Annotated in this window: 59 protein-coding genes and 1 pseudogene (2 of these 60 only partly in view); 44 read left to right on the top strand and 16 right to left on the bottom strand. The window is 56.2% G+C overall.

Features of this window, described 5'->3' with window-relative positions; all coding sequences use genetic code 11:
• The 4 genes from A3466_RS12560 to flgA form a co-directional block, all read right to left on the bottom strand.
• Window positions 1-98, bottom strand: partial view of a hypothetical protein gene (locus A3466_RS12560; RefSeq protein ID WP_063450820.1) — the beginning only. Its footprint begins 565 nt before the window's first position; the window shows 98 of its 663 coding nt (coding positions 1-98); it begins with the start codon at window positions 96-98; its stop codon lies beyond the left edge, outside the window.
• A gap of 115 nt (window positions 99-213) precedes the next feature.
• Entirely contained in the window at window positions 214-651 is a 438-nt protein-coding gene (locus A3466_RS12555; RefSeq protein WP_063450819.1) for a flagellar protein FlgN, read from the bottom strand.
• A 2-nt stretch (window positions 652-653) separates the two neighbouring features.
• Window positions 654-926, bottom strand: coding sequence for a flagellar biosynthesis anti-sigma factor FlgM (gene flgM / locus A3466_RS12550; protein ID WP_063450818.1), 273 nt, complete (start codon window positions 924-926; stop codon window positions 654-656).
• Window positions 927-1,057: 131 nt separating this feature from the next.
• Window positions 1,058-1,807: a flagellar basal body P-ring formation chaperone FlgA gene (gene flgA / locus A3466_RS12545; protein WP_239005669.1), complete on the bottom strand. Its 750-nt coding sequence runs from the start codon at window positions 1,805-1,807 to the stop codon at window positions 1,058-1,060.
• 114 nt (window positions 1,808-1,921) lie between these two features.
• On the opposite strand from flgA, the gene flgB reads away from it, so the two are divergent.
• The 12 genes from flgB to A3466_RS12485 are packed head-to-tail and all read left to right on the top strand — an operon-like array spanning window position 1,922 to window position 11,707.
• Window positions 1,922-2,272 (top strand): flagellar basal body rod protein FlgB, encoded by a 351-nt coding sequence (gene flgB / locus A3466_RS12540; RefSeq protein ID WP_063450817.1) that lies wholly within the window; start codon window positions 1,922-1,924, stop codon window positions 2,270-2,272.
• Window positions 2,273-2,295: 23 nt separating this feature from the next.
• Complete coding sequence (gene flgC / locus A3466_RS12535; protein WP_063450816.1) at window positions 2,296-2,721, top strand: flagellar basal body rod protein FlgC; 426 nt, start codon at window positions 2,296-2,298, stop codon at window positions 2,719-2,721.
• A 2-nt stretch (window positions 2,722-2,723) separates the two neighbouring features.
• A complete protein-coding gene (gene flgD, locus A3466_RS12530) occupies window positions 2,724-3,413 on the top strand; it encodes a flagellar hook assembly protein FlgD (protein WP_063450815.1) in 690 nt (229 codons plus the stop codon).
• Between the two features lie 34 nt (window positions 3,414-3,447).
• Window positions 3,448-4,653 (top strand): flagellar hook protein FlgE, encoded by a 1,206-nt coding sequence (flgE, locus tag A3466_RS12525; RefSeq protein WP_063450814.1) that lies wholly within the window; start codon window positions 3,448-3,450, stop codon window positions 4,651-4,653.
• A 3-nt stretch (window positions 4,654-4,656) separates the two neighbouring features.
• On the top strand, window positions 4,657-5,388 hold the full coding sequence (locus tag A3466_RS12520; protein WP_063450813.1) for a flagellar basal body rod protein FlgF: 732 nt from the start codon (window positions 4,657-4,659) through the stop codon (window positions 5,386-5,388).
• 21 nt (window positions 5,389-5,409) lie between these two features.
• A complete protein-coding gene (gene flgG, locus A3466_RS12515; RefSeq protein ID WP_063450812.1) occupies window positions 5,410-6,195 on the top strand; it encodes a flagellar basal-body rod protein FlgG in 786 nt (261 codons plus the stop codon).
• Between the two features lie 25 nt (window positions 6,196-6,220).
• Window positions 6,221-6,886, top strand: coding sequence for a flagellar basal body L-ring protein FlgH (flgH, locus tag A3466_RS12510; protein ID WP_063450811.1), 666 nt, complete (start codon window positions 6,221-6,223; stop codon window positions 6,884-6,886).
• An 11-nt stretch (window positions 6,887-6,897) separates the two neighbouring features.
• Window positions 6,898-7,989 (top strand): flagellar basal body P-ring protein FlgI, encoded by a 1,092-nt coding sequence (locus tag A3466_RS12505; protein WP_063450810.1) that lies wholly within the window; start codon window positions 6,898-6,900, stop codon window positions 7,987-7,989.
• Complete coding sequence (locus tag A3466_RS12500) at window positions 7,989-8,396, top strand: rod-binding protein (RefSeq protein ID WP_063450809.1); 408 nt, start codon at window positions 7,989-7,991, stop codon at window positions 8,394-8,396. Before A3466_RS12505 ends, A3466_RS12500 begins: the two co-directional genes overlap by 1 nt.
• Window positions 8,383-9,750, top strand: coding sequence for a flagellar hook-associated protein FlgK (flgK, locus tag A3466_RS12495; protein ID WP_063450808.1), 1,368 nt, complete (start codon window positions 8,383-8,385; stop codon window positions 9,748-9,750). Before A3466_RS12500 ends, flgK begins: the two co-directional genes overlap by 14 nt.
• 22 nt (window positions 9,751-9,772) lie before the next feature.
• Window positions 9,773-10,690, top strand: a complete 918-nt coding sequence (flgL, locus tag A3466_RS12490) for a flagellar hook-associated protein FlgL (protein ID WP_074161015.1) — start codon at window positions 9,773-9,775, stop codon at window positions 10,688-10,690.
• Between the two features lie 6 nt (window positions 10,691-10,696).
• Window positions 10,697-11,707, top strand: coding sequence for a hypothetical protein (locus A3466_RS12485; protein ID WP_063450807.1), 1,011 nt, complete (start codon window positions 10,697-10,699; stop codon window positions 11,705-11,707).
• A gap of 12 nt (window positions 11,708-11,719) precedes the next feature.
• On the opposite strand, the gene A3466_RS12480 is transcribed toward A3466_RS12485, so the two are convergent.
• Window positions 11,720-12,193, bottom strand: a complete 474-nt coding sequence (locus tag A3466_RS12480) for a hypothetical protein (protein WP_063450806.1) — start codon at window positions 12,191-12,193, stop codon at window positions 11,720-11,722.
• Window positions 12,165-13,094, bottom strand: a complete 930-nt coding sequence (locus tag A3466_RS12475; RefSeq protein ID WP_063450805.1) for a transcriptional regulator — start codon at window positions 13,092-13,094, stop codon at window positions 12,165-12,167. The genes A3466_RS12480 and A3466_RS12475 overlap by 29 nt, the downstream gene beginning before the upstream one ends.
• An 809-nt stretch (window positions 13,095-13,903) precedes the next feature.
• On the opposite strand from A3466_RS12475, the gene A3466_RS12470 reads away from it, so the two are divergent.
• The 14 genes from A3466_RS12470 to A3466_RS12405 all read left to right on the top strand — a co-directional run bounded on the left by A3466_RS12470 (window position 13,904) and on the right by A3466_RS12405 (window position 26,237).
• Window positions 13,904-14,842: a flagellin gene (locus A3466_RS12470; protein ID WP_063450804.1), complete on the top strand. Its 939-nt coding sequence runs from the start codon at window positions 13,904-13,906 to the stop codon at window positions 14,840-14,842.
• Between the two features lie 200 nt (window positions 14,843-15,042).
• A complete protein-coding gene (gene fliD / locus A3466_RS12465) occupies window positions 15,043-16,365 on the top strand; it encodes a flagellar filament capping protein FliD (RefSeq protein WP_063450803.1) in 1,323 nt (440 codons plus the stop codon).
• Between the two features lie 21 nt (window positions 16,366-16,386).
• Entirely contained in the window at window positions 16,387-16,779 is a 393-nt protein-coding gene (gene fliS, locus A3466_RS12460) for a flagellar export chaperone FliS (RefSeq protein ID WP_063450802.1), read from the top strand.
• Window positions 16,776-17,078: a hypothetical protein gene (locus A3466_RS12455; protein ID WP_063450801.1), complete on the top strand. Its 303-nt coding sequence runs from the start codon at window positions 16,776-16,778 to the stop codon at window positions 17,076-17,078. The genes fliS and A3466_RS12455 overlap by 4 nt, the downstream gene beginning before the upstream one ends.
• Complete coding sequence (locus A3466_RS22870; protein WP_082830936.1) at window positions 17,078-18,190, top strand: flagellar hook-length control protein FliK; 1,113 nt, start codon at window positions 17,078-17,080, stop codon at window positions 18,188-18,190. Before A3466_RS12455 ends, A3466_RS22870 begins: the two co-directional genes overlap by 1 nt.
• Before the next feature lie 13 nt (window positions 18,191-18,203).
• Entirely contained in the window at window positions 18,204-18,674 is a 471-nt protein-coding gene (locus A3466_RS12445) for a flagellar basal body-associated FliL family protein (RefSeq protein WP_063450800.1), read from the top strand.
• 13 nt (window positions 18,675-18,687) lie between these two features.
• Window positions 18,688-19,389: a FliA/WhiG family RNA polymerase sigma factor gene (locus tag A3466_RS12440; protein ID WP_063450799.1), complete on the top strand. Its 702-nt coding sequence runs from the start codon at window positions 18,688-18,690 to the stop codon at window positions 19,387-19,389.
• A 7-nt stretch (window positions 19,390-19,396) separates the two neighbouring features.
• Window positions 19,397-20,260 (top strand): flagellar motor stator protein MotA, encoded by an 864-nt coding sequence (motA, locus tag A3466_RS12435; protein WP_063450798.1) that lies wholly within the window; start codon window positions 19,397-19,399, stop codon window positions 20,258-20,260.
• The gene (gene lafU, locus A3466_RS12430; RefSeq protein WP_063450797.1) at window positions 20,260-21,228 is read left to right on the top strand and encodes a putative lateral flagellar export/assembly protein LafU; all 969 of its coding nucleotides are present in this window, start codon (window positions 20,260-20,262) and stop codon (window positions 21,226-21,228) included. The genes motA and lafU overlap by 1 nt, the downstream gene beginning before the upstream one ends.
• Before the next feature lie 16 nt (window positions 21,229-21,244).
• Window positions 21,245-22,018 (top strand): C40 family peptidase, encoded by a 774-nt coding sequence (locus tag A3466_RS12425; protein ID WP_239005671.1) that lies wholly within the window; start codon window positions 21,245-21,247, stop codon window positions 22,016-22,018.
• Window positions 22,019-22,064: 46 nt separating this feature from the next.
• Window positions 22,065-23,114, top strand: coding sequence for a plasmid segregation protein ParM domain-containing protein (gene parM, locus A3466_RS12420; RefSeq protein ID WP_063450795.1), 1,050 nt, complete (start codon window positions 22,065-22,067; stop codon window positions 23,112-23,114).
• Window positions 23,107-23,763 carry a hypothetical protein gene (locus tag A3466_RS12415; protein WP_131797716.1) on the top strand — a complete coding sequence of 219 codons (657 nt, stop codon included), beginning with the start codon at window positions 23,107-23,109 and terminating at the stop codon, window positions 23,761-23,763. The genes parM and A3466_RS12415 overlap by 8 nt, the downstream gene beginning before the upstream one ends.
• A 112-nt stretch (window positions 23,764-23,875) precedes the next feature.
• Window positions 23,876-24,661, top strand: a complete 786-nt coding sequence (locus tag A3466_RS12410; RefSeq protein ID WP_063450793.1) for an EAL domain-containing protein — start codon at window positions 23,876-23,878, stop codon at window positions 24,659-24,661.
• Window positions 24,662-24,692: 31 nt separating this feature from the next.
• Complete coding sequence (locus A3466_RS12405; protein ID WP_082830935.1) at window positions 24,693-26,237, top strand: EAL domain-containing protein; 1,545 nt, start codon at window positions 24,693-24,695, stop codon at window positions 26,235-26,237.
• A gap of 73 nt (window positions 26,238-26,310) precedes the next feature.
• On the opposite strand, the gene A3466_RS12400 is transcribed toward A3466_RS12405, so the two are convergent.
• The 6 genes from A3466_RS12400 to A3466_RS12375 form a co-directional block, all read right to left on the bottom strand.
• Window positions 26,311-27,657 (bottom strand): sensor domain-containing diguanylate cyclase, encoded by a 1,347-nt coding sequence (locus tag A3466_RS12400; protein WP_165602754.1) that lies wholly within the window; start codon window positions 27,655-27,657, stop codon window positions 26,311-26,313.
• Window positions 27,658-27,803: 146 nt separating this feature from the next.
• Entirely contained in the window at window positions 27,804-29,339 is a 1,536-nt protein-coding gene (locus tag A3466_RS12395) for a GGDEF domain-containing protein (protein WP_165602753.1), read from the bottom strand.
• A 551-nt stretch (window positions 29,340-29,890) separates the two neighbouring features.
• Entirely contained in the window at window positions 29,891-30,712 is an 822-nt protein-coding gene (locus A3466_RS12390; RefSeq protein WP_063450790.1) for an alpha/beta fold hydrolase, read from the bottom strand.
• Between the two features lie 30 nt (window positions 30,713-30,742).
• A complete protein-coding gene (locus A3466_RS12385; protein ID WP_063450789.1) occupies window positions 30,743-32,362 on the bottom strand; it encodes an MFS transporter in 1,620 nt (539 codons plus the stop codon).
• Window positions 32,359-32,766 (bottom strand): DoxX family protein, encoded by a 408-nt coding sequence (locus tag A3466_RS12380; RefSeq protein ID WP_063450788.1) that lies wholly within the window; start codon window positions 32,764-32,766, stop codon window positions 32,359-32,361. Before A3466_RS12380 ends, A3466_RS12385 begins: the two co-directional genes overlap by 4 nt.
• Window positions 32,766-34,637, bottom strand: a complete 1,872-nt coding sequence (locus A3466_RS12375) for an amidohydrolase (protein WP_063450787.1) — start codon at window positions 34,635-34,637, stop codon at window positions 32,766-32,768. The genes A3466_RS12380 and A3466_RS12375 overlap by 1 nt, the downstream gene beginning before the upstream one ends.
• 220 nt (window positions 34,638-34,857) lie before the next feature.
• Between A3466_RS12375 and A3466_RS12370 the strand changes: the two genes are divergently transcribed.
• From A3466_RS12370 to A3466_RS12350, 5 genes are read left to right on the top strand one after another with little or no spacing between them, the layout of a single operon-like run.
• Window positions 34,858-35,544, top strand: a complete 687-nt coding sequence (locus A3466_RS12370) for a hydrolase (RefSeq protein WP_023315321.1) — start codon at window positions 34,858-34,860, stop codon at window positions 35,542-35,544.
• A gap of 60 nt (window positions 35,545-35,604) precedes the next feature.
• A complete protein-coding gene (locus tag A3466_RS12365; protein ID WP_003863054.1) occupies window positions 35,605-35,826 on the top strand; it encodes a DUF1427 family protein in 222 nt (73 codons plus the stop codon).
• Window positions 35,823-36,083 carry a XapX domain-containing protein gene (locus A3466_RS12360; RefSeq protein ID WP_063450786.1) on the top strand — a complete coding sequence of 87 codons (261 nt, stop codon included), beginning with the start codon at window positions 35,823-35,825 and terminating at the stop codon, window positions 36,081-36,083. Before A3466_RS12365 ends, A3466_RS12360 begins: the two co-directional genes overlap by 4 nt.
• A gap of 23 nt (window positions 36,084-36,106) precedes the next feature.
• Entirely contained in the window at window positions 36,107-36,490 is a 384-nt protein-coding gene (locus A3466_RS12355; protein WP_063450785.1) for a response regulator transcription factor, read from the top strand.
• A 9-nt stretch (window positions 36,491-36,499) separates the two neighbouring features.
• Window positions 36,500-42,085, top strand: a complete 5,586-nt coding sequence (locus tag A3466_RS12350; RefSeq protein ID WP_063450784.1) for a trifunctional serine/threonine-protein kinase/ATP-binding protein/sensor histidine kinase — start codon at window positions 36,500-36,502, stop codon at window positions 42,083-42,085.
• Window positions 42,086-42,088: 3 nt separating this feature from the next.
• Here A3466_RS12350 and A3466_RS12345 read toward each other — a convergent pair whose 3' ends face one another.
• Entirely contained in the window at window positions 42,089-42,706 is a 618-nt protein-coding gene (locus tag A3466_RS12345) for a response regulator transcription factor (protein WP_063450783.1), read from the bottom strand.
• Between the two features lie 322 nt (window positions 42,707-43,028).
• Here A3466_RS12345 and A3466_RS12340 point away from each other — a divergent pair, with 322 nt between their 5' ends.
• Both A3466_RS12340 and A3466_RS12335 read left to right on the top strand, forming a co-directional pair.
• Window positions 43,029-43,634: an ATP-dependent Clp protease proteolytic subunit gene (locus A3466_RS12340; protein ID WP_063450782.1), complete on the top strand. Its 606-nt coding sequence runs from the start codon at window positions 43,029-43,031 to the stop codon at window positions 43,632-43,634.
• 134 nt (window positions 43,635-43,768) lie between these two features.
• A complete protein-coding gene (locus A3466_RS12335; RefSeq protein ID WP_063450781.1) occupies window positions 43,769-44,890 on the top strand; it encodes a cupin domain-containing protein in 1,122 nt (373 codons plus the stop codon).
• Between the two features lie 38 nt (window positions 44,891-44,928).
• Here the strand turns inward: A3466_RS12335 and A3466_RS12330 are convergent, their stop codons facing one another.
• On the bottom strand, window positions 44,929-45,117 hold the full coding sequence (locus A3466_RS12330; RefSeq protein WP_047363975.1) for a hypothetical protein: 189 nt from the start codon (window positions 45,115-45,117) through the stop codon (window positions 44,929-44,931).
• A gap of 220 nt (window positions 45,118-45,337) precedes the next feature.
• Here A3466_RS12330 and A3466_RS12325 point away from each other — a divergent pair, with 220 nt between their 5' ends.
• The 3 genes from A3466_RS12325 (at window position 45,338) to foxA (ending at window position 48,894) form a co-directional block, all read left to right on the top strand.
• Complete coding sequence (locus A3466_RS12325) at window positions 45,338-45,571, top strand: DUF2171 domain-containing protein (RefSeq protein ID WP_063450780.1); 234 nt, start codon at window positions 45,338-45,340, stop codon at window positions 45,569-45,571.
• 139 nt (window positions 45,572-45,710) lie between these two features.
• Window positions 45,711-46,664 (top strand): AraC family transcriptional regulator, encoded by a 954-nt coding sequence (locus A3466_RS12320; RefSeq protein ID WP_063450779.1) that lies wholly within the window; start codon window positions 45,711-45,713, stop codon window positions 46,662-46,664.
• Between the two features lie 121 nt (window positions 46,665-46,785).
• Entirely contained in the window at window positions 46,786-48,894 is a 2,109-nt protein-coding gene (gene foxA, locus A3466_RS12315) for a ferrioxamine B receptor FoxA (RefSeq protein ID WP_112792168.1), read from the top strand.
• 79 nt (window positions 48,895-48,973) lie between these two features.
• Here the strand turns inward: foxA and A3466_RS12310 are convergent, their stop codons facing one another.
• Window positions 48,974-50,389 (bottom strand): PLP-dependent aminotransferase family protein, encoded by a 1,416-nt coding sequence (locus A3466_RS12310; RefSeq protein ID WP_063450778.1) that lies wholly within the window; start codon window positions 50,387-50,389, stop codon window positions 48,974-48,976.
• 176 nt (window positions 50,390-50,565) lie between these two features.
• Here A3466_RS12310 and A3466_RS12305 point away from each other — a divergent pair, with 176 nt between their 5' ends.
• On the top strand, window positions 50,566-50,727 hold the full coding sequence (locus tag A3466_RS12305) for a DUF1127 domain-containing protein (protein ID WP_063450777.1): 162 nt from the start codon (window positions 50,566-50,568) through the stop codon (window positions 50,725-50,727).
• Between the two features lie 45 nt (window positions 50,728-50,772).
• Here the strand turns inward: A3466_RS12305 and A3466_RS12300 are convergent, their stop codons facing one another.
• Entirely contained in the window at window positions 50,773-52,161 is a 1,389-nt protein-coding gene (locus A3466_RS12300; protein WP_063450776.1) for a PLP-dependent aminotransferase family protein, read from the bottom strand.
• Between the two features lie 101 nt (window positions 52,162-52,262).
• On the opposite strand from A3466_RS12300, the gene A3466_RS12295 reads away from it, so the two are divergent.
• The 7 genes and pseudogenes from A3466_RS12295 to A3466_RS12265 form a co-directional block, all read left to right on the top strand.
• Window positions 52,263-52,742 (top strand): carboxymuconolactone decarboxylase family protein, encoded by a 480-nt coding sequence (locus tag A3466_RS12295; protein WP_010427243.1) that lies wholly within the window; start codon window positions 52,263-52,265, stop codon window positions 52,740-52,742.
• A gap of 146 nt (window positions 52,743-52,888) precedes the next feature.
• Window positions 52,889-53,212, top strand: a complete 324-nt coding sequence (locus A3466_RS12290) for an antibiotic biosynthesis monooxygenase family protein (RefSeq protein WP_063450775.1) — start codon at window positions 52,889-52,891, stop codon at window positions 53,210-53,212.
• A 25-nt stretch (window positions 53,213-53,237) separates the two neighbouring features.
• A pseudogene (locus A3466_RS12285) lies at window positions 53,238-53,408 on the top strand (amino acid-binding protein); the annotation flags it as partial.
• On the top strand, window positions 53,383-54,078 hold the full coding sequence (locus tag A3466_RS12280; protein WP_063450774.1) for an ArsR/SmtB family transcription factor: 696 nt from the start codon (window positions 53,383-53,385) through the stop codon (window positions 54,076-54,078). The pseudogene A3466_RS12285 and the gene A3466_RS12280, both read left to right, overlap by 26 nt.
• A gap of 150 nt (window positions 54,079-54,228) precedes the next feature.
• On the top strand, window positions 54,229-54,699 hold the full coding sequence (locus A3466_RS12275; RefSeq protein WP_063450773.1) for a MarR family winged helix-turn-helix transcriptional regulator: 471 nt from the start codon (window positions 54,229-54,231) through the stop codon (window positions 54,697-54,699).
• Window positions 54,696-55,763, top strand: coding sequence for an HlyD family secretion protein (locus A3466_RS12270; RefSeq protein WP_120286593.1), 1,068 nt, complete (start codon window positions 54,696-54,698; stop codon window positions 55,761-55,763). The genes A3466_RS12275 and A3466_RS12270 overlap by 4 nt, the downstream gene beginning before the upstream one ends.
• Window positions 55,753-56,526 carry the 5' portion of a DUF2955 domain-containing protein gene (locus A3466_RS12265; RefSeq protein WP_063450771.1) on the top strand. Its footprint extends 303 nt past the window's final position, so 774 of the gene's 1,077 nt are visible here — the first part of the coding sequence; the start codon lies at window positions 55,753-55,755; the stop codon falls past the right edge of the window. Before A3466_RS12270 ends, A3466_RS12265 begins: the two co-directional genes overlap by 11 nt.

Raw genomic sequence — 56,526 nt, 5'->3', positions numbered from 1 at the left:
AGCGACCGAAGCTCTTTTTTGATCGTGTTTTTGCGATCGTGACGCTCTTTTAAGTTGATATAAATGACTTTGTCAAAAACTGACCAGTCGATATCCATGTGCAACGTTTCCTTAGAATCTAAACCAGTAAGAAAATGACAGCGTTTTTATACCTGCTGCCCTGTACTGAGCGATGAATATCCATCAAAGGTTCTTGCGTAGCGGTTATCAGAACTATATTTGCTGGTACAGCCAGTTTTCCGGTTCGCTGCTGTTGAGCAAATTTTGCAGAATATCGTGCTGCATGTTCATCAGGGTGCCGTTGTATTCATTGCGCTGCTGGCACTCTTCAACCTGTTTTTGAAGCGTCTGCCACAGGGCCGCGACGGGGGCCTGATGAGAGGAGGGCAGGCGGGCAATGAGGGTCTTCATGCCTTCGCCACTGGCAGTGATGCCGAGCAGTTCAAGAAGGCGTCGACGTTGCTGGCTATTGTGCGAAATTTGCTGATATAGCGCCATAATTTGCGCGTTGACGCTATCCAGCGATGCAGCATTGCGGGCGATGATATGATGACGCTGCTCCATGAGCATTTCGCCTAGCGTCTGGTAGTGTTTTCTGTCTTCGGTCATACCCTGAATCAGGGCTTTAACGCGCTGTGCGGCGTTAGTCATAGTTACCTCTGGTAATACTTCTGCATAGCCGTCGCCAGCGAATCAATGTCGATGCTGATTTTGCCGCTGCTGATGGCATCTTTCATTTCGGCGACGCGCGCCATGTCAACTTCCGGCAGTGCGCTAAGCTGGGTCTGCGCCTCGCCAAGGACCGGGTCGATAGCGGCGCTGCGAACCACAGCTGAACCTTCCTGTGCCACGGTGGGCGTTTGTTCTGCGCTGCTGGCCTTATTAATCGCGGTGGCCAGGTTGAATTGGGTTGCTGAAATTTTCATCGCTTTGCCCTCGTTTTCTTCTTTCGTTGTGGTTGCGCATGAATCTTGCTCTGCGGAAGCCTGATTTCCTCTGCCATTGCAGGAAATAAGCGGCCTGCGAAAGCGAAAACTTAAACGCGGCGGAAAGATTTTTATAGGGTGGAATCGTTAACCGTTTGCACAACGCCTTTCTCCGTCACAACGGCGGTCACGACCTTTCCGCTGCTCTGGTTTTTGACCTTAATGGTCTCGCCTCTACGTCCTTTCTTCATGGCCTCGCCAACCGTGCGCGCTTCCACGCCATTTTGTACCGCCACCATCATCACGCGCTGGCCCCGCTCGACGAGCAACGGCATGTCTAACTGATGTTTTGTGATGGGCTGGCGATCGCGGATGCGGCGTTTCACCGTCATGCCGACAACATCGTCTACCTGCGTCAGATACTCCCCGCGGGTGCTGTTGATGTTGATTTTTTTTGTCATGACGTCTTCCTCGCTGAGCACCTGATCTCGCTCAAGGGCGGTTTTAGCAATGATTACCGGCAGGTAGATATCCGGCTTCACCGTCACGGCGGTCTCCCACCCCTGACGATCGTTGCAGCTCACGTTGAGACGCAGGCGGTAGAAGTCAGGGTTTTCACCGCCGTAATGGGATACCGCGAGTTTCTGACTGCATGAGCGATATTGTGATGCTTCGGCGGGAATAAAGATGTTCATCTTTGCCTGATAGTCGGGCCAGCGTTTCCGCCGGGCCTCCTGACGAATAAGCGACGCCGTATGGCTCTGAGCGGCTGCATAGATTTGCTTACGGGCGCTGAGGGGCGCCGTATCGTTAGCCGAGGCAGTTGAAAGATCAGTGATAAGCAGCGGCAGTGCGGCGAATAAGCGGAAATGCCGCTTCATACTTTGGGTGAAAGATTCTTTAAATATTATATAAATCATGGAGTTGCAGCCTTGGCACGATTATTGCTTTATTTGTTGTGCATCGTGCAGGTTTAGCATCAGAGGGAGTGAATTGTGAGTATAACTTTTGACAAAGCCTTGGGCGTTCATCCACAGGCCGTAGCGCTTCGACTTTCCCGAGCAGAGTTGCTATCAGCCAATCTGGCAAACGTCGATACCCCCAACTTCCAGGCTAAAGATATTGACTTTGCCGCAGAGATGCAACGGTCGCGGTCAAGTTTTTCCCTGCCGTCTTCGCCGCAGGAGATGTATCGCGTGCCGTATCAGCCCTCGTCAGACGGAAACACCGTGTCACTGAATGTCGAGCAGGCTGAATTTGCCAAAAACACGCAGGACTATCAGATGAGCCTGGCTTTTTTAAACATGAAATTCACGGGCCTGAAAAAGGCCATTGAAGGCAAGTAATCCAGAACAGGTAACGACGAAATATGTCTTTTTCGGATATCTATCGCGTTTCGGGGTCGGCGATGACGGCGCAAACGGTGCGTCTTAACACTATTGCCAGCAACCTCGCGAATGCGGAAACCGCCTCGGCTACGGAAGCCGACACCTATAAGGCAAGGCGCCCGGTCTTCGCAGCGGTTTATCAGAACGATGAATTAATGCGTGACAAGTCACTAAGCGGAGCCCGCGTTCAGGTCATGGATGTCGTTGAAACCGGCAATGCGGTCCAGCGCTACGAGCCCAATAATCCCATGGCAAACACCGAAGGTTACGTCTACTACCCGGATGTCAACGTCGTGGAAGAGATGGCGGACATGATGTCTGCTTCGCGCGGGTTCGAAACCAACGTTGAAGTGTTAAACAGCATTAAAAGCATGCAGCAAAGCCTGCTGCGGCTTGGAGAAGCGTAATCATGAATGTTGAAAGCACCTACAGCAGCAGCCAGGCCACCAGCTCCGCGCAAAATGTGGCCAGCAACAGCACCGTTTCAGGGATGTCGAGCATGTTTATGCAGCTGCTTGTGGCCCAGATTCAAAATCAGGATCCGCTCAACCCGACCGACGGAACGGAATACGTCAGCCAGCTTGCCCAGCTGACGCAGGTGCAGTCCATGGAGACGGTATCACAGCTGATGGCGAACAACGCCGTCTTGATGGATAACCTACAGACCCTGGCCACCGGCAATTTGGTGGGCCAGCACGTCATGGTGCAGACCAACACGATCGAGAGCGATGGTGAAACGGCGCTTAATGGTCGCCTGACGCTGGAACATCCAGCCAACGTTGTCACGGTAACTGTGAAAGATGCTGCCGGCGTTGAGCAAAAAATCGAACTGGGCAAGCAGGAAGCCGGCCTCGTGGACTTCACTATCGATCCGCAGGAGCTTGGGCTGAGCGAAGGGAAATACACCCTGAGCGTAGTGACCGATACGGGGGAAGAAACCGTGCAGATCGAGGTGGGCGGCATCGTCAAAAATGTACGTATCCCGCTTGACGGTAGCGCAACGGTGCTGAACGTCGGCGGTATGGGCGAGATTGCCTACAACAACATTAGCCAGTTTGGTAAGACGTCCACAGACGAAGCCTCAAAAGATAAAGCCTGAAGTGAATCAGGCCGTTAATTAAACAGGAACGATTATGAGTTTTAGTATTGCAACTTCTGGATTGAACGCGGTTACTGAGCAGCTTAATGCTATCTCAAATAATATTGCCAACTCCGGCACCGTAGGCTTTAAGTCGGGCCGCGCAGAGTTTTCCGCGTTGTATGCCGAAAGCCAGCCGCTGGGCGTTGGGGTAACCGCCGTCACGCAAAGCATTACCAAAGGAGGAAGCATCACTTCCACCGGGAGCGCGCTCGATCTCGCGATTAACGGTAACGGCTTTTTCATGGTCCAGGACAGCGCTGGAACGACCGCCTTCACCCGTGCCGGTTATTTTAACACCGACAGTAACGGAAACCTGGTGAACAACCAGGGAATGTATTTACAGGGGTATCCGGTTGATGCCAACGGCAAGCTACAGGTGGGCACGATCGGCAATCTGAATATCAGCAGCGGTTCGATTCCGGCAAAAGCGAGCGGCAGCATTGATTTTACAGCAAACTTGGATGCACGCGCGGAGGTTCCGGCGACCACCCCGTTCGATCCGAAAAACAATACGACCTACAACAACTCTTATACCACTCAGGTCTATGATTCACTGGGTCGCGAACATACGTTGAACCAATATTTTGTCAAAACCGGCACCAATACCTGGGAAGTCCACTATTACATGGACGACGTGGCGGTAACCGACAGCAGCGGTAATGCCGTCACGCAGGCCCTGACCTTCAACAGCCAGGGTGTGCTGACCTCGCCAACCAGCGCCGTTAAGCTGGATGCGGCTATCGCCGGCGCGGACAATATCAGCGTTTCGCTTAACTATTCTGGCTCGACTCAGTTTGGTTCCGATTTCTCCGTGAGTAAAAACAAAAGCGATGGCTATGCGTCGGGTGAGCGTACCGGGCAGGCGATCGACGAAGATGGCTGTGTCTATGCCACCTTCTCCAACGGCGAGCGCCTGCTTCAGGGTCAGCTTGTACTGGCCAACTTTACCAATCCGAACGGCCTTCAGTCGCAGGATGGGACCACCTGGGTTCAGACCGCCAGCTCCGGCGCGCCGCTGACCGGTGCACCGAGTACGGGACTGCTGGGCTCAATCGTCTCCGGGGCACTCGAATCCTCAAACGTCGACCTGACCTCTGAACTGGTTGGGCTTATGACCGCACAGCGCAATTACCAGGCGAACACGAAGGTCATCAGCACCAACGACACCATGATGAACTCGCTATTCCAGGCCGTGTAATTTATGGATCGCTTACTTTTTACCGCCGTGAGCGGGGCTTCGCGGAGCCTCAATCAGCAGCAGATCCACGCGAATAACCTGTCCAACGTGAATACGCAGGGATTTCGCAGCGATTTAGATAACGCGGTAGCGAAGCAGATTGCCGGGGAAGGGTACGCTTCCCGCTATCTGGCGCAGCCCACGCAGGGTGGCGTAGATATGTCACCCGGCGCGGTGCGTGAAACCGGGCGTGAGCTGGATATTGCCATCAAGGGCGATGGATTGATCGCGCTGCGAAGCGGCAACCGGGAAGTATATACCCGCAATGGACAAATCAACGTGAACGCCGACGGCGAACTTTCCATCAACGGTCTGCCGCTGGAAGGCGACAATGGCCCGATTGTTTTACCGCCTTTCGCCTCACTGAGTATCAGTGAGGATGGCGTGATCAGCATCGTGCCGGAGGAGGCCGATATTGCGACGCCGTTAGACGTTGACCGCATCAAGCTGGTGAACATTCCCGCTGAGGCGCTGAGTAAAAACGACGCCGGTTTTCTTATCACCAACGCGACGGAAAATCCGCGCGATGAGGAGGTGACCGTTGCGGCCAGACACCTGGAGTCGTCCAACGTGTCGGCCATCAGCGAAATGGTCTCGAGCATCGCGCTAGGACGACAGTTTGAAGCGCAGATCAAAATGATGAAAGCGGCGGAAGATCTTGCTAACGCAGGTAACCGCCTGCTTCGCGTCTCTTAATGACTTCATGAAGGAATAAAGATGAATCCCGCTTTATGGATCAGTAAAACAGGGTTAGCGGCGCAGGACGCCAGAATGACCACCATCTCTAACAACCTGGCGAACGTGAACACCCCTGGCTTTAAACGCGAACGCGCCATGTTTGCCGATCTGTTTTATCAGAACCAGCGCACCCCGGGCGGCCAGCTGGACCAAAATAATATTGCCCCCACGGGCATCCAGTTCGGGACTGGCGTCAAAATCGTCGGCACTCAGAAAGAGTTTACCGTGGGAAGTATTCAGAACACGGGTCAGAAGCTGGACGTCGCGATCTCCGGTCAGGGCTTTTTCCAGGTAGAAACCGCCAATGGGGATATCGCCTACACGCGTGCGGGCAACCTGCAAAAAACGCCGGACGGGATTCTGACGAATGCTCAGGGGCTGCCGTTAATCCCGCAGATTGAAGTTCCTGAAAATGCCAGCGACATCCAGATTGCGAAGGACGGCACGATCACCGCAACGGTTGCGGGGGAAGATGAACCGGTCGAGCTTGGCCAGCTGACGCTGGTGAACTTTGTTAATCCAGCCGGACTGGAAGCGATCGGCGGCAACCTCTATCGCGAAACTGCCGCCAGCGGTGAGGCGGTAGAGGGGGTGCCGGGAGAGGATGCGCTCGGTCTACTGGAGCAAGGGTCGCTCGAAGGCTCAAACGTGCAGGTTGTTGAGGAAATGGTGGACATGATCACCGTCCAGCGTGCCTATGAAATGAACGCCAAAATGGTTTCTGCCGCAGACGACATGCTGAAGTTTGTCACCCAGTCCATGTAACGGCCGAGCAAGTAAAGTGAGAGAGATGAAAAAGCAGGTAGCAGTGGGTTTGCTGATGATGGCACTGTCGGGGTGTGAAAGCCCCGCGCTGCTGGTCCAGAAAGACGATGCGGCGTACGCGCCGCCGGAAGACTTTGCCATGCCTGATACCCGGGTACGCGGTGGAGGGGTATATAACAGCAACTATAACTGGTCGCTTATTCAGGACCGCCGCGCCTACCGCATCGGCGACATTCTGACCGTTAAGCTGGACGAGTCTACGCAGGCTAGCAAGCAGGCACGTACCAATTACGGCAAGAAGAACGATGTCTCCCTCGGTATTCCGGAAGCGTTCGGCCATTCCGCCGATACGCTTTCCGGGACGGTAGACGGTGAGCGTAACTTTAACGGTAACGCGACGTCACAGCAGCAGAATAGCCTGCGGGGTGCTATCACCGTTGCGGTGTATAAGGTGCTGCCAAACGGGGTCCTCGCCGTGCGTGGCGAGAAGTGGTTAACCCTTAACCAGGGCGATGAGTATATCCGCGTTACCGGCCTGGTGCGCGCCGATGATATCGAACGCGATAACACCATTTCGTCGCAGCGTATTGCCAATGCGCGCATTTCCTACGCGGGTCGCGGCGCGCTCAGCGATGCCAATGCGGCGGGCTGGCTGGTTCGCTTCTTTAATCATCCGCTGTTCCCAATTTGATGGAGGCCATGATGTTACAACGCATTTTGGTACTTCTCTGTCTTATCTGTGGCGCCGCCGTCGCGCAGCCTCTGCGCGACGTGGTGGATATTCAGGGCGTGCGCGGAAATCAGCTGATCGGGTACAGCCTCGTGGTAGGGCTCGACGGCACCGGTGATAAAAACCAGGTGAAGTTTACCAGTCAGTCGGTAACCAACATGCTGCGTCAGTTTGGCGTACAGCTACCGACAAAGATCGATCCTAAAGTCAAAAACGTCGCGGCGGTGGCGATCAGCGCGACGCTGCCGCCGGGATATTCGCCCGGGCAGACCATTGACGTTACCGTTTCCTCTATTGGTGATGCGAAAAGCCTGCGCGGCGGTACGCTGTTGTTAACCCAGTTGCGCGGTGCTGACGGCGAAGTCTATGCGCTGGCGCAGGGGAACGTCGTGGTCGGCGGGGTTAAAGCCGAGGGGAATAGCGGCTCCAGCGTCACGATTAATACCCCGACCGTGGGTCGCGTACCAAACGGGGGGTCCGTGGAGCGAGAGATCCCTACCGACTTCCATCAGGAACCGATGGTGATGCTCAACCTTAAGCGCCCGAGTTTTAAAACCGCCAATGCCGTTGCGGTCGCCCTGAACAATGCGTTCGGGCCCGGAACCGCGACGGCGCAAAGCGCCACCAACGTGGCGGTACGCGCGCCGATGGGCGCCGGAGAACGGGTCGCGTTTATGTCTTCCCTGGAAGATGTACAGATTAATGCGGGCAAACAGCGTCCGCGCGTTGTGTTCAATGCCCGTACCGGTACGGTGGTGATCGGCGATGGAGTTATCGTGCGTGCGGCGGCTGTGGCTCACGGCAACCTGACCGTAACCATTCGGGAATCGACGAATGTCAGTCAGCCAAATGCGTTCGGTCAGGGGCAGACGGTTGCCTCACCGCAAAGCGATGTGAGCGTAAATCGCGGTCACGGCCAGATGGTTACCGTTCCCGCCGGGACGAGCTTGCGCAGCATCGTTAATACACTCAACAGTCTGGGCGCAGCGCCGGACGATACGATGGCCATTCTCCAGGCGCTTCATGAAGCAGGTGCTCTGGAAGCAGAACTGGTGGTGATGTGATGTTAAGCGCAATCAACCGACAGCAGACTATTTTGCCCGGTGATTTTACCGGGCAGATGAAACCCCAAAACCTTGAACAGGCTGCCGAGCAATTCGAAGCCATTATGCTGCGTTCGATGCTGTCGCAGATGCGTAAGGCCTCGGACGTGCTGGGCGAAGATAATCCCTTCACCAGCAAACAGCAGCGGATGATGCGGGATTTTCATGACGACAGGCTTGCGGCAGAGCTGGCGTCAATGCGCAGTACCGGCATGACGCAAATGATCGTCAACCAGCTCTCTCCGCAGACGGTTTCCCCGCTTAAGAATGCGGTCGACATGGCCGCTTTACAGGAGCAAACGCCAGCATTTAATACGCCCGTCACACTACCGACGCAGCGGGCAGGAGTAAGCCATGAGCATGATTAATATTGCCTTCAGCGGGCTACAGGCTGCCCAGTTGGGCATGACCGTGACATCTAACAATACCGCCAACTATCTTACGCCCGGCTACAGTCGACAAGGAATTATGCAGAGCGCCATAGGCCCGATGGGACAGACGGGGCTTTCGGCGAGAAGCGGCGTCCAGGTGGACAGTATTCGTCGTATCTCTAACCAGTATCTGGTGAATCAGGTCTGGCAAACCAACAGTAAGGCCAATTTCTACAGCACGGGTAATCAGTACATTAGCGCGCTGGAGCAGGTATTGGGTACGGATTCGACCAGCCTGGGAAATGGCCTGGACGATCTCGTTAGCGCCCTGAGCGCCCTGACGCAGGAGCCGGAGTCGCAGGCGTTACGCCAGCAGCTGTTGAACCAGGCGAACAGCCTCGCGACCCGCTTCAACAGCGTGAATGACTTCATTAACAGCCAGAAAAGCTCCATCAATACCCAGCGCGATGCGGTCGTGCAGGAGATAAACACGCTCAGTAGCAGCATTGCGGATTACAACCAGAAAATCATTGAGATGGATTCTACTGGCGGTAACAGCAGCGTGCTGCGTGACCAGCGAGACGAACTGGTTAAGCAGCTCAGTTCCATGACGGACGTTAAGGTCACTGAAGATAGCGGCGGCTACACGGTTTCGTTGAGCAACGGTCAGCCGCTGGTCAGCGGGAAGACCGCCGGGCAGCTGAGCGCGGGGACTGACAGTCAGGGTAATCATACGCTGACCCTGAAGTTTTCAAGCAGCGAGTTTTCCCTTGACCCGTCCACGGGCGGCCAGCTGGGGGCGCTTTATGAATACGAAGTGGGCACCCTGAAGCAGATGAACGATGCGGTGCTGGGGATGGCGGAGTCGCTGGCGGATCTGTTCAACAATCAGCTGGCTCAGGGTTACGATCTCAACGGCGATCCGGGTAAGCCCCTGTTTACCTTCGACCCGACCAATCCGGCGGGCATTCTGCAAGTCAACGATCTGGAGCCGGAAGAGCTGGCGCTTTCGGGCAAAGCGGATGAGCCGGGTAACGGCGATAACCTTAATGAACTCATCAAGCTGAAAAACCAAAAAACCACTATTCCGGGCCTGGGCAATATGAGCCTGAGCGAGGGAGCGGCGGCGATTATTTCGAGCATCGGTATCGCCAGTAAGCAGAACCAGACGGAAATGGAGGCGGCGGTTGCGGTCAATACCGAGGCGCAAACCCAGCGTGACAACGTCAGTGCGGTAAACCTCGATGAGGAAGCGATCAACCTTCAGATATATATGCAGGCCTATACCTCCAACATGAAAGTTATCTCCGCTGGAAATGAAATTTTCAACGATTTGTTGAGCATTTTTTAAACGCAATCAGGAGCACTAACCTATGCGTATAAGCAGTCTTTACCACTCTAACGCTATGCTGGCACAGCTGGGAACAACGGGGGTTAAAGTGGGTAAGCTGATGGAACAGTTGGCCACGCAAAAACGCGTCAATGTTCCCTCTGACGATCCGGTCGCTGCCAGCCGTCTGGTACAGCTGAACCGGGAGCAATCCGCCATTAAACAGTATCAGAGCAATATCGCGAGCCTGAGCGGCGCACTCTCCGTGCAGGAGTCACACATTACGGCGCTCAGTAACGAAGTGCTGGCGATTGGCGACAGGCTTAAGCTGGCTAACAACAGTACACTCAGCCAGAAAGACATCGCCGGGTATGGCGTCGAGCTGGAGTCCATGCTTGATTCGCTGGTGGCCACGTTAAACAGCAAAAATGAGAGTGGAAGCTATCTCTTTTCCGGGACGAAGACCGATCAGCAAGCTGTGACCTGGGACGAAACGCTGGGCGAGTATGTGTATGGAGGAAACGACGGCACGCGGGAAACGCAGGTTGCTAACGGCGTAAGCATCACTGAAAACACGAACGTTGCTGGTGCATTCTCCAGCAGCGGTAACGACCTTGAGATGCTTAACAATCTGAAAGCGCTGAGCCAAAAGATGCAGGATCCTAACGCCAGTTATGCCGACTACCAGGACGAGGTGACAGCCATGATAGACATGGTGCAGTCGACCAGCGATAACCTTGGATCTCTGCTGACCGATCTTGGGGGCCGCCAGAATCGCCTGACGTTAATTGACGATGCGCATACCGACGTCAGCCTCTCCAATGAGCTGGTACAGAATGAGTTGGGCAGCGCAGATCCTGCGACGGCCACCATTAACTTGCAGCTGTATACCATATCAATGCAGATCTCCAGTCAGGCTTATAGCAAGGTGAGCCAGCTTAACCTCTTCAGTTTGTTGTAAATTATTATGCAGGTAAGTTTAAAAAACGCCTCCATTACGACCTCCTCCCCGGCGACGGCCGGGCGAGGTAATATTGATGCACCGCAGACGGTCAGCCGCGTTCTGCCCGCGGCCGCACCGCAATCACGAAGCTCATTTCCTGAATCTGCGCTGCTCTCGCGTCGGCCTATGCGCTATAACGTGCAGCTTAACCAGCAGATCACTTCCGTTCAGCAGGCCGATAGCTATCTGGCCCAGACCGAGGCGCAATTGCTTAAGCTTCGCCAGTCGGTCGCCCGTGGCGGTGATAGCGGCGCGCAGGCTGCGGCGCTGCAAAAACATCTTTCGCGACGAACGCAGCTCTCTGGCGGGACAGTTGATCGCCAGCTACGGGCTTCGCTTGAGCAGAAAAGCACGGTGGAATTCACGCTGCCGGGGAGTGAAAAACTTCTGAGCGACCCGGCTGGCGAAACGCTTGTCTTTTCGCTCGGGGGGCGCCAAAGGGAGATGGTTGCAATAGCGCTGCCGGAAGAGGCGACGCCACGTCAGACGCTGACGAAACTGAACGTCGGGCTGGGGCGTCTGGGGATCCATGCCTCTCAAACGCAAGGCGGACAGCTGTTATTTAGCGTGGATGAAAGCCGCTGGGAGCGGGTGAGTCAGCAGCTTAGCGTTCGCGGCGAAAATCACCACTATCCGGCGGATGCCTTCACGCTACTGGCGCCCCAGGCAGAAAGCGCAAGCAGTGACGAACTTCTTGAAATTGCCGCGCGACGTGAACGGGAAGGTCAAATGAAGCTCCAGCACAGCCTGGATCACGTCACGACCCAGCGCAGCAAGCTGCGGCACCATCAGGAGCGCGTCAGCTCGCGAATCGGTGAAATGGCGACGGCGTATGATACCCGACAGGCGCTTGAGGCATCGCGTCATCTGGGAGAGGTGCTGGCCCGCAACAGCTATGGCGTGCTGTCGCAGGCATTGGGCGCACAGGCTAACGTGCATTTGGCAACGGTAAAAAATTTGCTGGGACAACGGTAAGCGGAGGCCCGCTTACCGGGGGAGCGGATGAAGGAATATCGCTCCGTTTTGTCCCACAACGATGGGGCGCTCTTTGGCTGATACCGACTCCATCCAGTAGTAACCTGAATTCATTAACTGATCGGCAAGGCCATCAATCATCAACTTGCTCTGGCGTGCGCCATAGAAGATGGGCGTCATTGTGAAGTAGATTCGGCCGTGAATCTCCTTCGTCGGCGTCAGCTTACCTTTCATCATGATACGGTTATCGTCCGGGCTGGTGATGCTCATCAGCAGCACATTACGGGTCGTCTGCAAATTGACGTTGTAGACCTCCTTACTCTGAGACATCAAATCATACATGCCCAGGTCAAAGTTAGCCGACACGTCACGGTTCCCGGCGGGCGAGTTGGGCATAAGCAGCTTGAATGCCAACACGATCAGCACCAACAGAGACGTTATTGAGATAATCAGATAGTTAATTCGTTTTGCATGTTGCCATTTCATTCAACTTTCTCCTGGTTTCGCGCAGGATCAGATCGTTCAGCCTTACGGGATCGACACGCCAGTGGTAAATGACCATCGCCAGCTGTTTTTGATCGCACCCGTTCGTGAGCACGAAGCTGTAATTTAGCGTGGGGGTGTTGCCGTAAAAAAAGACCTCCATCGTGGCGGATTTCATTTTTATCTGCTGATTGAGGGTATACAGCGAATCCTTGAGCTTGTTGTAGAGGTTGGCCGACATATAGGCGGGCTCAACCCTGGACTCCACGGAAAAGATCCGAATGTTGCTATAGATGCCCTGGTGAAGTTCACGTGCATTCAGACGCTCGCCAAAGCTGCCAGCAAAATACCCGCTAACCAAAAGCGTGATACAGGCCGTGAACAGAATGACCAGCATAAATGAGAACAGACGGCGATGACCCTTTTTAGGTTCAATGACCCGCAGCCGCGTCTCATTCGGCACCTTATCTTCATTGGCTTCCTGCGCCACAGGGAGCAGAGCACGCTGCCCGGCCGCACTTTCCTCCTGTCCGTCGAGAAGCTCTTCCGGTTGGCTTACCTCCTCTTCATCTTTTTCAACCGTGCAACAATATTCAGCTTCAAGCAGGTAGCCTCGCCGTGGGATGGTTTTGATGATGCGTTGATTTTTACCATCATCTTCCAGCGCGGTGCGCAGCGCGTGAATGGCATTCGGCAAACTGTTATTACCGATCACGCGCCTTTCCCATACCAGCGTGGTCAGCTCCTCACGAGTAAATATTTTTCCCGCGTTCTGCGACAGTATATCCAGTAGCTTGAGTTGATATTCACCCAGGCGTTTACGTTCTCCGCTAGCTAAATGGAGAATCGAGCCTGAAGCAACATCAATCAGCCAGTTGTTTACGGAACAATAGCGTTTATTCATGTATGCGTTATGGATTCCACCATTCCAGGAATAAGAGTAACAAATCGGCAAATAGCCGGTCGCAATCCGTTATGAACAGATTGTTCTATCAACTCCATTTAGGATTCTTAATGAATGCCGCGTACCTGCGGTGAACCACGTCAGAGGATGTTATGCGCTTCCATATGATCTGTAAAAATTATGCTAACAGAAGATTTTCTCTTCCAATATACAGGGCACAAGGAAGGAATAATTTTTTCCGCGCCTATTTTTACGTGATCCAAACGCTTCACGCAACTCAAATTTAGGAAAAGTCTGCATGATTATTAGGGTTCGTAACCGCAACGTTAACAGAAATTATTAAATATTCCTAATGTTAATAATATGGTTATAGAGTGAATACATGGTATTAATAATGTGGTGTGTTTGTTCTGGCTCAAAGTTGAATAATTTTCGTTTAAAAAATAAAACTCAGCGTTTAATTTTAGGCGCGGTTGTGTCGCTTTATTTGCGTCTTCTTATAATTCCGCTAAAGAATAATGCGAAAAAGAACTATATAAATTAAGGTTGTTTATAGAATTATCATTATGTAAAAGCCGCTAAAAATAGATAAAGAAAATTAAAGCAGTTTAACGCGTGAGTCAGAGCGGCATGGAGAGGCGATTCCTGCCCCCAGCATTCCAAAAATAATATATATAAAACAATCTCTTAATTTACGAGGTGTTTAATTTTTGTTCGAACGAACGTCAGCGATTTAATGTTCATTTCACCTGTGTCGTCTTTAGTCAATACAACATCTGAACCACCTGAACGACAAAGGGAATATACATATGTCAATGTCTATCTTTACCAACGCCGCCTCCATGGCATCCACCAATGCAATGAACAATGCGAACAAGCTGTTGACCACCTCTATGGAGCGTCTGGGCACCGGTAAACGCATCAACTCCGCGGCGGACGATGCGGCAGGTCTGCAAATTGCGACCCGCTTGCAGGGCCAGTCCAACGGTATGACCGTTGCTCAGCGTAACATTGCTGACTCCACTGCGATGATGCAGACCGCGGAAGGGGCTTTTGATGAAGTAAGCAACATCATGTACCGCATGAAGGACCTCGCAACCCAGGCGGCGAACGACACGAACACCCAGAAAGACCGTGATGCCATCAATACCGAGCTGAACGACCTGAACGCCGAGCTGGGCAACATTATGAAAAATACCTCGTATGCGGGTGAGAAGCTGTTCGGCGCCTCCGGTAAGTTCGGTAAAGAGTTGAGCTTCCAGATCGGTTCTTCCGCCGATGAGACCATGAAGGTCGATCTGAGCGCTGAGCTGGGTGGTGCAGGCGGTGCGAGTGGTGCGAGCGGTGCGAGCACCGGCCTGATTGACGCCAGCGGCAATTTCAATGGCCTCAACGGGTCTGCATACATTAGCAGCACGAGCGGTGCGAGCGGTGCATCTACCAGCTCAATTGAAATTAAAGATGCTGCGGGTGCGAAAGCGCTGATGGAAGACCTGGAAAAAACCCTTGATGATGTGGGCAGCGTCCGCTCCAAAATGGGTGCAAGTATCAACCGTCTTAGCTATGCGGCTTCGAACCTCGCAAACATGCAGGACAATACGGATTTGGCATTAAGTAACGTCCGTGATGCGAACTACGCAACGGAAGCCTCCTCCATGACGCGTAACCAGCTGCTGTCGCAGACCAGTATGTCCATGCTGAAACAGTCCAACAGCATGTCCAGCATGGTGGTCTCTCTGCTGGGCTAATTCATCCCACATTAACGCAGTTAAAACACCGCTGTATGGCGGTGTTTTTGTATCCGCTTACCAGCCGGCTTCGTCTTCAAAGCGGAAAAGCGTATTCCTGGTTTTTTATAATTAATTGATTTTAAACGATTAAAAAGTTGGCACGCTAATTGCTAATTATTGGCAAGTCAATCACGGTTTGCGTGCCAGGAGAATGAAACATGTCTGATTTTGATCCCACTTATCTCGCTTCGCAGCTGGCAAGCCTTGATATTCTTCCGCTTCAGAACTCAATAACGAGCAAGACCAAAACGCTGGAGGCGCAGAAAGAAGCGCTCTCATCACTACGCTCGGCGATGACGACCTTCCGCAGTGCGATTACCGCCCTGAACTCCAGTAGCGCCAGCGTGCTCAAAAATTCCGCCACGCTGAACCAGGAAGGGATTGCGACCGTCACCGCCGACGCCAGCGCGCGTAAAGGGACATACAGCATCAACGTTAACCAGTTAGCGACCGCCCAGCAGAAAAGCTACGGTGGTCTGGACGATGAGGCCGTCAAGAATGCGACCGGTACGCTGAAAATCAATCTTAATGGTGAAAGCATTGAGATTGAGATGGACGATCTCGAAAACCTCGGCGATCTCGCCGATGCGATTAACGGCACGGATTTTCCAAGCGCGTCTAACTCAACGACCAGCGCCGAAGGGCAAAACGGCGTCACCGCCTCGCTGATGCGCATCGATGGCAAGGTCTCACTGATTCTCAATAGCGATCAGAGCGGTTCCAAATACGATATCCAGCTGGATACCAGCGGCATGACCAGCGGGCAGGACATTTTTGATAACGAAGAAATCATCACCAGTGGCCGGGACGCCAAATTCACTCTGGGCGATTCGCCTACGGAATACACCAGCAGCTCCAACACGCTGGACGATCTGGTTGACGGGGTCTCCATCAAGCTCACCAGTACAACCGAAAACAATAAGCCACTGATTATCACCATCGATACGGATACCGCTGAGACCAAAACGCAGGTCCAGACCTTTATCGATGCCTTTAACACGCTACAAAGCACCATTTCCGAACTGACGTCTACCAGCGGCAGTTCGCGCGGCGCCTTTGCGGGCGATGCCAGCATCACGTCTCTGACCAGCGAGCTGAGCGGGCTGCTGCGCGGCACATACGGCATGCAAAACATGACCAAATTCGGTATTTCCGCCGACAAAGACGGCAAGCTCACGCTCGATTCTGACGTTTTTGAAGAACAGCTCAAACGCGATCCGCAAACGCTCACCCAGTTCTTCAACGGCAACGACGGCTTAATCAAGACGATGGATAAAGCGCTGGATAAATATCTCAGCAGTTCCAGCGGCCTGCTTAAAGGGCGACAGGAGACACTCGATCGCGAACAGACCGAGATTGATACCAAAACCGAAAAGATGGAATCGCGCTATGAGTCTGCCTACAACCGCTATCTGAAGCAGTTTACGCAGTTGCAGTCATTGATGACGCAGATGAATAACACCATGGGTCTGTTTAGTTAATTCTGAAGGAATTTCGCTGCTATGTACGGTAACGAACAGGAAGGATACGGCCTTTATCAACAATCGGATCTGGCGCTCCAGGCCGCCGCCGCGAATCCGCATCAGCTGGTGTTGATGCTGTTCAACGGCCTGATGGACGAGCTTGTGCGCGCCAAAAGCCATATTGCGGCCCGCCGCTTTGAGCGTAAGGCGCAAAGCATCAATAAGTGCATCGACATTCTGAATGCGCTGACCAGTTCGCTGGATTATGAAAAAGGGGGCGAGCTGGCGCTGAGCCTGGCGAATCTATACGACTTCTGCGTGTATCGCCTGTATGACGCCAGCCACAAGCTCTCTATAGAAATCATTGAGGAGGTAGAAGTGATTCTGGGCAATATCCAGGAGGGCTGGGAAAAAATGGGCCAGGGAAAATGAGCACGCTTCACACCCTCCAGACGCTGGCAAAAGCGCTGCGTGACGCAACGGAAAACCATAACTGGCCCGCCGTCATGAACGTGGATGCCAGCATCGCTCAGTTCCTGACGGGGCTCGGGGATCGCCCCCTCTCGTCTCACGAGCGTCAGGCGCTGGATCACCTGAAAAAACTGCACCGGCAGGCGCGCGACTACTGCCAGGGACAAAGCGACATCCTGGCGGAAAAAATGGACCTTGCGTTACGTAACCGCGAGGGCGCGACGGCGTATGCGCTGTTTAGCGACGTGGAGGGGGGCTAATGGATATTCTCAATCTTTTTCAGGGCACCGTCATCGGTTCTGGCCTGCTTATGCAGGCCGAATCTACACCTCTGGCGGTCCTGGATCCTGAGGCGGGGCAGCCTACGGCGGACTTTAATGACGCGTTATCCAACGTGATCGGTACCTTACTGGCGGGACAGGGCGCGCCTGCCCCGACGATGCTGCCGGGCGAAGAGCGCCCCCTCTTGTCCGAGGAGGATGCTCCGCCCTCAGCCGAGTCACTGCTAAAGGATGATGCGCGTCAGCAGTTGCTTGAGACGCTGCTAATGTCGGGGCGAGCCGCTTCGCCGACCTTCACCGATAGCCCAGTTGGGCTGGCGGTAAGCGCGACGCCGCCTGCGTTGACGCTGGAAGTAAAGCCAAAGAGTGATGCCGCGCGCGCGCTGTCGGTCCTGCATACGTCACTGGCTTCACAAAGCGTTCCGCCTGCCTCAGCACCGACGCAGCAGCCGCTCACACCGCTAACACAGCCCGCACCGCGGGCAGCAGGCGTGGACGCTGTGCCAACCGCCACTGTTGCACATGTCGTTTCGCAACCGGCAGCTGCTGACCTGACGCAGGTGATGCCGGTCGCAATGTCAACGCCAGCGTCAGCATCCCCCTCTCCGGCACCGTCTGTCGGCGCGGCTGTGACCTCCACGCCATCCCTGCCCGCGACGACGCTGAAGATGGATCCTGAACCTTCACGCTGGAGCGAGCAACTTCAAAGCGCGCTGGGAGAGCGCCTTCAGGTACAGGTTAAGCAGCAAATTCAGCATGCCACTATCCGTCTCGATCCCCCGGATATGGGCAAAATCGACATCGCGATGCAAATCGATAGCGGACGTGTACAGGTACAAATCAACGCCAGTCATGCCGAGGTTTATCGTGCCTTACAGCAGACAAGCAACGAACTTCGGCAGAGCCTGACGGAGCAAAACTTTGTCCAGGTTAACGTCCAGGTCTCTTCCCAGTCCGGAGGACAACAGCAGGGAAGAGGACATTCATTTAACGGGCAGCAGGACACCATTATGGCAGGTGCAGAGATTGCTGCTCATTCCTCGGCCGGCGACGACGCTCGCCGCGATAACTCGGTCCTTCTGACGGTATAAGGCACAGAATACTATGAATGCAAAAACGCTTTCTTTCGGCATTATCATCGCCCTCGTGACCGCCATGCTGGCCGCCGGTATGACGGTGGTCGGCACGCATCTGCTTCGTCTGGATGAAACCACGGGTAAGAGCTTCCTGTCCGGGATGTTTTCCAGCCCTGAGAAAGGCGCCGTTGAGTTTGTGGAGATCAAAAATGTGGTCATCACGCTAAGAGGGACCGGGCACAAAGAACGCTATCTCTTACTTGAGCTCAATCTGGCGACCAGCGATGCGGAAAGTACGCGTAAAGCGCAGGAGATGATCCCTGCCGTTCGCGGCGCCACGGTAAGCCTGCTCTCAGACCTGGATTACGACGTGGTGCGTGCAATGAGCGTCGAACAACTGCATAAAAAACTACAGGACGCCTACGCAGCCCGTTTCAAGAGCCTGAAGATGAGCGTTCCTTTCGACGACGTCATCATCAGCAAAATGGTCTTCCAGTGAAAGCGGCACCGCAATGCAAATGATGGATTTTGTCGCGAACGAAACGCTGACCCCTGCGGATGAAGGGCGCTATCTCAGCGCCTATTTGCCGCTGGTCAAAAAGATTGTGAAACAGCTGTCGTACCAGACCAGCAGCGTGATGGGGCAGGAAGATATGGAGCAGATCGCGCTCATGGGCCTCTTAACTGCCCTGCGTCGTTATGGTCATCCTGACGAGCAATTTGCTGCCTATGCGGCACAGCGTATTCGCGGCGCGATACTGGATGAACTCCGCTCGCTTGACTGGCGTCCGCGGCGCCTGCGGCAAAAGACGCACAAACTCAATGACGATATCCGCGACGTGACGCGTCAACTCGGGCGTACGCCCACGTTTGAGGATATCAAACATCATCTCTCCATTTCGGCGGAAGAGTACCAGGAGTACCTGTTGCTGGATTGCGCCAAAACCATAGAGAGCCTGGATGAGCTGTTAGGCGATGATGTTCACACCGGCGCGCTGGATAGCCGCAAGCTGGAGGATGAAATCGTCGTAAGCCGGACGCTGCGCAGTGCGCTGGCGGCGCTGGATGAACGCGAACAGCTGATCCTGACGCTTTATTACCAGCATGAAATGAGCCTTAAAGAGATCGCTTTGGTCCTTGATTTAACGGAAGCCAGGGTCTGTCAGCTCAATAAAAAAATCGCCCAAAAAATTCAGTCTTTTTTCCAGAAGTGAAAGGTGTATGCAGAAACTCTTAGGTATTTTAATCATTATGGCCTGCGTTGTTGGCGGTTTTCTTATGTCTGGCGGCAAACTCACGGCGTTCTGGCAACCGGGTGAAATCATTATCATTCTTGGCGCGGGGCTGGGGGCGATGGTGCTGGCGAACCCGCCTGCGGTCATGGGGGAAATGTATCGCCAGTTCCGCGGCATCATGCGTAAGAATGAATATACCAATGAGTACCAGCGCCAGCTGCTCATGCTCTTATATGAACTGCTGGAGCTGGTGCAGGATGGTGGCCTGAAGGTACTGGACGAACATATTGAATCGCCCGAGAACAGCCCGCTGTTTCAGAAGTACCCGCTCATGCTTCATGACAACGCGCTGGTGACGTTCATCTCTGACAATTTCCGCCTGATGGCGATGGGCAAGATCAACGAGCACGAGCTGGAAGGCATCCTTGAGCAAGAGCTGGTCGCGATGGAGGAAAACTTGCTTCAGCCGTCCCGGTCGCTACAGCGTACGGCAGAAGCGATGCCCGGCTTCGGTATCTGTGCCGCGGTGCTTGGCATTATCATCACCATGCAGTCCATCGACGGCTCCATTGCGGTCATCGGCGTGAAGGTTGCCGCCGCGCTGGTCGGCACCTTCCTGGGCGTGTTTTTCTGCTACTGCCTGATGGATCCTGTCGCAAACGCCATGGAGCAGCGCACCAAAAAGCAGATTGCGGTGCTGGAGTGCGTCCGCACCGTGCTGGTCAACCATGTTGCCGGTAAACCGACGCTGCTGGCGGTGGATGCGGGCCGCAAAATGCTACCGATGGACACCAAACCCACCTTTGCCACACTCGACGGTTGGGTAAACCAGATGACTGGTGATGCTTGATGCGCGGTCGTAATAAAGAACATACCACCATCATTAAACGCTCGTCGCGCAAAAGCCATGATGCTTTTCATGGTGGGGCGTGGAAGGTGGCCTTTGCCGATTTTACCCTGGCGATGATGGCGCTATTCATGGTGCTTTGGATTATGGGGGCGGTAACAGAAGAAGAACGTAAAGAGATCGTCTCGCGGCTGAACGGCGAGTCGATATTTGAAGGCAGCTCCATCATTCAGATTTCCCAGGAAGAGTTCAACAGAGGCAGCCAGATCCCCCTCGTTCACCAGCATAACGGCAGCAGCGATGAGGATGATGATGACGATGACGAGGATAAGGATGAGGGCGCGGCCGCGGCCGTCGCGGAGGAACGCAAGGAACTTGAGGCGCTGGCGAAAAATGCGGATACGCTTGAAGACGTCAGCGTGCGCTCTCAAAACGAAATTGAGGAGCTGGCGCGCGTTATCATGAAAATCACCTCCGCCTATAACGCGCAGGCGAACCTCAAGATGGAAGTGGTGCCTCAGGGATTACGTATCCTGATAACCGACGATCGTAAACGCGAAATGTTCCAGCGCAGCAGCGCCATTCTGACGCCTTTTTTCAAACGTCTGCTGACCGAGTTTGCGCCTGAGCTTAACAAAATTGAAAACAAGATTGTGATCACAGGCCATACCGATGCAACCCGTTTTCGCGATCAGGAGCTGTACAACAACTGGGCGCTCTCTGGCGAACGTGCGATGCAGGCCCGTGCCGTGCTGACGCGCGGCGGCCTTGATCCGGAAAAAGTATTGCAGGTAAGCGGCATGGCTGACCAGGTGCTACTGGACCCGGACAACCCCCTGAGTTCCGAGAACCGACGAATTGAGATCATGGTGCTGACCCATTCGGCCAGCGATTCGCTGTATCAGTTCTTCGGGCACCAGGGCGAGAAAGTTATTAAGCCATTGGCAGATAAGCTTAACCATCGTCAGTAACGTCCAGACTATCGCTGTGAAACGTTTTCCTCTCTTCCTCACTTTCGTACCTGTACGGACTGATTGCGTCCGTCTGGTGCGCTTTTTATTCGTGATGGTCATTCTGGCCGGTTCGATATCCCTGGCCGAGGCGCAGCCGCTGTCGTTATCCGCATCGCCAGTTTCCGCCGAGGCTCAGAAGCGTAAGGCAAACCGTGACCGGCTTTTCGCGGAAGCGAAAAAGCGCGAAAACCGGCTGCCGCCCACGCCCGGACAGATAGCCCGCGAGCGTGAGAGGAAACGGGCGGAGCGAGCGAGCAACCGAAAGACGTTGGCTATGCACGTACGCTGGTCGCCCGGTGCGCTTGGAAGCTCAGAAAAAATAATGGAAAAGGCGCGGGATCCGCGCCGCATAAGAGAGAGCCAGACGAAGTTACGCACCGTTATCCACCGTCTGGAAAGTCAGCTTGGAAAACCCTATCAGTGGGGCGGGGCAAGCCCGCACGAAGGTTTCGACTGTAGTGGCCTGGTATTTTACGCCTTCAACCATGTTCTGGAGCAAAAGCTGCCGCGTACGGCGAACAGCATGTTCAAGGACAACCGCTTAAAGCCGGTGCGACAGCCGCATCTGAAGAAGGGCGATCTGGTCTTTTTCAATATCAACCAGCGGCCGGGGGCCGATCACGTTGGCGTTTATCTCGGCGAGGGACAGTTTATCGAAGCCCCGCGAACCGGGCTCACTATACGTATAAGTCAACTCACCGATGACTTCTGGCAAAAACGTTATTTAGGTGCACGACGCGTCCTGTAAGGCCGTGCGGAAAGCCCACTTACATACCTGAAATGAGACTTTAATAATGACTGCAAAACGGATGAAATTCGCCATTGATGATGGCTCTACTAACGTCAAAATCAGCTGGATCCAGGACGGCATTCTGAAGACGGTGGTATCACCAAACTCTTTCCGCAAAGACTGGAAAAGCGCTGCGCTACTGCGCGGACAGTCGGTTTACAATTACACCATTGGGACGACGAAATATACGTACGACGCGACATCCGACAAGGCGCTGTCGACCACGCATATCGACTATCAGTATGACGATCTCAACCTCTTGGCCGTTCACCACGCCCTGCTGCAAACGGGTATAGCACCATGCGAGGTTGAAATCATCGTGACTTTGCCTATCACGCAGTACTACAACCCAGATGACTGCCAGCGCAACGAAAGCCGCATTGACGCAAAACGGCGCAATCTGATGCGGGATATCTCACTGAATAAAGGCGAATTATTCCGCATCGTCGATGTTCAGGTGATGCCGGAAAGTTTACCTGCGGCGCTTTCTCACCTCCTTAACTCGCGGGTCAATGAATTCACCAAATCACTGGTGATTGACTGCGGCGGCACCACGCTGGATATGGGCGTTATTGTTGGTGAGTTTGATGATGTTTCTGCGATTTACGGTAACAACGAAATTGGCGTGGCCATGGTGACTGACGCGACGCGTAAGCTCTTAGCCGCCGCCGATAGCGACTCCAGCTACCTTGTTGCTAACGAGCTTATCAAACGTCGCCATGATATGGATTTCGTGAAAAGCGTCATTAACGATGAATCCCGCATTCCAGATATCCTGGAACGAATTGAAATCAAAATTCAGGAGCTGGGGGATCAGGTGGCTTACGAAGCGAAGAAGTTCTCCAAAAACCCGAATCGCGTTTATCTGGTTGGCGGGGGCGCACATCTGGTTGAAAAGGCCGTTCGTGAAACCTATGCCACGCTGGGGGAGCGCGTGATCGCCATCGATAACCCTCAGAGCGCACTGTCGCGGGAAATTTGCCTCTATCACGCCGATTCGGAGGTAGAGGAGGTCGCCCTGCCGCATATGGCAGAGGTGGGTGACGATGAGTAACGGGCCAATTCGGCGGGTAAATTTTACTCTTCATTTGTCGCCTGAACATTCGCGCGCGGACATGCGCGCGATGCTACAGCTTAAAAAATGGCACGAGGCCATTAAGCTTCAGGGAAGCAATCCTGAAGATACCCAGATGGAAATGCGTCGTTTCCACCGCAACGTTTACCTGGCCGGCCTTCAGTTGCAGCTCCTGAACCCACTACTTTGCAGCCATATCGCGGAATCCCTTGGCCGCGAAGGGCTCACCCTGGATACCCTGTGTCAGGAGCTTTCCAGCGCCGATCTGCTTCCTGCCCACGGGTCTGCTCCTGTGGAGACAGACCCGGCAAAAGCAAACGCGGAGTTCAGCAAACAGCAGTTGCGTCAACTGCGCGCGCTCATGTCCGACGCGCTGCAACGGCAACCGCCAGCCGCGCTGGATGAGGCGTCGCGTGAAGAGTTGACGCAGCTTCGCAGTGAGGTCGTTTACCTGAAAACACTGCTGGACCAGCAAACACGGCTGTTGCGGAAGCTAAGCTCGGGGGGCGCTGGCAGCGTCCAACCCACTGAAAGCGTAAAAAACGGACAGACGGAAGAGATTGCACTGAGCAGCCTGAACGCACCGGCGCAGAAGATGAAGGCCATTCGGCAAAAAGGCGTTTTCTGACCGGTTTGCGCCCGTGTCATCTTTTCGTACGCCCGCGATCGAACCTTACGGCATTTAAGTTCTTACCGTCTGCGGCCGCTTTGATTAAAAAATTTAATTCTGCGAGGTCGATATGGAAAAAAGTACCGATTACGTCGTGCGCTGTGTAGAAGATGCAAAATTTGATGTCGGCATTGATTTTGTTATTCAGCCCATCTTTGATTTATCTCGCTTTGTTTGTATTGGTGGCGAAGTACTGGTGCGTGGCACCCATCGTCGTAACGTTGTTCCGCCGGCTGAATTTATCCAGCTTCTGGAACAAAACGGCACTATCGTGGAGATGGGGTATTACGTTCTGGAAAAGGCCCTGTCGTTTATGGCCAAAAAGCACAGGGAGACAGACACCTCTTATCTTTATACTTTTAATATCTCTTCCGTTCAGATCAATACGCCCGACTTTGGCCGCAGGACGATGAGCATTGTGGAAAAACAGACAGTTCCAGCACTTCAGCTCGTCTGTGAAATTACGCATGGCGAAGAGCCTCTTTCGGATATTGCAAGACAGAATCTTGAAACGCTAAAGACAGGAGGCCTTCATATTGCCTGGGATGGAATAGGCACGCTGGATGCGCTTAATACACGCCTGGCAGAATGGAGCCCCGACTATATTAAGCTCGATCGCGCCTGCCTGGCACGGGGGAACGAGGCGTCTACTAAAGAGATTTTGCAGGCAATAGGCCAGCACGATACCGACGTTATTCTTGAAGGTGTCGAGAATTACACTCAGTTATCCAGCATGTTAAGGCTGGGCGTAAAATACGGGCAGGGATATCTGTTCTCACGACCGCTGAGTAAAGAGCGTTTTATTAATGAATATATGCAAAAACAAAAAGAGCGTGTAACAGGCGCTTCACGTTAAACGGATCGTTTCCCCGGACAGACGGAACAACATGAACACAATTAACATGGGCAAAGCCCAACGCAGAAGATATTTTCTTCTCGCGTTATTTTCTTTGTCGTCAATGGCTCTGGCGACCTTGTTAACTTTCTTCGTTGCGCAGCGCCAGCTGGAGGCGCAAATTATCCAGCAGACGGTACCGATTCAAAATGCTGTTGAAAGTTTACTCGCCGAAGCGCAGAACGTTGCCCGAAAGGCCGATCAGTGGATAAATAAGAAGTGCGATGCGCGGCTTCAGAACCAGCTCAATACGCTAACGGCCCACGAAATGCGAATGCTGGTGGTTAACCTGCTGAATAAAGACCGAATATATTGCTCCTCGCTTCTTGATAACATTGGTCATCGGGTGAACCTCAGCAGCTTTGGTACGGACGGCATCAAAATTGATAATACAATGGCTTCGGTGGGTATTCCCGTTTTGTCGTTATACCAGCGTTTGCCGGGAGGGGGAGTGATCGTCTCCGCCGATCTCCGTTATCTCTGGGGGATCATGGGAAATGCCAATCTCGATCGGCGATTCGTTTTACAGATTAACGATAATCTTCTGACCAAACAGGGCATTTTAAAAGGGCAAGAGGCGGAAAGGGTCCTGTCGGACTATACACGGCACGAGGCCTCCGATTTTTATACCCTCTCCTGGCGTTTACCTGACAGGCACGAGGTCTGGCAGGAGATCGGCCAGTCCTGGATCTATCTCTTTCTGATTATTGCTCCGTCTTTCTTGCTTACGCTGTTGGCCTGGATGGTCATGTCACGCCGTCGTTCACTTGAACAGCATCTGGCTACCGCAATCATTAACGATCATATTAAACCGCACTATCAGCCTATTATTTCCGCCAGCGATAATCGCGCCATCGGCGCGGAGATCCTGGCTCGCTGGGAACACCATGACCTCGGGTTTGTCAGGCCAGATATTTTTATTCCCCTGGCGGAAAAAAATCATCTTATTGGCTTGATGACCGAAAATTTGCTTAATCGGGTGCTGGCTGACTGTCGTCAGGCGGGAAATATCTGGCCGCAAGGCTTCATTTTTAATGTCAATATCAGCCATTCTCATCTGTCGCTTGACAGCTTTGGCGCATTTACCACCTGTTTTGCACAACGTTTTCGCGAGATGGGATTACGGCTGGTTTTTGAATTTACGGAAAATGAACAAATTGAGATGAATGACGATCTTCTGAACAAGATTAAGTTTATTCGTGAAAAGGGCGTATCGATTTCGCTGGACGACTTTGGCACCGGTTTTTCGAATCTGTCATGGATAAGCACGCTTAACCCGGACAGCATCAAGATAGACCGTATGTTTATCAATCAAATTTCACCCGCCGCTTCAACGCCGTTAATCAACTGCGTGATTGCCATGGCGAAGCAAATGGGCATTAAAACGGTGGCCGAAGGGGTGGAATACGATTATCAGGTTAGCTGGCTGCTGGAGAATAATATCGACTTTTTCCAGGGGTATTATTATTCAAAGCCGCTTCCCTTCAGTGCCTTCGTGGAGTATTGCTGCGATCGTGACGCGGCCGCTCATGCCTGAATGAGGCGAGGAAAATACGCGTAAAAAAAAGCCCGCGTGAAACCACGCGGGCTTTTTTATTCACTTGGCCAGGTTACCAGGTAAGGTTCGGTTCCAACCCGGCCTCGCAGATGATTCTGTTTTTACCGCTACGCTTTGCCTGGTAAAGCAGCGCATCTGCGGTAGCCAGCATCAGCTGAACATCTTCTTCCCTGCACTGGCAGAACCCGGCGCTGAATGTGACCTGCTCAGGGCCATTGTCCCATTTATAGTGCTCGACCGCTTTACGCAGTGTTTCCAGAGCATGCAGGGCGACAGCGGGCGCAACGTCCCGGAATACTACCGCCAGCTCCTCGCCGCCGTAGCGGAAGAGATACATTCCCTGATGGTGAAACGCCAGCATTGCCATGGAGGCCATCCGCTTTAGCACCTCGTCGCCGACCGGGTGTCCCCAGATATCGTTTATCGCTTTGAAATTATCAATATCAATTATCGCCAGATAGAGATGTTTATCCTGGCTGCTTTCCTGTAGCAGCTTGTCAAACGCCCGTCTGTTGTACAGGCCGGTTAAACCGTCCTGAATCGATTCCTTCCTGAGTTTATTACGTCTCTCAGAGAGATGATTCAGCGCCGATGGCAGGCTGACATGCCCTGTGTCGTCGCCGTTTTGCACCAGCTGGCCGGTAAAATGTTTTTCAATACGATTGGCATTTGCACGCATGCGGATCCAGCACAGCTGGAGCATGAGCAGCGAGAATACCGCCGCGTACAGTACCGCGCTGCTTTCGTCGTTGATCATCCCATTGAGAATGCTTTTCGGAACTTCATAAATAATGTACCAGTTGGGATGCGTCAGGGAGACGTAGTAATAGGCTGCCTCAACGTTTTCATAGAATCCCACTTCGCCGTTGAGATCGGTTTGGCTGGGCATGACCGCAGGCGGCGTGCCGGCAATAAACGTCCCGTCATGCGCCACCAGTGACAGTTTACCCCTGGAAGGGCCCACTGAAACTTTCAGCAGGTCCGTCAATACCTGAGGATTTATCGAGAGGGATACGACCCCTTCCTGTTTGGTATTTTTATAAAAGATCGGTAAAGAGATACTAATCCACGGCTGATGATTAAAAATATCACGATAGGGGAGGGTAAATTCCGGTCGTAAACCGTAGGTTGCCCTGCGGATGAACCAGGGGCGCTCGCGTGGATCAAAGCTAACATCGAGCTTTCTGGAAAACGTTTGGGGCAGCAGCAGGTAGTGTCCCTCCATGTCGCTCACGGTCAATGCGCCGATGTGTGGGAGCATCTGAAAGGTATTGAGCATTTTAGTCTCATTCTTCCCACTAATGATGGTCGCTAAGGATTCATTCGCACCGATGGTTTCCACGATAAATTTTGTCTCTTCTTCATATCCGGTTAACCGCTGGAGTACATAGTTGCGCATGTTGCTAATATAATCATCGTTCATCTGATGGTATGAATTAGCAATAATGACCCGTTGACTCAAATAAAAAAGGGCGAATAAGCATATTGAGCAGATGGCCAGACCTAAAAACAGGCGGTTAAGCGTTGCATAAATACTCAAGTTTTTCATTGATTATCGTCCTTCTTGCCGCCGTCACCGTTGATATTATTTTTCCCTGATTCCTTTGCCCGATAGAGCAATTTATCCACCGCCGCGACAAAGGGAGCCAGTTTTTCTCCCTCCCATTCCTTTATCCCGGCGCTGAACGACACGGATGAAAGATTATCTCGCCATTTACGTGCGGCAAATGCATGCCTGAAGGTTTCCAGCGCGCGTTTAGCCTCTGCAAAAGGGAGCCCCTGGAAGAGGATTGCAAACTCTTCTCCGCCATAGCGATACACGCGTATGGCTTCGCTCTCGAGAGACTGAATCGCCATGGATGCGAAGACACGAAGCACATCATCCCCAATGAGATGACCATACGTATCGTTGATGAGCTTGAAGTTATCGATATCCACCATCGCCAGGGAAACAGGCGAATCAGGGCGCTTCAGTGCGTCATGGAGATCGCGGTCGAAGACGCGACGATTTAATAAGCCCGTCAGGCCATCCGTTTTCGCGCAGTTTTCCATCATCCCAAGCTCGTTGCTGCTCTTGCGGATCTGTTCTTCAAGCAGGTTATCCACGCTGCTGCTGTGGCCCTTGAGCTTGTTCAGGAGGTTGAAGTAGAAAATCTGTAGGATTTCGAGCGACCGCCACCAGCAAAACAGCAGAAACAGCAGCATCGTCAGAAGCGTGATCGCCGGCAAAACGCTTTCCCGGTAAAGCGTTTCCGCGAGGACTTTATCATCAACCGCCATGAGCACGGTCCAGTGCGGATCGCGCATTTTGCTATAGTAGAAGCGTTTTCCGTTGAGGGTTTGGCTTAGCACCCCGCGATTCCCCTCAAGGGCCGTGAAGGCTTGCTGTGGCAAGTTCTTCCAGCGTTTTTCGTCACCAATCACCAGGTTGCCGCGCTCGTCGAGGATATAGAGATCGGCCGGCATGGTATGGCGCATTTTTTCATAGAGAACGCCGAGCCTGAGCAGGTTGACGTCCATACCGATCACGGCGTAATAGCCGTTTTCGATAAAAAGCGCTCTGGACAAGGAGAAAACGCGCTGGCCCGTTTGCAGATCGCGATATCCTCCCGAATATTTCACGCTGGAGAGATCGTCGGTGGGGCGTACAAACCACGGCCTCCCGCCTGGCTTCAGGTCGGTTTCAAGCTCTAACGAGGGGACGGCTAAAAAGCGGCCCTTTGTATCCCCGATGTAGACTGACGAAACCGCAGGAATAAGCCCAAAGGCACCCATGAGATTTTCTCGCAGATGGATTTTCTCGTTAAAGAGGCTGTCAGGGTTCTTGCTTTTTTCGAGAAGCCTCGTCAGATTATTAAATTTCCTCTCAACGTACCGAATAATATACTCAATCTCATTTTTCTTATCTTCGGCTATCTGTAGTGAAATATTGTCATAAACTCTTTCTTGATTCTTCCACTGAAGAACGTTTGCAATTATGCCGCCCAGCGCAGTCGTTAGGATTACAATAAAGAACGTAATGTGAATCTCTTTGCGGAAATTATTTTTCCGCCTCGGGAATATGTTTTTCACTTCAACCACACTAGTTAACATTAAAATTACAAGTAAAAAACAGGTAACTCTTTAAAATAGGATTTATAAAGTAAGTCGGCGATTTTATATGTCTTTAAGGTATTTTTAAAGCAAAAATGATCGCCAATTCCGATCGATTATCGGGTATTGATAAGTCCTATCAATGAACCACAATCGATCGGCCTGCTCGATCTTGACAGGGGGTGATAATTAAATTTGTTAAGTTAAACGGTAAATTTAAGTCTTTTATATTAAAGCACTTTGTAAATTTACGGGGGGTTAAGGAAAACGGTATTATATTGCGCGCAGGGAGAGAAAAATCGCTTTTATGGCCCGGTGAGAGAATTAAAAACCTGACATAGGTTTCGCTTTATGGCATTGCAGAATATCTCATGCAGTCAATAACCTATTTGTAAATTCATCACCTCTTTCCCGGCCGAAAATTATTCTGCTTAATCGTTTGCGGTTATCGCTATTTCGGGGCGCGCGTGAAGCTGGACACAGTTGAACAGAAACACGACGCGCCCACGAGCGTTAACGCGGTGGGAATCGGAAACCGCTTACAGTGACTTCACAAACGCCAGCAGATCTTCGTTGAGCTGATCCTGATGGGTCAGCGCGAAGCCGTGCGGGGCGTTGTCGTACACCTTCAGCGTGGCGTTGTTGATCATCTCCGCCGCCAGCTTGCCGGTGGTTTCAAACGGTACGATCTGGTCATTGCTGCCGTGGATCACCAGCGTTGGCACATCGATTTTCGCCATATCCGGGCGGAAGTCGGTCTCGGCGAAGGCGGTCACGCAGTCGATGGTGCCCTTCAGGGACGCCAGCAGGGCGATGTTCAGCGTCTGCGTCAGGGCACCCGCGGAAACGGTCTGCCCGGCGTTGGTGCCGTAGAACGGCGTGGCAAAATCGCTGATGAACTGGGCACGATCTTTACGCAGTCCGTCGCGAATACCGTCGAACACGCTCTGATCCACCCCTTCCGGGTAGCTATCTGATTTGCCGAAAATCGGCGTTACCGCACCCAGCAGCGCAAGCCCGGCCACGCGTTCGCTGCCGTAGTTGTTGATGTAGCGCGTTACGTCGCCGCCGCCCATGGAGAAGCCCACCAGCGTCACGTCGCGCAGATCCAGGGTGGTAATCAGGTCGTTAATGTCAGACGCAAAGGTGTCGTAGTCGTAGCCGTTCCACGGCTGTTCGGAACGGCCAAACCCGCGACGGTCAAAGGCGATGGCGCGAAAGCCGCGCTCCGCCAGGTAGTTCAGTTGGCTGTCCCACATATCGCCGTCCAGCGGCCAGCCGTGACTGAAGAGGATCGGTTTGCCCGCGCCGCAGTCTTTGTAGTAAATCTGCGTGCCGTCTTTTGCCTTAAATAGTGCCATAGTGTATTCCTGTGCAGGTGATTGTTATGGTTATACCGGCGCGACCAGATAGCGAATTGCCGGTGATGTTGTGCCCTGATGAAAAGCCAGAACGCGGCTTTGCAACAGGAGGTCATTCATGGTGTGGCGTTCCTGCTGGCGCAAATGCTCGATCCAGGAACCCATCAGGAAAGTCTCGATAAACAGCCCCGGACGTTCGATATCCTCGTACACCGCCCAGCTCATCGCCCCGGCGCGGCGGCGCACCCGGCGTAGCTCGTGCACGGCCTGCAAAAACGCTTTCGCGTTCTGTGGGTCGATGATGTACTCGTGCGACACCAGCACCGGGCCGCGCTCGTTCGGGAGTTCAATCTCCACGCCGTCCAGCGGCTGCCCGCTCAGGTCGAGGTTTAAATCAGGATCTTTCTCCAGCTTCCAGCGGAACACCGTCGCGCTCGCCAGCACCATGCCCAGCGTGGCGATTACCAGCGAGGTCGGGGTGCCAAACTGCGAAGCGATCTGGCCCCAGACGGCGCTGCCTGCGGTCATCGAGCCGAAAAAGACCGTCAGATAAACCGCCAGCGCCCGGGCTTTTACCCAGCGGGCGGCGCTGCGCTGTGCGCCAAGGTTGAGGGTGGAAAGCACCGCAATCCACGCGAAGCCGGTAAAGAACTCAAACAGGTTCAGCAGCCAGACGTGGCGCACGAACGCCAGCGCCAGCATGGTGATTGCAAAGGTCAGGCTGGCGGCCACCATAAGGCGGTCGGCGTTCAGCCGCTGGCGCAGGCGCGGCAGCAGGATGGCCCCGGCAATCGCCCCCAGGCCAATGCACGCCAGCATCACGCCGTAGCCCGCCGGGCCTAAGCCCAGCTCGCGGCGCGCAACCAGCGGCAGTAACGCCCAGCCCGCGCTGCCGAAGACAAAAAAAGCCACGGTACGCACCAGCACGTTGCGCAGCACCGGGGCGGCGTGCACGTAACGGATGCCGGAGCGCACCGCAGAGAAGAAGTGCTCCGGCGGCAGGCGCTGCACGGACGGCGCCGGACGCCAGCGCCACAGCACCCACGCCACGCCCATTACGGAGAGCGCGTTCAGGGCAAACACCATCCACGGCCCGGCCAGCGACAGCAGAAAACCGCCCAGCGCGGGGCCAATCGCCCGGCTGATGTTGACCCCGAGCGAGTTAAGCGCCACGGCGGAACCCAGCTCGGGCTTGCTCACCAGGTCAGGCACAATCGCCTGGAACGGCGGCGAGCTCATGGCCGCGCCCACGCTCAGCAGAAACGTTGCCGCCAGCAGAACGGTGGGGGTGACATGTCCGGTAAAAGAGAGCACCGTCAGCCCGGCGGCGGCGATGAACACCCACAGCTGGGAGAAGAGCAGGTATTTACGCCGGTCGACAATGTCCGCCATCACCCCGGACGGCAGGGCGAAGAGGAACATCGGCAGGCTGCTGGCCGCCTGCACCAGCGCAATATCCAGCGGATCGGCGCTGAGCGTCAGCATGCTCCAGTTGATGCCGACGTCGCTCATCCATGAGCCGACGTTAGAGACCACCGTGGCGATCCACAGCATGCGGAACACCGGCTGGCTCAGCGGCTGCCACGGCGAAGCCGCCGGTGCGGGCGTCGTCTCGACGTGTGCGTCGCGAACGTCGTTAACCTGGGTCATGCGAACCTCTCCGTCGCCTTACGCTGCAACCGCCACTGGCCTGGCCCGGTGAGGGCGAGGGTGGTGAAGATAATCAGCAGCAGCCAGCCAAACTGCCCCTCGGCAATCGACCAGCCCGGGTGGACCACCAGCATCGCCACCAGCAGCACGGCGATAATTGGCAGGCACGCCAGGCGGGTATAGACGCCTGCAATGATAAACAGCGGGCAAATGACCTCGGCGACGATCGCCGGGATCAGGCTGGCATACGGCCCGAAGCCAAACGGATCTTCGATGCGCGTCAGCTCTTCGCTAAAGTGGAGCACCTTCGGCAGGCCGTGCACGTAAAGCAACAGCAGGCTGCCGGTCAGGCGCAGGAAAAACAGCCCCGGATCGATCCGGGGCGAAGCGTCATAATGTTTCATCAGAATGCAAAGCAGCTGCAACCCAGCGCCCCCCAGAAAGCGTTATCGTCGGATACCGGCATCTCTGACGTGCGGGCAAAATCATGCTGGTGGCTGTGAACCCCGCACGGGCCGCTACAGTGGTGAGCCACACTCATACCCACGCGTGCGGCCTGCGGCGGCGCGCTGCGGTAGTGGCCGGGCACTTTCACCACCGGGGACCACTCGGGCAGGACCGGAATGGCCGGCGGCGCGAGCGGGCCAAAGGAGCCTGCGGCATAGACGATATCGCCGTTCACCACGGTGAGGACGGACTCAATGCCCTTGATCTCCTCTTCCGGCACGCGGAAGTAGTCTTTGCTCAGCACCGCCAGATCCGCGAGCTGGCCCGTTTTGATCTGCCCCTTCTGATTCTGCTCGCTGGAGAACCACGCGCTGCCCTGGGTCCAGAGCATCAGGGCGGTATCGCGATCCAGACGGGCGCTGTGATCGTACATCTGCATCCCGCCAACGGTACGACCAGAGACCAGCCAGTAGAGCGCGGTCCACGGGTTGTAGCTCGCCACGCGGGTGGCGTCGGTGCCTAAGCCCACCGGCACGCCGGTCTCAAGCATTTTGGCCACCGGCGGCGTGTGGCGGGTGGCTTCAATGCCATAGCGCTCGGCAAAGTACTCGCCCTGGAAGGCCATGCGGTGCTGCACGGCAATGCCGCCGCCGAGCGCTTTGATGCGGTCGATATTGGCCTGCGATACGGTTTCGGCGTGATCGAAGAACCAGTGCAGCCCGTTGAACGGAATGTCGCGGTTCACCTTCTCGAACACGTCCAGCATACGGCTGATGGATTCGTTGTAGGTGGCGTGCAGGCGGAACGGCCAGCGGTGCTCCACCAGATGGCGCACCACGCGCTCCAGCTCGTCCTCCATGCCCGGCGCGAGATCCGGGCGCGGCTCGAGGAAATCTTCAAAATCGGCGGCGGAGAAGACCAGCATCTCGCCCGCGCCGTTGTGGCGGAAGAAGTCGCTGCCCTGGCCCGGCGTGAGCATGTCGGTCCATTTTTCAAAGTCTTCCAGCTCGTGGCCCGGACGCTGGGTAAACAGGTTATAGGCGATGCGGATGGTCATCTGCTTTTTCTCGTGCAGCTCGGCAATCACCTCGTAATCTTCCGGGTAATTCTGGAAGCCGCCGCCCGCGTCGATGGCGCTGGTCAGCCCCAGGCGGTTCAGCTCGCGCATAAACTGGCGCGTGGAGTTGACCTGCTGCTCCAGCGGCAGCTTCGGCCCTTTGGCGAGGGTTGAGTACAGGATCATGGCGTTCGGGCGGGCGATCAGCATCCCGGTCGGGTTGCCGTTGGCGTCGCGCTGGATCTCGCCGCCCGGCGGGTTCGGCGTATCCTTGGTATAGCCAACCACCTTCAGCGCGGCGCGGTTGAGCAGGGCGCGGTCGTACAGGTGCAGAATGAAGACCGGGGTATCCGGCGCGGCGTCGTTAATCTCATCCAGCGTCGGCATGCGGCGCTCGGCAAACTGAAACTCGCTCCAGCCGCCCACCACGCGTACCCACTGCGGCGACGGCGTGCGCAGGGCCTGCTCTTTCAGCATGCGCAGGGCATCAGCCAGCGACGGCACGCCTTCCCAGCGCAGCTCGAGGTTGTAGTTCAGCCCGCCGCGGATAAGGTGCAGGTGTGAGTCGTTCAGGCCGGGGATGGCGGTGTGGCCTTTCAAATCAACCACCTTAGTGCCGTCGCAGTGGTGTTGCATCACCTCGGCGACGGTACCCACTTCCAGAAATTTCCCGTCGCGCACGGCAACGGCCTCCGCGAGGGGATTCTCGCGATCGACGGTGTGAAACTGGCCGTTAACCAGAATGAGATCGGCTTTACCGAGGGTAACCATAATAGCTCCAGACTAAGAGGGGAATGGTCAGGATTATGGGAACCGGTTTCGGGAAAGATCCAGTTATACAATAGGATAGGTATACCAAAGTATAACTATACCTAAGGTTAACTATACGAAGAGATAATTACGCCCCGGCGGCGTGGGTCATAGGATGAATGCGATTTTATCGGCGTGCCTTTCGCGACGATTTTAACCTTTAACCTCACTGGATAATCTTATGACCACTTCAAAGCTCGAAGTCTTAACCCCTGCCAACTGTCAGATCATCTTCATCGACCACCAGCCGCAGATGGCGTTTGGCGTGCAGTCTATTGACCGCCAGGTGCTGAAAAACAACACCGTGGCGCTGGCGAAAGCGGCAAAAGTGTTCAACATCCCGACCATCATCACCACCGTTGAGACCGAAAGCTTCTCCGGCAACACCTATCCGGAGCTGCTGGACGTGTTCCCGGGCCAGGACATTCTGGAGCGTACCTCCATGAACTCCTGGGACGATCAGAAAGTGCGTGACGCGCTGAAGGCCAACGGCAAGAAGAAAGTGGTTGTCGCCGGTCTGTGGACCGAAGTGTGCAACAACAGCTTTGCCCTGTGCGCGATGCTGGAAGGCGACTACGAAATTTACATGGTGGCGGACGCGTCCGGCGGCACCTCCAAAGAGGCCCACGACTTCGCGATGCAGCGCATGATCCAGGCGGGCGTGATCCCGGTGACCTGGCAGCAGGTCATGCTGGAGTGGCAGCGTGACTGGGCGCACAAAGAGACCTACACCGCGGTGATGGATATCGTGCGCGAGCACTCCGGCGCGTACGGCATGGGCGTGGATTACGCCTACACCATGGTGCACAAAGCGCCGTCTCGCCAGAAGAGCGAGCACCGCACCTTAGCGCCGGTCCCGGCACGCTAAGCCTCGTCGGCGGGCTGGTCCCTCATCCGGCTCGCCGCGCCTTTTTCTCTGGAGTTCTCAATGAGTACAGGGTTGATATCCCTTGCGGCAGGCGTATTGATTGGCCTGATGTACGCCGTGCTGAAGGTGCGGTCCCCCGCGCCGCCCGCGCTGGCGCTGATTGGCCTGCTGGGCATGCTGGCAGGCGAACAGGCGATGCGTCATCTTTTATCCCGCGATAATCCGGCTGCCGTGCAGGTGACGGTTCCCCACGTTCAACACCCGACCGGAGCGTCATCATGAAGGCCTGGATTATTTCGCTGGTGTGCGGGGTCGTGGCTGGGGTACTTTACGCCCTGCTCGACGTACATTCCCCGGCGCCGCCGGTCGTCGCGCTGCTAGGCCTGTTCGGCATGCTGGTGGGTGAACAGCTGATCCCCATCGGGCGTCGTCTGGTGAGCCGCGAACCGCTGACCCTGGCCTGGTTTCGTCATGAATGCGTACCGAAAATCAGCGGTACTGCGCCCCCCGCGCCCGCGAAGGAAAGCCGCGACGCGTAACGATTTGTTTGAGGAAAGACAGCATGACGCTGCCGTGGCGCATTGCCATCATTGATGACGAACGCTCTGTTCGCAGCGGGCTCAGTAACCTGCTGCAATCGGAAGGGTATGCTACCGATACCTTCGATTCGGCAGAGGTGTTTTTAAGCCACCCTCTCGCCCTGTCCGGCGCGTCGCTGGTGATCGCCGACATCAAGCTGCGCGGCGGCATGAACGGCATTGAGCTGTTTGAAAAGCTGCGGTTGCTGGCCGCGCCGCCGCCGCCAATACTGTTTATCTCCGGCCATGCTGATGAAAATATGCAGCGGTATGCACTCAGTCTGGGCGCCGCTGCATTTTTGCGTAAGCCGATTAACATCGATATTCTGCTGGATCATATTCAGCGGGAGCTGACCCGCCGACAATAAGGATCGCGGATGAACGAACATACGTCGCCTGCATTTTGGCCCGCCCGGGGAAGTCTCCATGAAGGGCGGGCTTTTGTTCTGAAAGAGGATGTTATTTTTACCGTGCTGGCGCAGGAGGGCGGCATCTCCTGGATGAACGCGCGGCATCCCCAGTCCGGCGGTTCGTTCATTATTGCCACCGCGGTCAGCGATGAAGAAGAGGAGCGGGCAACCCGCCTGCTGAAAAACGAGTTTGCCCTGCGCGATCGGCTTCATGACGGCTGGGCCATCCGGCCCGTCGCCTCTACCCAGTACCGCGGACGTTTTGCGCTGGTCTACGCGCCGTTCTGCTTTGAACTGCTGGCGTGCCGGGCAGGTAAGGCGATTTCCGGGATCGCCCGCTTTATTGAGTTGGCAATCCGCATCTGCGGTCCCCTGCGCCAGATGCATTTGCACAACCTTGTCCACGGCGATATCAAACCCGGGTCGATCTTCGTTCACCATGACGCCACCTGCCGTCTGTGCAGCTTTGGCCTCGCCTGTGGCACCTCCGACGCGTTCTCCCAGACCCGGCTCGCCGCATCTGGCGGCACGCCCGCCTACATGTCACCGGAACACACCACCCGTACCCGGCGCGCCGTCGACAGCCGGAGCGATCTCTACAGCCTGGGTATCGTGTTGTATGAACTTCTGACCGGGCGATTACCGTTTGAACTGAGCGCGGATGACCAGACCAGCTGGGCGCATTACCACATTGCCTCTGAGCCGCTTGCGCCGGGCCGGGTGCGCCCGGATGTCCCCGGCATGCTGTCGACCATCATCCTTAAGCTGCTGGAGAAGAATCCGGAGAACCGCTATCAGACCGTCGACGGGCTGATTGCCGACCTCAGGCGCTGCCAGGCGACGCTGACCGTTGAAGGTGAAATTGTTGACTTTATTCCCGGCCAGCAGGATCGCTCTCCGGCGATCCATCTGGCCGATTCGCTTTTTTCCACTCATCCGCAGGCCAGCGACGTCATCGCCGCGTTTGAGCGGGTTAGCCAGAGCGGTGCGCCGGAACTGGTTACGATTGGCGGACCGTCGGGGATCGGCAAATCTTCCGTGATTGCCACCACGCTGAAATCACTGCAACAGCGCAAGGTGCTGCTGGCGGTGGGCAAGGTCGATCAATATTCACCCACGCTGCCCTACGGCGTGCTGAGTTCGGCGTTTCGGACGCTCACGCTGCACCTGCTCGGGCTGCCAGCCGGAGAGGTGGCGACGTGGAAAATCCGCCTGACGCGCGCGCTGGAAGGCTACGAAGAACTGGCCGTCAGCCTTGTGCCGGAGCTGAATTTACTCCTGGAGAACAAACCGCGTTTCTCAGCGGATACGTTTTCCATCGACGCGCGGGCGCGCTTCAGCCATATGGTGCTGGCGCTGGTGAAAACCTTCACCACCCAGGGCACGCCGCTGGTGCTGCTGCTGGATGATGTGCAGTGGATCGACATCGCCAGCCTGCAAACGCTCGATCACCTGCTGCGTACCTGCGGCGCCATTCCGCTGCTGGTGGTGGTGGCGCACCGCGATCTCAGTTCGCTTTCTGACCCCAGCTTGCAGACCGCGCTGACGAGCCTGCCGGAAGCGGCGCAGCACGCCACGACGATCGTTCCGCAGCCGCTGTCGGTGAAGGCCGTGGCGCGCTGGCTCGGAGGGATTTTTCATGCCCGCAGCGCCGGCACCACCGATCTCGCCACGCTGATCCATGAAAAAACCGGCGGCAACCCGCTGTTCGTGCAGGAATTTTTCCGCCGCGTCGTCGATGACGGGCTGGTAGTGCACAACAAATACCAGGGTAAATGGCATTACGATCTTAAGGCGATCCGCGCCCGGCACTACACCGAAAACGTGGTGACGCTGGTGCTGGAACAGCTCAAGGAGATGCCTGACGAAACGCGCCGTCTGCTGGGCAGCATCGCCTGCCTCGGCTGCACGGGCGAGCTGGAGATGCTGTGCCGCGTGGTGGGGCTGTCTGCGGCGGAAATTCGCTACGCGCTTCACCCGGCGGTGACCGCTCAGCTGATTGTGCTGACGGAAAAAGAGTACGCCTTTACCCACGATCGGGTGCAGGAAGCCGCCTTTGCCCTGCTGGATGAGGGCGAGAAAAGCCATCTGCACTTGACCACCGCCAGCCTGCTGGCGGACGCCGCGCGCCAGGCGGCTGGCAATGAGCTGCTGTTCCGCGCGGTTCACCACGTCAGCGCCGCGCTGGACTGCGTCCAGCCTGCGCCGCAGCGCCAGAGATTCCGTGAGCTGAGCCTCCAGGCCGCGCGGCGTGCGAAGCGTACCGGCGATTACCTTTCCGCCCTGAGCTATATCCAGACCGCCAGAGCGCTGGGGAATGCGGGTCCGGTATCGGACTTTATGCTCGATATCGAAGAGGCGGGCTGCGAGTTTGCGCTCGGGCACCTGGAGCGTACGCGGGCGCTGTGCGATACGATCCTTGGTTCACCGGGCGGGCTGACAGAGAAAGCACTGGCGGCCAACCTGCTGGCGGAAGTCTATATGCGCCAGTCGGAGATACGCCTGGCGCTGGAGGCCTCGTTGTGCTGGCTGGGCGTGTTCGGGATCCAGGTGAGCCGCTACCCGGAAAATGCCGATTGTGACGAGGCCTGGCAGCAGTTCTGTGAACGCATCGCCGACGCGCCACAGAACCCGTTTTCTCAGCTGACGCTGATGAAGAATGCAGAGACTGAAGCGGTAATGAACCTGCTTTACAGCGCCAGTATGTTCGCCAGCTTTACCTGCCCACGGCTGCACTTTTTACTCCTGTGCCGGATGATGCACCTCACGCTCGACCACGGCATTACCGGAGCATCCACCACGGCGATGGCCTGGTTTGGCGTGCTGATTGGCCACCGCTACGCCGAATACCGTCTCGGGTTTGAGTACGGCACGCTGGCTCGCGAGCTGGTAAACCGCCACGGCTATGATGCCTATGAAGCCAAAACCCTGCTGCCGCTCGACCAGCTCAGCGTCTGGACCCAGCCGCTGTCGTACACTATCGAGTGCGCGAAAGCCTGTTTTACCTCAGCGGTAACGCACGGCGACACGACGATGGCCTGCTTCGCAGCCTGTCATCAAATCATTAACTTCCTCTCCCGGGGCGATCATCTGGACGGCGTGCTGACCAGCATCGATCGCGGTCTGGCCTTCGTGCGTAAAACGGATTTCCAGGACATTGAAACCGTTCTGCACATTCAGCGCCGCTACGTGGAGTTTTTACGCACGCCGGTGACGGGCACCTGGAGCGCCGCCCAGGCGCTGCCTGACGATCTGCTGCCCGCACCGCCGGAGCAGGCGCCCGAGCAGACGTCGACCATGCTGTTCTGGTACTGGCTCTATCGCGGGATGGCGCACTTTACCTGCGGCGAATATGCCGACGCGCAGGCGGATTTAGAGATGGCGGGCTGGTATGCGTGGTCCGCGCCGGGCCATATCCATCTGCTGGATTACCATCTTTACAGCGCGCTGGCCCTCTCGCGCCAGCTTACGCCGGAGACCTTTTCGGCGGATTATCGCCGCAGCATTCATCACCATTATGACAAAATTGCCCTCTGGGCGCGCATCAATCCGGGCACGTTTGCCGATAAAGAGGCGCTGATTTACGCCGAAATCGTCCGTCTGGACGGCATGAACAGCATCGCGCTGGAGCAGTATGAAAAGGCGGTGCGCCTCTCGCGGGAGGGCGGGTTTAACCCGATCAATGCCCTGGCGCACGAGCTGGCGGGGCGTTTCTCGCTGGCCTGCGGCTACCCGACCGCCTCCGACGCCCATTTCCGCGGGTCGATTGCCGCCTGGGGCCGCGCTGGGGCGCAGGCCAAGGTGCGCCAGCTGGAGCAGGATTTCCCGCACCTGCTGGCCACCGCGCAAAGCCGGGCGTATGAGTCGGTGGCGTTCGCCCAGGACGAGGTGATCCGCGATTTACAGAGCGTCATCAAAGCCTCGCGCGCCCTGTCTGAAGAGATTAACCTCGAACGCTTAATCGAAAACCTGATGACGCTGCTGCTCGAACGGGCCGGGGCGCAGCGCGGCCTGCTGCTGCGCGTCAGCGATAATCATATACCGGAAATTGAAGCCAGCGCCTGGACCAGCACCGACGGCGTGCGGGTGCGCATCGTGAAAGAGTCACCGATGGCGACGGACATGCCGCTGTCGGTGCTGGCCGCGGTGATCCGCACCGGGCAGGAGATCCGCACCGGCAAGCCGGAGGCGTTCCACCCGTTCAGCCAGGATCCGTATCTGGTGACGTCCGGCGCTGCCGTGATGTGCGTGCCGATGTTCAAGCAGGCGCGGCTGGTGGGCGTGCTGTATCTGGAAAACCGCCTGATGCCGGAGGTGTTTACTGCCGAGCACTCGCGCGTGGTCAGCCTGCTGGGCGCGCAGGCGGCGGTTTCGCTGGAGACGGCGCGGCTTTACGCCGAGCTGCTGGCGGAAAACATCCACCGTCGGCGCGTGGAGAAAGAGCTGCGCGCCAGCCAGACGTCCCTCATGCTGGGCGAGCAGATCAGCCACACCGGCAGCTGGCGCTGGGAGCTGGTGCAGGATCTGATGTTTATCTCTGAAGAGTACGCCCGCATTCTCGGCCTGCCGGAACAGCAAAAAATGCTGTCAATGGCGGAGTTTTTGACCTACGTCCATGAGGACGACTATGGCCGGATTGGCGCCCTCGTTAATCAGAGCGTGCGCGACGGGCTGTCCATGCGCGCGGAGTTTCGCATTATCCGCACCGACGGCTCCGTGCGCTACATTCTGGGGATTGGCGATCCGGTGGGCGTCGGCAGCGAGGTGAACGAGTATTATGGCATCATCACCGACATCACCAGCCAGCGGGCGGCGGAGGATGCGATGCGGGTGGCGCAGGCGGATCTGGCGCGGGTGTCCCGGGCCACCACCGTCGGGCAACTGACCTCCTCGATCGCCCACGAGATCAACCAGCCGCTGATGTCGATTGTCTCGAACGCCGGGGCGAGCCTGCGCTGGCTTGGCCGCGATCCGGCGCGGCTCGACAAGGTGCGCGAGGGGCTGGAAGAGATCGCCGCCGAGGGCGAGCGGGCGGGGGAGATCATCCGCAGCATTCAGTCCTTGACCCGCAAGCAGGATCCCACGCTTACGCGCATCGATCTGCACTTCCTGATCCACCACATTATTATGCTTTCCCGCAGCGAGCTTGAGCTGCGACACATTAGCGTTGATTACCTTTTAAACGCTCACGACAGTTTTATCATTGGCGACAGCGTGCAGATCCAGCAGGTGCTGCTTAACCTGGTGATGAACGCGGTGGAAGCGATGGCGGAGATAAAAGATCGCCCGTGCAGCATCACGATCTCCACCGCGAACTGCATTGAAGGAAAGGTGATCTTCGAGATTGCCGATACCGGCAGCGGCATTGAACCGGAGCTTACCGAGCGGATCTTCGACTCGTTCTACTCCACCAAGGCGCAGGGAATGGGGATGGGGCTGACCATCAGCGCCAGCATCATTGAGCGGCACCGGGGAAAACTGAGCGCGCGCCGCAGGGAACCGCACGGCACGGTGTTTGCCTTCGCGCTGCCGCTTGCCGGCCCGGAGGCGTAAGGGTTATTCCACGGCCTGGCTTTGGGTCAGGCGCTCGACGGCCCTGACCAGCTCGGCCACGGAACGAACCTGCATTTTCTCCATCACCCGGCGGCGGTGCACTTTTACCGTTATCTCGCTGACGCCCAGCTCGGCGGCGATCTGCTTGTTGAGCTTGCCGATGATGGCAAGCTCAAGCACCTCACGCTCGCGCGGGGTGAGGGACATATGGCGCTGCTTCAGGGCGTAGTGCTCTTTGTTGCGCACGGCGTTGTTTTCCGCCAGCTGAAGGGCGGATTCAATGGCGTCGAGCAGCGCGCTCGATTCGACGGGCTTGGTGAGAAATTCATAAGCCCCGCCTTTAATGGCGCGCACCGACATGGGAATAGTGCCGTGCCCGGTGAGAAAGATAATCGGGATCTCGCGTCCGCTGTCTTTGAGCGCGTCCGCCACCTCAAAACCCGAGATGGCGGGCATTTGCATGTCGAGGATCACGCAGGAGGGCAAATCGTCAAAGGGGTGCTGAAGGAAGGCTTCTGCCGAGGAAAAGCCAAGGGCGCGTAAATCCGCGGATTCCAGCAGCCTGATAACGGACTGCCTGACTGCATCATCGTCATCAACCACATAAACTATGTGTTCCATTCACCGCCCCGGTGTGCGCTCAGTAAATCATTGAGAATAAAAACGGCCCCGAAATGAACGTAAGGGACTGTTTGCTATGCTCATTCATACTAACACATTAATTATCATTATCATTTATCAATATGAAGATGATATGAAAGTGTAATAAAAATGTGGCGATTTAGTTAGTATCGAAACGCTGTTTTTAGAGACTTTCCGGTTGCGGAACCCGAACGCCCGCAAGGCGATATGCATCTTAACCCGCGATGTTTTTGAGTGAGGACGGAGACGGGTAAAACAGGCTACACTCTGGTTTTGAGCGCGACAAGCTGAGGACATAACAATGCACTACACACTGAAAAGCAGTGACGATAAAGAAAAAGCGGAAGGAACGACCGGCGCGGGCGCTCTACAGCAAAAACTGCTGGAATCCCGTTCGATTGTCATCTCCGGTGAGATTAACCAGGAGCTGGCCCAGAAGGTCATCACCCAGCTGATCCTGCTGCAAAGCGTCAGCAACGATCCGATCAAGCTGTACATCAACAGCCAGGGCGGCCACGTGGAAGCGGGCGACACTATCCACGACTTCATTAAGTTCATCCGTCCGGAAGTGCACGTGATCGGCACCGGCTGGGTGGCGAGCGCCGGGATCACCATCTTCCTGGCGGCGAAAAAAGAGCACCGCTACTCGCTGCCGAATACTCGCTTTATGATCCACCAGCCGCTGGGCGGCGTGCGCGGTCAGGCGACGGATATCGAGATTGAAGCGCGCGAGATCATTCGCATGCTGGAACGCGTGAACAAGCTGATTGCTGACGCCACCGGCCAGCCGCTGGAGAAAGTGAAGAAAGACACTGACCGTAACTTCTGGATGTCGCCGGCGGAAGCGCTGGACTACGGGATTGTGGGCAAGCTGATTACCCATTATGACGAGCTGAACCTGGATTAAGTTTTAGCCCGCGCGTGCGTCGGGTGACGGCTTCGCCATACCCGACCTACGCGCGCTCGTTTGACCCATGACAAGTTCCCCCCCAGCCGTCTCCCCTATAATCGCGCCTGTTTACCCTCTCACTGGTGCTAACCATGGCGTATCAACTGAACCTGAACTGGCCGGAATTTCTTGAAAAATACTGGCAAAAACAACCCGTTGTGCTGAAAAATGCCTTCCCAAATTTTGTCGATCCGATTACCCCGGACGAGCTGGCGGGTCTGGCGATGGAGCCAGAAGTCGATAGCCGCCTGGTAAGCCATGCCAACGGCAAGTGGCAGGCGAGCAATGGTCCGTTTGAGCATTTCGATAACCTCGGTGAAACCGGCTGGTCCCTGCTGGCGCAGGCGGTGAACCACTGGCATATGCCCGCCGCCGAACTGGTGCGTCCGTTCCGCGTGCTGCCGGACTGGCGTCTTGATGACCTGATGATCTCCTTCTCCGTTCCGGGGGGCGGCGTGGGGCCGCATATCGATCAGTACGATGTGTTTATCATCCAGGGGATGGGCAGCCGTCGCTGGCGCGTGGGTGACAAGCTGCCGATGCGTCAGTTCTGCCCGCATCCGGCGCTGCTGCATGTCGATCCGTTTGAGCCAATCATCGACGAAGATCTTGAGCCGGGCGATATCCTCTATATTCCGCCTGGATTCCCGCATGACGGCTTCACCCATGAAACCGCGCTCAACTACTCCGTCGGCTTCCGCGGGCCGAACGGCCGCGATCTGATCAGCAGCTTTGCCGACTACGCACTGGAAAACGATCTGGGCGGCGAGCACTACAGCGATCCGGATCTGACCTGCCGCGAACACCCGGGCCGCGTCGAGCAGTACGAGCTCGAGCGTATCCGCCAGATGATGATCGACATGATTAGCAAGCCGGACGAATTCACGAAATGGTTTGGCAGCTTCGTCTCCACGCCGCGTCACGAGCTGGATATTGCCGCCGCCGAGCCGCCGTATTCGGCAGACGAGGTGCTCGACGCGCTGCAAGGCGGCGAAACGCTCTCCCGCCTGAGTGGGCTGCGCGTGCTGAACGTCAACGGCAGCGTCTTTATCAACAGTGAACAGCTGGAAACGGCGGATATGAACGGGGCAGACTCGCTGTGCCGCTATACCGAGCTCGGCCAGGCCGAGCTGGGCGATGCGCTGAATAACCCGGCATTTGTAAACGAGCTGACCGGATTGATTAACCAGGGCTACTGGTTCTTCGACGAGTAACAGTAAGCGGCGTTTAGCCAGCCTAAACGCCGCTACGTTCAAACCAGCATGTTACACGCTTTCCAGTAGTTCAAAAGCCGCTCGTCGTCGCGCTCTTTCTCCGCTTTGATTTTCATCGCCTGGGCCAGATTCTCTCGCGATACCTCATGGCCTTTTTGCACGATGTCTAAGACCGCTTCACCAAGAGCCAGCGAAATTTCTGCCCGATTATTGTTGCGAATCGTCATAAATACCTCCTCGTTGGTTGCGATAATTTAATTATGAACGGGAAATAATCAGCCGGTAATAATTCATCTCATTCTTATTTTTTTCAATTTGGCGTTAAATAGACATTATATTCCATTCTGTCAATGATGTTTCAAAATGCTAATAAGCCTTTGAAGCCTGAATTTATGCGCTACAGTTAATTTCGTGCAACAGGCAAATAACCGAAACAGGAGAATGATTATGGTAGATAAAAGCGCAATTAAGGATCACACTCAGGTTGTCGCCAGCTGCGGAACGCACGTCGGGGTTGTGGACCATTTAGACGGTGAGCGTATCAAGCTTGCGAAGAGCGACCCGGAATCGGGCGGCAAGCACCACTTTATTCCTCTCGGCTGGGTCGATAAGGTCGAAGATAATAAAGTTGTCCTGACCAAAAACCATAAAGAGGTTTTTGCTGAGTGGCAGGAAGTATAAAATATATTTCTCGTTAAGAAATATACGCCTTCGCTCCGGCTTTGTCCGGAGCGTAATAGTATCTGCGCCCGGTGATTGCTGACATGGCAAAGGGATGGTACTGTTTTGCCTGACCTTTCCCCGACGCAGGCCCCGAATTATGCTCCAGAGTGAAAATAGATCAGCGAAACGCCTATTTTTTGTTGAGGATTTTCAGATATTCGGCGAGCGCTACGGCATCGACTACCGTTTCCCGCTGTTAAAAGGGGATCAGATCAGCGGCAGCCCGGTGTTGCAGGGGAATGTGGAAGAGATGACGCTCTCGTCCGGCATTTCGCTGACCCACTCCGACGTGCATGTATTACAACCCTACGAAACCACATCCCGCCACAGCAGCCCGCTCTATATGCTGGTAGTGCTGGAAGGGTGCGTTACGATCGCGCTCAATGGCATCGACTATCACGTTCGTCCCGGCATGGCGTTCAGCGCCCGTCTGAGTGAGGAACAGGTGATGAGCGCGCGTCACGACGCCGACAGCTCGCTGAAAACGCTCTCGTTTGGCGTGTACCCGCATGAAGCCGGGCGTGAAGCCCTGCTTGAGTCGCTGCTGCTGGAATGGCAAAACCTGAATACACCCACGTTTGTCTGGCACGTTCCCGAGTTTGTTATGTCAGGCATTCAGCATGCGCAGCAGCAGAGGGGAAGCGTGCTCGCGCGTAAGCTATTGCTGGAGGGGCTGATGTACCAGCTGCTCGGCCACGGCCTGAACCAGCGCCAGCAGCCCTGCCCGAGCCGCCCTGAGCATGCGCGCCTGGAACGTGTGCGGAGCATGCTGGAACAGTCTCCTGAACGGGATCATACTCTCGCGCAGCTGGCAGCCCTGGCTGCCATGAGCCCAAGCAGCCTGCGCAGTAAGTTCCGTCAGCGCTACGGCTGCACCCTCTTCGATTATCTTCGCGACTGTCGCCTTGCGCTGGCGCGCCGCTATCTGCTGGAAGGCCACAGCGTGCAGCAGGCGGCCTGGATGTGCGGGTATCAGCATGCCACTAACTTCGCCACCGCGTTTCGTCGTCATTACGGGATTTCACCGGGCGACGTGCGCAAACTCCGCTAACGTAATTTTGCCCATCGCGCGAACGCATCCCGTGCGGTTTAGCATCGCGCATACGTAACCTGGCGGCGCGCATAGCCGTTTGCATCCTCAAAAAGGTAATAATTCTTATTAACAATAAGAAATATCTCTGGAGAGGGTTATGTTTGCTAAATCGCGTCTGGCACTGCTGGTGGGATGGGTTACCGGTAGCGTCGCTTTTCCTTTACTGGCGCAGGATGCGCAAAAAACTGACACCGTGGTGGTGACCTCGCAGATGCAGTCTGCGGCCACCAAGCTTGAAACGCCGGATATTGAGACTCCGCAGTCGGTCTCTATCGTCACGCGCGAGCAGTTCGAAGAGCAGGGCGCAACCAGCGTGCGCCAGGCCGTGAGCTACACGCCGGGGGTCTACAGCAACCAGATTGGGGCGTCTAACCGCTTTGACTACATGGTGCTGCGCGGCTTCTCTGACGGCAGCCTGGACAACGTCTACCTGGATGGCCTGAAGATGATGGGGGACACCAATTCCCACAGCTCGCTGGTGGTTGATCCGTGGTTCCTGGACAGTATCGAAGTCGTGCGCGGTCCGGCCTCCGTGCTCTATGGCCGTTCATCGCCGGGCGGGATTGTGGCGCTTACCTCCCGTAAGCCGTCGTTCGATCCGGGCGGGGAGATCAAGCTCTTCGCCGGGAACAATAGCCAGCGTGGGGCGATGTTCGACGTCACCGGCCCGGTTGATGATAACGACCGCGTGGCGGTGCGCCTCAGCGGGATGACCCGCTATGCCGATTCCCAGTTCGATCCGCTGAAGGAAGAGCGTTACGCGCTGATGCCGAGCCTGACCTGGCGTATCACCGATAACACCCGTCTGGATCTGATGGCCTACCTGCACCGCGATCCGGAAGGCGGCAGCCACTCCGGCCTGCCGTATGAGGGCACGGTTGTGCCGCACAGCGGGAAGAAAATCTCCAACACGTTCTTTGAAGGTGAAGACGATTACGACAAGTACGATCGTCGGGAAAACATGGTCGGCTATAACCTTGAGCACCTGTTTGACAGCGGCTGGTCCGTGCGCCAGAAGCTGCGCTACCTGCACACCAAAGTGGAGCTGAACCAGGTGTATGCCGCAGGCTGGCTGAATGACACCGAGCTGAACCGCGGCTATTCCGGCTCCGACGAGAAGATGAACGCCATCACCCTGGATAACCAGGTCGACGGCAGCTTCGACACCGGGGCGGTGAACCACCGCGTGCTGATCGGCATGGACTACCAGGACCGCACCAACAACGTGACCGGCTACTATGGCGGCTTCCCGCCGATTGACGCCTTCCACCCGGTTTACGGTGCGAAGCCGGACTACATCACCCAGTACAGCAGGGAAAAGCATAAGCTTCGCCAGACCGGTTACTACCTACAGGATCAGATGTCCGTTGACCGCTGGCGCCTGACGCTCGGCGGGCGTTACGACCAGGTGAGCGTGTCGAACGTCGACAACTTCAACCACACCCGCAGCGATCTGGATAAAAACAACTTCAGCAGCCGCGCGGCGCTGCTGTATCTGTTTGATAACGGCGTTGCGCCGTACGTCAGCTACTCCACCGCCTTTACGCCGACCAGCTTTGCCGACGAGCAGGGCAATATCCTGGATCCGATGAAGGGCAAGCAGTGGGAAGCGGGCGTGAAGTATGAGCCAGAAGGGATGAACAGCCAGTTCAGCGCCTCGGTGTTCCGCATCAACCAGAAGAACATTGCTACCAAAGAGGAGCCGACCGATCCGTACCGTTCCATCGGTGAAATCGAATCCGAAGGCGTTGAGCTGGAGGCGATTGGTCAGCTGACAGACAGCCTGCGCATGCAGGCGGCGTATACCTACACGGATATTCGCTATAAGAAGAGCAGCCCGGAAGAGGAGGGCAAGCGCGCCGTCTATGCCCCGCGTAACATGGCCAGCGCCTGGCTGAGCTACGACGTCAAAACCGGCCCGCTGGACGGCCTGACCGTCGGCTCCGGCGTGCGCTATGTCAACGGGATCGCCAGCGATCGCCAGAACACCCATACGCTTCCGTCGTACACGCTGGTGGACATGGTCGTGGGGTATGACCTGTCGAAAGTGGGGCTCACGGGCGTGAGCGCGCAGCTGAACGTCAATAACCTGACGGACAAAAGCTACGTTGCGGCGTGTAACTCGCTCTCTTACTGCTATTTCGGTGCAGAACGCAGCATTGTGGGCAGCGTTTCGTGGAAGTTCTGAGTCGTTGATTTTGCCGGGTGGCGGCTTCGCCTTACCCGGCCTACTCTATTCCGTAGCGCCACCGGCGCTAAAAAACGTACTACTCCTCCATCGCAATCACAATCGCCTCGCCCATCTTCTTCAACGCCTCGCGATGCTTATCCGTCGGCGGCAGCGCCACGTTGATCCGCAGGCAGTTGCGGTACTTCCCTGATGCGGAAAACAGCGACCCGGCCGCCGCCTGGATCTTCAGGCGGCACAGCTGCTTGCTCACACACACCATATCCACCGTCTCCGGCAGCTCAACCCACAGCAGGAAGCTTCCCTGCGGGCGCGTGACGCAAATCTCCGCCGGAAAATACTGCCGCACCCAGCAGGTGTAGGTTTCCATATTGTGCTGATAAATCTGGCGCATCCGCCGCACGTGGCGATGGTAATGCCCGTCGCGAATAAACGCCGCCACCGCCATCTGCGTGCCCGGCACGTTAAACCCGCCCGCGGCGTACTTCATGTGCATTACCCGGTCGTAATAGCGGCCCGGGACAATCCAGCCGACGCGCAGCCCGGGCGCCACGGTCTTGGTAAATGAGCTGCACAAGATCACGCGGCCATCAATGTCCAACGAGTGAATGGTGCGCGGGCGCGGGTATTCCGCTGCCAGCTCGCCGTAGATATCATCCTCCACAATGACGATATCGTGCCGCTGGGCGAGCGCCAGCACCTGCCTCTTGCGCGCTTCCGGCATGATAAACCCGAGCGGGTTGTTGCAGTTGGGCACCAGGATCACCGCCTTGATCGGCCACTGCTCCAGCGCCAGCTCTAACGCCTCAATGCTGATCCCGGTCTCGGGATCGGTAGGGATTTCAATCGCCTTGATATCAAACCCGCGCAGCATCTGCATGGTACCGTGAAACGACGGGGACTCGACCGCCACGATGTCCCCCGGTTTGCACACGGAGAGCAGGGCAATGGACAGCGCACCGTGGCAGCCGTTGGTAATAACAATTTCGTTTGCCGCGACTGTAGAGCCGCCGTCCAGCATCAGGCGGGCGATCTGTTCGCGTAGCTCAAGGCGGCCGTCGAGCACGTCATAGCTCAGCATCTCGCTCGGGTTATGCTGCGCAAGGCGGCTCATCTCGCGCCACAGGGGCTTCAGGCTTGGCTGATTTACGTCCGGCGAGCCGCCGCCAAACGAAATCATCTCTTTGTCGGCGCGGGCATCCAGCAGCATCATCACCTCATCCCACTGGGTGACGTCAACCGGGCGCTGCACCGGGCGCGTCATCGCCGGGACGGGCGGCTGGGCTTTGCGTTTCGAGACGAAATAGCCGGAGCGCGGCTGAGGCGTGATCAGCTGAAGATTTTCGAGGATCTGGTAGGCCTGCTGTATGGTGCTGATGCTCACGCCGTGCTCCTGGCTCAGGGCGCGTGCCGACGGTAACCGCTCGCCGCTGCGATACAGCCCTTGTTCAATGCGTTCTGCCAGAAGGTTGGCGAGATGTTGATAGCGCGTCATGCTGTATCCTTTATTTTCACCATACAGATTATTAAACCAGTACAGATTGCCGCAAAAAACGGCATGCAGATACCGTTTTAGCGGATCTGTATGTTAAACAAAAGTTGTTTTTGCATCTGTATTGCGCAGGCCGATTTCCAGGATGATAACCCCACTGGCACAGTGAGGAGAGCATCATGGAATTCTACGAGAACCGTTCAAAACGTCCGTTCGTCGTATTTGTCTGGATCGGCAAAACGATCCGCAACTGGTATCGCATCAACCGGACCCGCCGCATCCTGAGCCAGATGAGCGACGAGCAGCTCAGGGACGTAGGGTTATCGCGATATGATGTATAACGCGGATCGTATGCCGGGTAAGGCGTAGCCGCCACCCGGCCATGTTCAGCTCAACAGTTCAAGCGTCTGCCGCTTCGGCCTTTTCAGTAAATCCACCGCCTCCTGGTACGTCCGCACGTTGTTATAGCCCATCACCAGCCCGTAGCGTTTACCCGAGCCGCGATACCACGCCGAGAGGGCATTTACCTGGAGCTGGTGTTCCTGCCAGCAGCGGGCGATCTCCCGGTCCGCGCTTCCCTTTGCGAGGAACGCGACAATATGCATCCCGCCGTCGTTTTGTTCGGTGAAGAACAGGTCACCATAGACCTCACGCAGGGCGGCTATCATCCAGTCGCGGCGGGTCTGATAGAGGGCGCGCATCTTCTTGAGGTGGCGAAAAAAATGTCCCTCGTTGAGAAACGCGGTGAGGATCTTTTGCGTCAGCACCGGCTGGCCGCTGGTGAGGATGTCCGCGCAGTCGGTAAACGCGTCGACAGTGCTGGCGGGCATCACCACGTAGCCCATGCGCAGCGACGGCATGATGGTTTTACTGAAGGTGCCCATAAAGATCACCCGGTCGTGCTGGTCGAGGCTTTTCAGCGACGGCAGCACCTTGCGGGTGTAGTGAAACTCTCCGTCGTAATCGTCTTCGACGATCCACGCCTCGTTCTGGCTGGCCCAGTCGAGCAGCTGCTGCTTGCGCGGCAGGGAGAGCGTTACCGCCAGCGGGCTCTGGTGCGACGGGGTGACAATGGCGAAGCGGGCATCGGGGTGATTGCGCAGCAGGTAGTCCGTATCCATCCCTGCGCGATCGACCGGCACCGTGTGCAGGCGGGGCACAATCCGCTTGAGCAGTTGCTGGCCCATAAAATAGCCCGGATCCTCAAACACCACCTTGTCGCTGCGGCTGGCGAGCGTGTCGAGGATCAGGCGCAGGCTGCCGCTGTAGCCGCTGGTAATCAGCACCTGTTCCGCGGTGCAGGATAACCCGCGCGAGATATTCAGGTAGCGGGCAATCGCCTCGCGCAGCGGATACCAGCCCAGCACCGGCGGATTGAGCATTTCATCCTGACGCATGGCGCGCGTCGCCTGGCCCGCCAGCAGCAGCCATTTTTTGTAGGGGAAGCTGTCGAGCGCAGGAATGCCAGGACGCAAAAAACCGGCCCGTTCGCGCTGGCTAATCAACGACGGTGGCAGCGTGCAGGTCGCTTGTTCTGCGGGGGCGTTTTGCGCGGGCAGCAGAAGATCCGGGTTAACCCGCGTCCCGCACGCGCCCTGGCTTACCAGATACCCTTCCCCCGTCAGAATGGCATAGGCCGTTTCAACGGTTTTTCGCGCGACCTTCAGCTCTTCCGCCAGCACGCGGATGGCAGGCACCTTGTCGCCGGGCTTCAGCACGCCGCGCGTGATGTTATCGCGGTAGCGGGTATAAATCTCGTGATAGCCCGGCTTCATGTCCTACCTCATTTCATGTTTTTTGTGTCTTTTTACTATGTCATTAACGGCGTAGATTTGCCTCATCGCATGACAAAAACGGCAAAAAAAGAGGAAAGACAATGAGCACTCGCGTAAACCACCACAAAGCCACACCTGCACTCGCCAACGCGCTTTCCGCCCTGAGCATGGAAGTGGCGAAAACCTCCATTGACCCGGCGCTGAAGCACCTGATCGACATCCGCGTGTCGCAGCTGAACGGCTGTACCTTCTGCCTGGATATGCATTCGAAAGAGGCCAAAATTGCCGGCGAGCGCGAGCTGCGCCTGTACCATCTGGCGGCGTGGCGCGAATCCCCGCTGTTCAGCGCCCGCGAGAAAGCCGCGCTGGCCTTCACCGAAGCGCTGACCCAGATTGGCGTTCACGGTGTAAGCGACGCGCTGTACCGCAGCGTGGCGGAGCACTTCTCGGACGTGGAGATTTCAGAGCTGAACTTCGCCATTGTCGCGATCAACGCATGGAACCGCCTGGGCATTACTTCCCGCATGGAGCCGGGCTCGCTGGATGCGGCATATGGGCTGAATAAGGCTAACCTGGAATAATCCTGATAACGTTGCGCTTACCGGGCCTGCAAAACACCGTAGGCCGGATAAGCGCAGCGCCATCCGGCAAACACTTCGCTCCTTACCGAAGCATCCACATCATTAGTCCTGCATTCTCTCCATAACATCACAACGGAGAGACCTTCATGATTGCAGTCCTTTTCGAAGCCAAAGCCGCGCCGGCGCATCAGGCGCGCTATTTGCAGCTCGCGGCCGAACTTAAACCCCTGCTGGCGGATGTTGACGGCTTTATCGATATCGAACGGTTCCAGAGCCTGACGACCGACGGCAAAATTCTTTCCCTTTCCTGGTGGCGGGATGAAGAGGCCGTCCGCCGCTGGAAGCAGAACGTTTTCCATCAGGCGGCACAGGCCGAAGGCCGGGAGTCGATTTTCTCTTTCTACCGTATTCGCGTGGCGCAGCTGGTGCGGGAGTACAGTTCCGAAACCGGAGGACACGCTTATGTATGACGTTCATGTGGTTTTCAACGACGGGCCCGGCGAGCTGGGTGAAATTGCGGCGGCGCTGGCAGCGCGCGGCGTGTCTATCCTTACTCAGTACAGCGACCATGCGAATCACCTTATTCTGCTGACGGATGATGATAAGCTGGCCGCAGAGATCACCGAGTCCTGGGCTACACATGTTAAAAACGAGCCAACCTCCTGAGAACAGCGCGGTGCTGGAACAGGCCATTGCGGCGGTGGCGGCGGCAATGGCCGATCCGTCGCGCGTGAAAATGCTCTGTGCGTTGATGGACGGGCGGGCGTGGACCGCGACCGAACTGAGCACCGCGGCGGACGTTGCGCCGTCGACCGCCAGCGGGCATCTCGCCCGGCTTGTAGACGGTCAACTGATTACCTGTCTGTCTCAGGGGCGGCATCGCTACTATCGCCTGGCGGGGCACGACGTGGCGGAGCTGGTTGAACAGATGATGGGGCTTTCCTGGCGCCGCATTGCGCCGCCGGAAACCACCGCGCCGAAGGCCATGCGGGAGGCGCGGACCTGCTACGACCATCTGGCGGGTGCGGTGGCGGTAAAGATCTACGATTTCATGCAGGTGGAAGGCTGGCTGGAGGCAGACGGTTCAGCGCTCACGCCGTATGGTCGGGAGCAGTTTCTGGCGCTCGGCGTTTCGTTAAACGCTCACCCGCGCCGCAAAGCCTGCTGCGCCTGCCTGGACTGGAGCGAGCGGCGGTTTCATCTCGGAGGCGAAGCCGGCGCGGCGCTGCTTATTTATCTGGAAAGCAAAGGGTGGATCCAGCGGGTGGCAGGGTACAGGGAGGTGGTGGTAACGGTGTCGGGGAAACGTGCCGTTCAGAGACTTTTTAGCCGCTAAGCTCCGCTGCGGGCTGATGCCCTCACCCCGGCCCTTTCCCACAGGGAGAGGGAGAATTTCATTTTCGCAATTCCTGCGCTTTAACTTCTCGTTTCTTGATACTTACCCTGATAACTATTATCGTAATGGCGTATTACGAGAGGATTTCCCATGCGTGAAGAAGATCTGTTTAGCCGCAGGCCGATGGGCATGCGGATGGCGATGGTCGTGCGTCAGTGGCGCGCCGTCATCGACGACGCCATTCTCGACACCGGGTTAACTCAGTCGAGCTGGACGGTGATGATGCAGCTTCATCAGCTCGGGGATAACGTCTCGGTCAGCGAGCTGGCGGAAGTGCAGGGTATCGAACTGCCCCCGCTGATGCGCACGCTGACGCAGCTGGAAAAGCAGGGTTATCTGCTGCGCACCGTCTCGCCATACGACAAGCGTATCCGGCTGCTGACGCTGACGCCCGAGGGCAAAGCCATCCTTGCAAGGCTCACTCAGGTGATCGAGACGTTTCAGGCGCGCGTATCGCAAAACATCGCGCCGGAACATATCGACATTTTCAGCGCCACGCTCAATCAAATCGCCTGCAATTTGCGGACAATCCGCGAAGAAGATAATAAGACCGAAAAATAATGACTCCTGAACAAAAGTTTGCCCGCTGGGTAAGGGTGAGTATTGCCTCTTTCCTGCTGATGTTTGTCTACTTTATCGTCGCGGATATCTGGATCCCGCTGACGCCGGACTCCACCGTAATGCGCGTGGTGACCCCGATGTCCGCGCGCGTCTCCGGCTATGTGGCGGCAGTACATGTCCACAATAACAGCCAGGTTAAGAAAGGCGATCTGCTGTTTGAGCTCGATCCCACGCCGTTTCGCAATAAGGTCGAAGCGGCGCAAATCGCGCTGGAGCAGGCGCGTCTGTCTAACGCTCAGCTGGATGCGCAGATTGCCGCGGCGCAGGCCAGCCTGAAAACCGCCGTGCTGACGGCGCGTAACGACAAGGTGACCTTCGACCGCTACCAGAAACTGAGCACCTTGCAGAACGTGTCGCAGGCGGATCTGGATAAAGTCCGCACCACCTGGCAGAGCAGCGAGCAGTCCGTCAGCTCGATTCAGGCGAATATTCATAACCTGCGCATTCAGCGCGGCGAGCGGGACGAGCACCGTAACGTGACGCTGCAAAAATACCGTAACGCGCTGGATGACGCGGAGCTGAATCTTGGCTGGACGAAGGTCTACGCCGAAGCGGACGGTACGGTCAGTAATTTGCAACTAAGCCCCGGTTTTTACGCCGCGTCCGGTTCTGCCGCGCTGGCGCTGGTGAACACCCAGACCGATATCGTGGCGGATTTCCGCGAGAAGAGCCTGCGTCATACCCACCAGGGGACCGACGCCGCCGTGGTGTTTGACGCCTTCCCGGGGCAGGTCTTCCGCGCCCACGTGACCAGCAGCGACGCGGGGATCCTCGCAGGCCAGGAGGCAGTGAACGGCCAACTTTCTGAACCGGAAACGTCCAACCGCTGGGTGCGTGATGCCCAACGCATGCGCATTCACGTGGCGCTGGATGAAGCCTTACCGAAGCCGCTGCCGACCGGCGCGCGCGCCACCGTGCAGCTCTATAATAGCGAAGGGCCGTTTGCGCGATTCTTCTCCGGGATGCAAATCCATCTGGTGAGCCTGCTTCACTATGTCTATTAGCACCCTGGCGCGGGTCTTTACCCCGCACGGCAACATTGTCTACACGGCAAACGACTTTCGCCAGACCCTGCGCATCGTCTTCGCCGGGATGATTGCGCTGAGCATTTCGAGCTTCTACAACACCAGCTACGGCGTGTTCTTCGTGGTCTACCCGATCATGCTCCTCTCGCTGGTGCCGGTATTTAACCGTCACGTGGCGAAGCAGTTTATCTTCAGCGCGTCGCTGAACTGCGTCGAAATGGTGATTATCATCGGCTATTTGTCGCAATGGCCAGTCATTATGACGCTGGTGGTGTTCGCCCTGTACGTGATGCGTTTTCGCTTTATGAGCAAGGGGCCGCTGTTCCTGTTCGGTTCAATGGGCGTGGTATGCCAGAGCGTGATGCTCAACTTTATGAGCTACCCCACCACTAACTGGCACACGCTTTTGTTCTCTAACATCGAAGCGAGCGTGATGGCGGTGTGTCTGAGCGCGCTGATGAATTACCTGCTGCCGGACGTTGAGCCGCGTAAGCCGCCGCCGCTGATCGAGAAAGACGATGCCCGCGTGCGCCACGAGTCGCTGCTCTCCGGCACCGTGGCGACGCTAATTTTCGTGGTTTTCCAGATAAGCGATCTCAGCGATTCCCTTTCAGCGCTGATGGCGGGCATTCTGATCCTGTTCCCGATGCACTATCGCGGCTCGGTGATCAGCTCTATCTGGCGCGTGGTCGGCGTGGTGCTGGGGTGTCTCTATATCCTCGTCGTTCAGCTTATTCTGTAC

This window comes from Enterobacter genomosp. S, assembly GCF_001631805.1.
In the GTDB taxonomy this organism is placed as follows: Bacteria; Pseudomonadota; Gammaproteobacteria; order Enterobacterales; family Enterobacteriaceae; genus Enterobacter; species Enterobacter quasihormaechei.
Note: the sequence above shows the minus strand (reverse complement) of the source record. Positions and strands in the feature narration are given on the sequence as shown.

Coding starts and splice junctions, on each gene's coding strand:
- A3466_RS12555 (WP_063450819.1), bottom strand. CDS start 651: ATGACTAACGCCGCACAGCGCGTTAAAGCCCTGATTCAGGGTATGACC.
- flgM (WP_063450818.1), bottom strand. CDS start 926: ATGAAAATTTCAGCAACCCAATTCAACCTGGCCACCGCGATTAATAAG.
- flgA (WP_239005669.1), bottom strand. CDS start 1,807: ATGAAGCGGCATTTCCGCTTATTCGCCGCACTGCCGCTGCTTATCACT.
- flgC (WP_063450816.1), top strand. CDS start 2,296: ATGTCTTTTTCGGATATCTATCGCGTTTCGGGGTCGGCGATGACGGCG.
- flgD (WP_063450815.1), top strand. CDS start 2,724: ATGAATGTTGAAAGCACCTACAGCAGCAGCCAGGCCACCAGCTCCGCG.
- flgE (WP_063450814.1), top strand. CDS start 3,448: ATGAGTTTTAGTATTGCAACTTCTGGATTGAACGCGGTTACTGAGCAG.
- A3466_RS12520 (WP_063450813.1), top strand. CDS start 4,657: ATGGATCGCTTACTTTTTACCGCCGTGAGCGGGGCTTCGCGGAGCCTC.
- flgG (WP_063450812.1), top strand. CDS start 5,410: ATGAATCCCGCTTTATGGATCAGTAAAACAGGGTTAGCGGCGCAGGAC.
- flgH (WP_063450811.1), top strand. CDS start 6,221: ATGAAAAAGCAGGTAGCAGTGGGTTTGCTGATGATGGCACTGTCGGGG.
- A3466_RS12505 (WP_063450810.1), top strand. CDS start 6,898: ATGTTACAACGCATTTTGGTACTTCTCTGTCTTATCTGTGGCGCCGCC.
- A3466_RS12500 (WP_063450809.1), top strand. CDS start 7,989: ATGTTAAGCGCAATCAACCGACAGCAGACTATTTTGCCCGGTGATTTT.
- flgK (WP_063450808.1), top strand. CDS start 8,383: ATGAGCATGATTAATATTGCCTTCAGCGGGCTACAGGCTGCCCAGTTG.
- flgL (WP_074161015.1), top strand. CDS start 9,773: ATGCGTATAAGCAGTCTTTACCACTCTAACGCTATGCTGGCACAGCTG.
- A3466_RS12485 (WP_063450807.1), top strand. CDS start 10,697: ATGCAGGTAAGTTTAAAAAACGCCTCCATTACGACCTCCTCCCCGGCG.
- A3466_RS12480 (WP_063450806.1), bottom strand. CDS start 12,193: ATGAAATGGCAACATGCAAAACGAATTAACTATCTGATTATCTCAATA.
- A3466_RS12475 (WP_063450805.1), bottom strand. CDS start 13,094: ATGAATAAACGCTATTGTTCCGTAAACAACTGGCTGATTGATGTTGCT.
- A3466_RS12470 (WP_063450804.1), top strand. CDS start 13,904: ATGTCAATGTCTATCTTTACCAACGCCGCCTCCATGGCATCCACCAAT.
- fliD (WP_063450803.1), top strand. CDS start 15,043: ATGTCTGATTTTGATCCCACTTATCTCGCTTCGCAGCTGGCAAGCCTT.
- fliS (WP_063450802.1), top strand. CDS start 16,387: ATGTACGGTAACGAACAGGAAGGATACGGCCTTTATCAACAATCGGAT.
- A3466_RS12455 (WP_063450801.1), top strand. CDS start 16,776: ATGAGCACGCTTCACACCCTCCAGACGCTGGCAAAAGCGCTGCGTGAC.
- A3466_RS22870 (WP_082830936.1), top strand. CDS start 17,078: ATGGATATTCTCAATCTTTTTCAGGGCACCGTCATCGGTTCTGGCCTG.
- A3466_RS12445 (WP_063450800.1), top strand. CDS start 18,204: ATGAATGCAAAAACGCTTTCTTTCGGCATTATCATCGCCCTCGTGACC.
- A3466_RS12440 (WP_063450799.1), top strand. CDS start 18,688: ATGCAAATGATGGATTTTGTCGCGAACGAAACGCTGACCCCTGCGGAT.
- motA (WP_063450798.1), top strand. CDS start 19,397: ATGCAGAAACTCTTAGGTATTTTAATCATTATGGCCTGCGTTGTTGGC.
- lafU (WP_063450797.1), top strand. CDS start 20,260: ATGCGCGGTCGTAATAAAGAACATACCACCATCATTAAACGCTCGTCG.
- parM (WP_063450795.1), top strand. CDS start 22,065: ATGACTGCAAAACGGATGAAATTCGCCATTGATGATGGCTCTACTAAC.
- A3466_RS12415 (WP_131797716.1), top strand. CDS start 23,107: ATGAGTAACGGGCCAATTCGGCGGGTAAATTTTACTCTTCATTTGTCG.
- A3466_RS12410 (WP_063450793.1), top strand. CDS start 23,876: ATGGAAAAAAGTACCGATTACGTCGTGCGCTGTGTAGAAGATGCAAAA.
- A3466_RS12405 (WP_082830935.1), top strand. CDS start 24,693: ATGAACACAATTAACATGGGCAAAGCCCAACGCAGAAGATATTTTCTT.
- A3466_RS12400 (WP_165602754.1), bottom strand. CDS start 27,657: ATGCGCAACTATGTACTCCAGCGGTTAACCGGATATGAAGAAGAGACA.
- A3466_RS12390 (WP_063450790.1), bottom strand. CDS start 30,712: ATGGCACTATTTAAGGCAAAAGACGGCACGCAGATTTACTACAAAGAC.
- A3466_RS12385 (WP_063450789.1), bottom strand. CDS start 32,362: ATGACCCAGGTTAACGACGTTCGCGACGCACACGTCGAGACGACGCCC.
- A3466_RS12380 (WP_063450788.1), bottom strand. CDS start 32,766: ATGAAACATTATGACGCTTCGCCCCGGATCGATCCGGGGCTGTTTTTC.
- A3466_RS12375 (WP_063450787.1), bottom strand. CDS start 34,637: ATGGTTACCCTCGGTAAAGCCGATCTCATTCTGGTTAACGGCCAGTTT.
- A3466_RS12370 (WP_023315321.1), top strand. CDS start 34,858: ATGACCACTTCAAAGCTCGAAGTCTTAACCCCTGCCAACTGTCAGATC.
- A3466_RS12365 (WP_003863054.1), top strand. CDS start 35,605: ATGAGTACAGGGTTGATATCCCTTGCGGCAGGCGTATTGATTGGCCTG.
- A3466_RS12360 (WP_063450786.1), top strand. CDS start 35,823: ATGAAGGCCTGGATTATTTCGCTGGTGTGCGGGGTCGTGGCTGGGGTA.
- A3466_RS12355 (WP_063450785.1), top strand. CDS start 36,107: ATGACGCTGCCGTGGCGCATTGCCATCATTGATGACGAACGCTCTGTT.
- A3466_RS12350 (WP_063450784.1), top strand. CDS start 36,500: ATGAACGAACATACGTCGCCTGCATTTTGGCCCGCCCGGGGAAGTCTC.
- A3466_RS12345 (WP_063450783.1), bottom strand. CDS start 42,706: ATGGAACACATAGTTTATGTGGTTGATGACGATGATGCAGTCAGGCAG.
- A3466_RS12340 (WP_063450782.1), top strand. CDS start 43,029: ATGCACTACACACTGAAAAGCAGTGACGATAAAGAAAAAGCGGAAGGA.
- A3466_RS12335 (WP_063450781.1), top strand. CDS start 43,769: ATGGCGTATCAACTGAACCTGAACTGGCCGGAATTTCTTGAAAAATAC.
- A3466_RS12330 (WP_047363975.1), bottom strand. CDS start 45,117: ATGACGATTCGCAACAATAATCGGGCAGAAATTTCGCTGGCTCTTGGT.
- A3466_RS12325 (WP_063450780.1), top strand. CDS start 45,338: ATGGTAGATAAAAGCGCAATTAAGGATCACACTCAGGTTGTCGCCAGC.
- A3466_RS12320 (WP_063450779.1), top strand. CDS start 45,711: ATGCTCCAGAGTGAAAATAGATCAGCGAAACGCCTATTTTTTGTTGAG.
- A3466_RS12310 (WP_063450778.1), bottom strand. CDS start 50,389: ATGACGCGCTATCAACATCTCGCCAACCTTCTGGCAGAACGCATTGAA.
- A3466_RS12305 (WP_063450777.1), top strand. CDS start 50,566: ATGGAATTCTACGAGAACCGTTCAAAACGTCCGTTCGTCGTATTTGTC.
- A3466_RS12300 (WP_063450776.1), bottom strand. CDS start 52,161: ATGAAGCCGGGCTATCACGAGATTTATACCCGCTACCGCGATAACATC.
- A3466_RS12295 (WP_010427243.1), top strand. CDS start 52,263: ATGAGCACTCGCGTAAACCACCACAAAGCCACACCTGCACTCGCCAAC.
- A3466_RS12290 (WP_063450775.1), top strand. CDS start 52,889: ATGATTGCAGTCCTTTTCGAAGCCAAAGCCGCGCCGGCGCATCAGGCG.
- A3466_RS12280 (WP_063450774.1), top strand. CDS start 53,383: ATGTTAAAAACGAGCCAACCTCCTGAGAACAGCGCGGTGCTGGAACAG.
- A3466_RS12275 (WP_063450773.1), top strand. CDS start 54,229: ATGCGTGAAGAAGATCTGTTTAGCCGCAGGCCGATGGGCATGCGGATG.